We start from the raw sequence: 56199 nt of genomic DNA, 5'->3' as shown, positions 1-56199 counted from the left end.
ATCAGGGTGGCCTGCACGGTATCGGTCCAGCTCACCGCGAGGAAGCCGCCGAAGAAGGTGTAGGTGATGGTGGCCGCGGCACCGACCCAGAGGGCGGTGTCATAGCTCATGCCGAAGGTGCTCTCGAACAGGCGGGCTCCGGCCACCACGCCGGAGGCGCAGTAGATGGTGAAGAACAGCAGGATCACCAGGGCGGAGAGGATGCGCAGCACCCGGCTCTTGTCCTCGAAGCGGTAGGTGAAGTAGTCCGGCAGGGTCAGGGCGTTGCGGTTCTTCTCGGTATGTACCCGCAGCCGGCCGGCGACCCAGCGCCAGTTGAGATAGGCACCCAGGGTGAGGCCGATGGCGATCCAGCTCTCGGAGATGCCGCCGATGAAGACGGCGCCCGGCAGGCCCATCAGGAGCCAGCCGCTCATGTCGGAGGCACCGGCGGAGAGGGCGGTCACCCAGCTCCCCATCCGGCGGCCGCCGAGGATGTAGTCGTCAAAGTTGCGGGTGGCGCGATAGGCGATAAAGCCGATCAGGACCATCCCGAGGATGTACACCAGAAAGGTGATGAGCATGGGTGTGCTGGCTGTCATTCAAAACTCCGTTATGTGACGTGTGTGCCCGTTCTGACGACGGACTCTTCCTTAAAAAAACCGCCCTAGCTTAATCAGCAGATCCCATGACCTCAACCTTTTTTAACAAACAGAAAACACAATATAAACGTTTCATCTTTAACCAACAGACCAGCTTTGCCCCGTTCCGCCAGATTTTATCCTGACGCAGCAACTGCTTATCCACTGGGCATGTTCAGTGGCCCGACCCCGCCACGGCCGCAAAAAAAAGCCCCGACCAGAAGTCGGGGCCATGTCGGCAGGTGCCAATCAGCGGTTGATCGCGATCGGCATGCCGCTGCGCTGCTCCAGCGCCTGCTTGACCAGCTGGGAGTCGCTGTCGGCGTGGGCGATGAAGCGGGTCACCGCCGGGGTCATCGGCAGCGGCGCAGGCAGGCTGGAGTTGAACTCCTCCTGATTGCGGGAGAGCGGCTGATGCACTTCCAGATAGCGGCGGCCATCCGGCTCGACGCTGGCCTTGATCGGCTGGTTGACGAACTGGACGCGGGTACCGACCGGCACCTTCTTGAACAGGTACTCGATGTCGTCGTTGCGCAGGCGCACGCAGCCGTGGCTCACCCGCAGGCCGATGCCGAACTGGGCGTTGGTGCCGTGGATGGCGTACATCTTGCCGATGTAGAGCGCGAACAGCCCCATGGGGTTGTCCGGGCCGGCCGGCCACACGGCCGGCAGGGTCTCGCCACGGGCGGCATATTCGGCATGCATCTTGGCGGTCGGGGTCCAGGTCGGGCCCGCCTTCTTGCGCTGCACGCTGGTGACCCAGTTTTCCGGGGTGTCGGTGCCAAGCTGGCCGATGCCGATGGGCAGCACTTCCACCACCTTCTTGCCTTTCGGGTAGTAGTAGAGGCGCATCTCGGCCACGTTCAGCACGATCCCTTCACGGGGTGCATCCGGCAGGATCAGCTGGTGCGGCACGATCAGCTTCTCGCCGGTCTGCAGCAGCAGAGGATCCGCCTTGGGGTTGGCCTCCAGCATGTTGGTCAGCCCCAGCTGGAATTTGGCGGCGGCGGCCTCCAGCGGCTGGCCGTTTTCTTCGGCCGGCACCACGTATTCCAGATTTTCACCCACCAGGCGGCTGTTGGCCGCAGGCAGGGCGTATTCAACAGCGAGCGCAGGCGCGGCGCCCAAGAGGAGGCTGCAGCACAGCGCGGCCGCAGTAGTGTGGAGGAGCTTCATAACTTTCCTGTAATGGATGACGTGGTTCAAGACTCTGGGCTGACCCGGGAGCGGCAGGCGATCCGGGGGCGAAGAGAAGGCCGCCATTTTTCTCCTCTGCCGGGCAAATTTCAACTGACAAGTGGCGGCGGGTCAGCGATTAATATCGCTTTTTTTATCCGCCGCCAGCCCTGGTCTGATGGCCGTTCACCCCTTTTGCCAGGCGCGCATATCGTAACCTGTGGGAGATTGGTGCAACCGCAGATGAAATTGCTCGATGATGGCAAAAATGTGGTCGAAAATGTCGGCCTGGATCCCTTCGTAATCGGCCCAGGCGGTGGTCGCCGTGAAGCAGTAGATCTCCAGCGGCAAGCCGTCCGTGGTCGGCGCCAGCTGGCGCACCATCAGGGTCATGTCCTTGCGAATGCCGGGGTGGGCGCGCAGGTAGGCGTCCAGATAGGCGCGCAGAGTGCCGAGGTTGGTGAGGTGGCGGCCGTTGATGGGGCAGCTGATTGCGTCGCTCAGCTGCTGGTTGTAGGCGCTCAGCTCCTGCTCCTTGCGGCTCAGATAGGGCGCCAGCAGCTGGGCCTGCTTGAGCTGCAACTGTTCGTCCGCCGTCAGGAAGCGCACGCTGGTCATGTCGATGTTGACACTGCGCTTGATGCGCCGCCCGCCCGACTCCGTCATCCCCTGCCAGTTCTTGAAGGAGTCGGAGATGAGGGCATAGGTGGGGATGGTGGTGATGGTCTTGTCCCAGTTCGACACCTTGACCGTGGTGAGGCCGATGTCGGTCACCTCGCCATCCGCGCCGTACTTGTCCATCTGCAGCCAGTCACCGACGCTCAGCATGCGGTTGGCGGAGAGCTGGATGCCGGCTACCAGGCCAAGGATGGGGTCCTTGAACACCAGCATCAACACCGCGGTCATGGCCCCCAGGCCGCTGAACAGGAACAGCGGCGACTTGCCTAGCAGCAGGGCGATCATCAGGATGCCCACCAGGATGCTGCCCACCAGCTTCACCCCCTGGAAGATACCGCGCAGGGGCAGATCCCGCCCGAGCCGGGTATAGCGGCTCACCGACAGCAGGCAGTCGAGCAGGGCGAACAGCGCCAGCAGCAGGAACAGCAGGATCCAGAGCTGGGCCACCGTCTCGATGAGCTGCAGGCTTTCGGAGTCGCGCGGCAGCCAGATCTCGGCCTGCCCCAGCAGCACGGCCCCCTGCAGCACGAAGGCGAGCCGGTAGAACAGCCGCTGCTGCAGTTGGGGCGGCAGCCACACCTGCATGGTCTTGCCGAGCACGCCCACCAGCCGCACCAGCAACACCCGGTGCAGTAGCATGTGCAGCACCAGCGAGGTGAGCACGATAAAGCCGAGGGCGATCACCAGCCCCGTCATGCCGGTCACCTCCAGTCCTAGCCCGGCCAGCCAGCGAAAAATCGTCTCCTTCATCCCATCCTCCTGTGCGTGAAACTGCGGTCAGGGTACGTATCTGCCACCCCATGTCAAATGGGCACCGGCCCACAAACGACAACGCCCGGCAGGGGCCGGGCGTTGTCTGGGAGCGAGGGGCGTTAGCCGACCAGGCTCAGGGCATCGCGGGCGATGACCAGCTCTTCGTTGGTGGGCATCACCAGCGCCAGGCGGCTGCCTTCGGCGGTGATGGGGCCCTCGCCGCCCAGCACGGCGGCGTTGTTGGCTTCCTTGTCGACCTTGAAGCCGAACAGGGCCAGACGATCCAGCACCATCTCGCGCACCATGGCGGCGTTTTCACCGATGCCGCCGGTGAACACCAGGGCATCCAGACGACCGTCCATGGCGGCAGCGTAGGCGCCGACATACTTGGCCACCCGGTAGGTGAACACATCCAGCGCACGCTTGGCACCGGCGTCGGTGGCGTAGTTGGAGGTGACGTAGCGGCAGTCGCTGCTCGCCTCTGTCATGCCCAGCAGGCCGGACTCACGGGTCAGGGTGTGGTTGATCTGCTCCACGCTGTAACCGAGCTGGTCGTGCATGAAGAAGACCACGGCGGGGTCGATGTCGCCGGAGCGGGTACCCATCGCCAGCCCTTCCAGCGGGGTCAGCCCCATGGAGGTGTCGACGGATTCGCCGCCACGGATGGCGCAGACGGAGGCACCGTTACCCAGGTGGCAGTTGATGATGTTGAGCTCTTCGAGCGGCTTGCCCAGCGCCTTGGCGGTCTCTTCTGCAATGAAGCGGTGAGAGGTGCCGTGGGCGCCGTAACGACGGATGCCGTTCTCTTTGTAGAGCTTGTAGGGCAGCGCGTAGAGGTAGGCTTCCTCTGGCAGGGTTTGGTGGAAGGCGGTGTCGAACACGGCCACGTTCTTCTCTGCCAGCGCCGGGAAGACCTTGAGGGCGGCACGGATGCCGATGAGGTGCGCCGGGTTGTGCAGGGGAGCGAACGGAATGGCGGCTTCGATGCCGGCAATCACGCTGTCATCGATGCGAACGGAACGGGAGAACTGCTCGCCGCCGTGCACGATGCGATGGCCGATGGCCACCAGCTGCTCGGCCAGGGTCGGATCCTGCGGCAGGATGTGACCCACGATGTGGTCGAGGGCTTCCTGGTGCGCGGCACCCGCGCCCAGCATGGCCTCGCCCTTGACGCCGTGGAGTTTCCATTTGATACGTGCATCATCCAGATTGAAGCATTCGGCCAGGCCGGACAGCATGTCCTCACCTGTTTCGGCGTCCATTACGGCAAATTTCAGGGAAGAGCTACCGCAGTTAAGGATCAATACCAACTTGCTCATGTTCTACATCTTCCTGTGCTTCGGCTTTATGCCGACAGTGTCGTGTCATCCAACATGGATGGGATTCCCCTGCCGGGGGCTTATGGTCGCAGGAAAGTGCGCCCAATTTTTCAATATGTTAAGTGCAAATCCGGATGATTCCGGCCACTCGTCTCAGCCAGGCTGCGCCAACGGTCACAGGCCGGCCAGCAGATCCCGATGCACCTTGACCACCAGCTTCTTCACCTTGGCCGGCGGGTTGGGGGTGCAGAGGGGGCGATGCAGTTCTCCCGGCCAGAAGATGGCGAAGTCGCCAGGCTGCAACGCCAGATAACTGGTCTGTTCGTCGTCGACGAACCAGAGATCGGGATGGGGGTGATCCGCCCCTTCGCTCGCGTAGGTGTGCGGGCCGACCCCGATCCACTCCTCGCCGGCGAGCAGCAGCTGGATGTCCAGGTACTGCTGATGGAACTCGCCACGGCGATCCGCCGCCGGCTCGGTCAGCTCTTCGCTCACCAGGCAGAACAGCTTGAGGCCGTCGACCTCCTGCTTGCCGAGCGGCGCCTGCTGCCACCGGTCGACGCTTTGCACCACCTCGACCAGGATGCGGTCGAGCGGGGCGGGCAGCGGCGTACGCTGCAAGGTATTCAGACTGCCGGTGATCATGGCGCTTCCTTAGGTGTATTCAGGCGACATCTTAGCCGCAAAATGAAAAAGGACCCGTTGAAGGTCCTTGTGTCACACCGTCTGCTATCCGTGCAGACCGGGATGGAGCCATGGCTCTGTCCGGCGTGGTGAGTGCACTGTTACACACTCATCCTCGGCTTGCCAAGCGGGGCAAGCGCGTTCGCCGGGTGATCGTACCAGCTGAAACAATATTATTCACTACTCCATTGCCGACGACTTTGACCAGACGCAAAAACGGGAGCATCAGCTCCCGTTTTTTTCGCATCACCAGGTCAAAACCGGTGTCATTCAAGCCTTGGCGGCGTTCTCCACCGGTTTGGCGTACATGGCACGCCAGATGGCCTTGTGCTCTTCCGGCACCTCCGACTGACGGCTCAGGAAGGCGGCCTGCTCGATGGTATTGGCGTGGCCTGCCACATCCGCAGCCAGGTAGTTGCCCGGGAAGAGGCGGTAGTTGCCCCAGATCGCCTTGTCGATCAGCGCAGCCAGCTCGTCCGGATCGCTAAAGCCTTCAGTGATGGGGGCGCCGAAGGAGACGTGTACTCGCCCCTTCTGGCCGACGATGCCGGCAACTATGCTCTCGATGTCCTCGAACTCGCCCTTCTCGTAGCTGCCGTTGATGGACTTCTCGTACAGCTCGCGCGCCTTGGCCTTGTCGGTGGGATCCAGCTCGTAGCTGATGCTGACCGGCACGATATTGAGGCTGCGCATGTAGTCGACGAACTCGATCTTCTGCTTCTTGCCGTCCACGTAGAACATCTTGAGGATGGCCGGGTCGGTCTTGTCATCGCCGTTCTTGGCGCGCCCTTCCTTCTGGGCGATCCAGATGGAGTGGCCTTCGTGCACCGACTGGCCGATGTAGGCAGACAGCTCGCCGAGCGCCTTCATCATCTCCCGCGGCCCCTTGGCGGAGCGCTTGACGATGAAGCTCTTGTTGAGCTTCATCAGCTCGGTGGCGCAAGGCTTGCGCAGCAGGTTGTCGCCGATGGCGATGCGCACGGTATCGAAACCGTGGGTGTGCAGACCCCAGTTGACGAACGCCGGATCCATGGCGATGTCCCTGTGGTTGGAGACGAACAGGTAGCCCTGCTCTTTTTTAAGATGCTCGAGCCCGGAGAAGGTCACCCCCTGGGTGGAGGTGGCGATCATCCGGCTCATGTAGCGGGTCACCCCCATCTGCACCTGATGGATGGTGGTCACCTTGGACCACTTGTAGCGCAGGAACTGGCGGATCAGCGGGCGAATGGCCCAGCCCAGCCAGCTCATCAGGGAGCCGAAGCGATACTTGGCGATGGCGCCGATGAATTCATCATCCCGGATCAGCCGCTCGATGGCTGCCGGTACTTCCTCATCGCGGTAGGGGCGAATGTCCGCGAATCTATCTACTTCTGTCACAATGTCAGCCTTGCGTGTAAGGAGTCGCGGCCGGCGTGCGCCGGCCGGAAAATTCAGGGCGCAATTTTACACGCTTTTATGCCGAGGGGTATGCGGCGCAGCCAGATAGTGAGATCTGACCAGTAAAAAACAATGGCCCCGAACGGGCCATCATTTCACTCTTCCACCGTGAACGAGAGCATCATGCCGGTGTCTTCATGCTCCAGCAGATGGCAGTGAGCCATGTAGGCCCGCTCCTTCGGCGCCGTGTGATCGAAGCGCACCAGCACCTCGCTGCGCCCGCCCTCCACCTTGACGATATCCTTCCAGCCGGCGCGATGAGGGGCCACCGGCTGACCGTTCTCGCTCAGGATCCGGAAACGGGTGCCGTGAATGTGGAAGGGGTGCAGCATCATGTCCCCCTCCCCCGAGATGATCCAGCGCTCGGTGCGGCCGCGCTTGACCGCAAACTGCGGGTCGTTCATGGCGAAGGCCTGACCGTTGATGCGGTTGCCGCCGTGCAAATCCAGCGCGCCGCCCGCTTGCTTCATATCGGCCATGTCGCCGTGATCCATTCCTGCCATCCCGTCGCCTTGCCCGTCCATCTTCATGCCGGCCATGGTGCCCGTATCGCCGTGCTCCATGCTCATGCCCGCCATGGCGCCGTGGCCGTAGCGGCTCATCAGCGCCTGCATCCCCTGCCGGTCCAGCTCGGGATCCATCGACAGGGTCAGGGTGCGGCTCGGCAACTCTTGAGTGGCGGGCAGCGCAGGCAGCCGGGCCAGACTGTCCGGCAGGCGCCCCTTGCCCTCGATCAGGGAGGGCCGGATCCGCAGCAGCGGCAGGGCCGCATCGAACGGCGCCAGGGTCATCCCCATCTGGCGTACCGGCAGAGTGAGCAGATCGAACGCCTGGCCGTTGCGGGCGTCCACCATCACCTCGAAGCGCTCCCCCGGCAGCAGCGCCAGCTCGCTCAACGCCACCGGCTCCGCCAGCAGGCCGCCATCGCTGCCGATCACATACAAGGGGCGACCGTCGCTGGTCGCCAGCCTGAGGGAGCGGGCATTGCAGCCGTTGAGCAGCCGCAACCGCAGCCAGCCGCGGGGGGCGTCGTAGGTCGGATAGACGGCGCCGTTGGTCAGCATCAGATCGCCGAACCAGCCGACCGCCGCGCTCATCACGTCCAGCTGGTAGTCCACCTGATCCCGCCCATCGAGCCGCTTGTCCTGCAGCACCAGCGGGATGTCGTCCACCCCCCAGCGCTGGGGCAGCGGCAACCGCAGGCTCTCCTCGTCGTCGAGGATGAAGAGTCCGGCCAGCCCCATGGCCACCTGATGGCCGGTCTGTCCGTGGGTGTGGGGGTGATACCAGCAGGTGGCCGCCGGCTGCTCGATGCGAAACGCCGCCTGCCACTCTTTGCCGGAGGGGATGCTGGCCTGCGGGCCGCCATCGGCGGTGCCCGGCACCTCCAGCCCGTGCCAGTGGATCGTGGTGGTCTCCGCCAGCTGGTTGGCGACCCGGACTCGCACCGCCTGCCCCTGGCGGGCACGCAATGTGGGGCCAAGCAGGTTGCCGTTGTAGCCCCAGCTGCGGGTCGGCTGGCGTCGCCACTGCATCTGGCCCGGCTGGGCCCTGAGCTGGAACATACCGCTGGCGTCCGCCTCCAGCAGCGCAGGAATCGGCAGAGCGGGCCGCTCGGCGGCAACCGCCCGACCCCACCAGGGCAGGGCACCGGCGACACCGACGGCGGTGGAGAGTTTGAGAAAATCGCGACGCTGCATGAGTCGTTCCTCGTTGGTCAAAGCGGACCTTCAGCCTATGCAGCAACCCTGCGGCAAGGTCAAGCCCTGCCGAGCCGGCGGCCGGACAGTTTCTGGCTTATCCGCTTGCCAGCAGACCCCTGTCGTCAAGCCAGCGCCAGACTCACCGCCGCCTCGGCGTGAATCGAAATCGTGGTGGTTGCGTCGCAGAGCGGCACCGCGGCGCCGGCATTTTCCAACCCACTATCTGCCTCATCTGCTTGCCAGCAGAGCCATGATCGTCAAGCCAGCGCCAGGCTCACCGCCGCCTCGGCGTGGATCGCGGTGGTGTCGTAGAGCGGCACCGCGGCGTCGGCCTCCCCCACCAGCAGGGCTATCTCGGTGCAGCCGAGGATCACCGCCTGGGCGCCAGCGGCCGCCAGCCCCTCGATAATGGCTAGGTACTCGGCCCGCGAGGCGTCGCGAATGTCACCGAGGCACAGCTCGTCATAGATGATGCGGTGCACCCGCTCCCGCTGCACTTCGCCCGGCACCAGCACCTCCAGTCCGAATTTGTCCTGCAAGCGCCCCTTGTAGAACTCCTGCTCCATGGTGAAGCGGGTACCGAGTAGACCGACCCTCTGGATCCCGTCCGCTTGCAGCTGACGTGCGGTGGCATCGGCGATATGGAGCAGCGGGATGTCGATGGCGGCCTCAATCTCGGGCGCTACCTTGTGCATGGTGTTGGTGCCGATCAGCAGAAAATCGGCGCCACCGGCCTGGATGGCCCGCGCCTCGGCCGCCAGCAGGCGGGCGGTGGCGGGCCAGTCGCCGATATGCTGCAGCCGCTCTATCTCGGCAAAGTCGACGCTGCTCAGCAGCACCCGCGCCGAGTGCAGGCCGCCGAGCCGTGCTCGCACGCCCCGGTTGAGCGCCTGATAGTAGCTGACGGTGGACTCCCAGCTCATGCCCCCCAGCAGACCGATACATTTACCGCTCGTGCAAACCAGACAGGGGGCGGCGCGCGTCATGGCACCGCCCCGTGAATAAAAAAGGCCCCGCAGGGCCAACAAGACAGCCGGTAAAGGCCCGGGCGCAGGCCCGGACTAAATCCAGATCATCAGCACGCAGGCCGCCGTGGCGACCCCCATGCCGAGATTGAAACGACGCCAGCCTCTGGCGGTGCGAATGAGGCGGCGCACCTGGGCACCGAACAGCACCCAGAAGGCCCCGGTATAGAGGCCGGTAATAAAGAAGATGGCGAGCACCCAGATGGCGGAGGGCCAGTAGGCCTCCCCCGCCAGGGTGAAACCGCTGATGGCGGAGAGCGCCATCATCCACGCCTTGGGGTTGAGCAGCTGCAGCATGGCCCCCTGATGGGCCGGGATCAGCGGCCGATTGCCCTCGGCCGGGCCGCTGGCGGTCGCCACCTTCCAGGCCAACCAGAGCAGGTAGGCCGAGCCGATGAGCTTGAGCCCGTCGTGCAGCAGCGGCACCTGTTCGAACATCACCCCCAGCCCCAGCGCCGTGGCCAGGATCATCAGGTTGATCCCCCCCACCACCCCCACCAGCAGGGGCACGCTGCGGCGAAAGCCCTGGGCCGCACCGGCGCTGGTGAGCAGCATGTTGTTGGGGCCCGGCGTGCCACAAGTGATGAGGGCAAAGCCCGCTAGGGGAAGCAACCAGTTCAGATCCATCTCAACCTCTTGATGATGCAGGGCACCGACTCGGCGACAAGCCTTCTAATATGCAGAGCCGGTGCCCGTCAGACAAGGCCGCAAATGCACTTTCTTCGCATCTTTATGCGGCCTCTGGCAAGGCTCAGTACCAGAGCATCACCACGCAGAGCGCAGTCAGCGCCCCCAGGCTGCCGTTGAGGCGGCGCCAGCCCCGATCCGTGCTGATCCAGTTGCTGAGCTGATGGCCAAACAGCACCCAGACGAAGCAGACCGGCAGCGCCACCAGCACGAACATGGCCATCACCGCGAACTGGCTCGGCCAGTAGCTGGCACCGGGCAGGCTGAACAGACTGATGGCGGAGATCCCCATCATCCAGGCCTTGGGATTGAGAAACTGAAAGCCCAGCCCCTCCAGCAGGGTCAGCGGACGGGCGCGCCGGGCCGGATCACCGGGAGCGCCGGCCACCGCGATGCGCCATGCCAGCCACAGCAGATAAAGGCTGCCGAAGATCTGCAAGCCGAGACGCAGCAGCGGCCAGCGCTCGAACAGGGGGTAGAGCCCCAGCGCCAGCACCATCTGCAGCACCGGCTGACCCACCGCCACCCCGATCAGATGGGGCAGGGTGCGGCGCACCCCGAAGTTGGCGCCGGAGGCGGTCAGCATGAGGTTGTTGGGGCCCGGCGTGCCGCAGGTGAGCACCGCAAAGCCAAACAGGGTGGCATACCATTCGATCGTCATTTTTGTACTCCTGAACTGCGCACATTGTATCGATACAATGTGCTATTTTTGATTGTTATCGGGTTCAAAATCACGCTATATTGCCGATACATTTCGATCAACGGATTTATTGTCACCATGACAATCTGGACCCCGGACCTCACCCCCTTCGCCGGCCCCCTCTACCTCAAGCTGGTGAAGGCCATCGAGCAGGCCATTCAGGACGGCTCCCTGCCGCCCCAGACCCGGCTGCCCACCCACAGGGCACTGGCGGACAGGCTGGGGGTCACCGTCGGCACCGTCACCCGCGCCTATGGCGAGGCGGAGCGGCGCGGGCTGCTGGCCGCCCGGGTGGGCCACGGGACCTGGGTCAAGGGGGAGAGCGAGGATCCGGCCAACGCCTGGGTGATCCGCAAGGAGGAGGGACACCGCATCGAGTTGTGGCAGAACCTGCCGGTGCAGCTGGATCGGGCCGCCATCATCCGCCCCATGCTGGCGGAAGTGGCAGACGGGGATCTCAACGCCCTGCTCGGTTATGACAAGGAGGCGGGCCAGCCCGGCCAGCGCCAGCTCTTTATCGACTGGCTGACAGAGCAGGGGGTGGCGGGCAGCGAGGAGCATCTGCTGTTCAGCCACGGCGCCCAGCACGGCATCATGCTCTCCCTGCTGGCCACCGGCTGCGTGGGGGAGACCCTGCTGTGCGAAGGGCTCAGCTACCCCGGCATGCTGGGCAACGCCCGCCAGCTGAAGAATCAGGTGGTGGGGCTGGCGATGGACGAGGAGGGGCTGCTGCCCGACGCGCTGGAGGCGGCCTGCCGCACCCGCCGCGCCAAGCTGCTCTACCTCACCCCCACCCTGCAGAATCCCACCACAGCCACCATGAGCCTGGCGCGGCGCGAGGCCATCATCGCCATCGCCCGCCGTCACGATCTGCTGATCATCGAGGACGACGTCAACGGCCTGCTGCCCCAGCAGCCGGTGACGCCGCTGGTCAACCTGGCGCCGGAGCGGGTCATCTATCTGGGCAGTCTGGCCAAGATCGCCTGCGGCGGCCTGCGGGTCGGCTTCGTGCTGACCCCGCCCCACTTGCGCGGCGCCTTCGCCCAGGCGATGCGACTGTCGAGCTGGATGGTGAGCCCGCTGCTCATCGAGCTGGCCTGCAAGCTGGTGAGCCAGCGCCAGATCATGCCTCTTGTAGAGCAGCAACGGCAGATCCTGGCACGTCGCGGCGAGCTGCTGCGCCACCTGTTGCCGGAGGCCTGCTGGCAGGCGGGCTCCATGCACGCCTGGCTGCCGCTGCCGGAGCCCTGGCGCAGCCAGGAGTTTGCCGAGGCCGCCAACGCCCTTGACGTCGGGGTGGCCAGCGGGGAACACTTCGCCGCCGGCCAGTTCGCCGCGCCGCAGGGAGTGCGGCTGAGCCTGAGCCAGCCGGCCACCGACGCCCGCGTCGCCGAGGCGCTGGAGCGGCTCGCCGGCCTGCTGCGCGCCGCGCCGCCCACCAATACCCTGCTATAGTCAGCCCCAGCCCAGCCCATCCGTGGGCTCAAAGGAGAGCCCATGCACCCGACCCGCGCCCCGCTTTTGCTCCTCACCCTGCTGCTGGGGGGCTGCGCCTCCCCCGCTCATCAACAGCTGGGGGCGGCGCTGAGCGGGCTGGAGGGGGAGTTGCAGCGGCTGGAAGAGGAGCTGGCTGCCATGAACGGCCTCCATTACCAGAAGGCGATCGACGCTCCCCTCAGCCTGCGCCGCAGGCTAGCCGCCCCCGTCCCTACGGCACAAGGGCTGCTGCCCAGCCGCAGCACGCTGACAGACGGCCCCCTGCTGCGCTACGACTACCGGCTACCGGCTGGCATGGCCAGCCTGCCCCTCGCCGAGCCCTGTCTGCGCTACGAATTCGAGCTGCGCCACCTGGGCCGCCTCGGCCAGCTCGCCCTGCACTGGCAGGGGGCGGCGGGCTCTGGGGAACAACTGATCCAGCAGCGCGACTGCCCCTTTTCGGCCAAAGGGCCCGGCCTGCAGTAGGCCCGCCGCCGGCCGACCTGCCCCTATGGTCAGTTGAAAGGGGTGAAGGCATCTTGTAGCGTGCCAGCATCCCGACTCCTGCTGGAAGCGCCCATGAAATTGACTCCCCTGTGGCTGGCCCTCTGCAGTCTGCCCGTCCTGGCCTGCGGCCCGGATGGCTGCGAGACGCCGCTCACCCTGCAACTGACCGCCGCCCAGTGCCACCTGAACGGGCTGCCGTTCCTCTCCCCCGACAACGACACCCGCACCAACCTGGCGTTGCTGCTGGCCGATGAGCAGGCCTTCTCGCTGCCCAAGGCGCCGCTGCCGCTGCCCTTCGCCATCGAGGATCTGCTCAACCCGGCCCGGCTCAACCCGACCCAGGCCGAGCCGGCCCCCGCCGGGCCGGATCCCCTGCTGGCGCTGGCCGCCGGTCTTGGCATCGAGCAGAGCATCACCCAGGCCGCCCTGGAGCGGGCCGCCGGCTGGAGCGAGGGGCGCTGCATCAGCAACAACCCCGTTTCTGCCGAAGCCTTCCTGCAGGCGCTGGTCGACACCCCGGCCCTTGGCGCCCACGAGCGCAGCCAGCTGGCCCGCCAGCGGCTGGCCATGCTGGGCCAGTGCGCCCAGCAGGCCGAAACGGCGCCAGAAGCCAAGGCCGCACCGCTGTCGGCCACCGGCCAGGGCTTTGCCGACTACTTGGCCGCCAGCCGGCTCTTCTATCAGGGGGAGTTCGCCCAGGCCGATGCGCAATTTGCCGCCCTCGCCAGACAGGATCAGCCCTGGCTGAAAGAGACGGCGGATTACATGCGGATCCGGGTCGCCCTCAACCAGTCCCAGCACAGCGCCTTCGATGACTGGGGCACCCTGGATCGCAACCTGATTGACCAGGCTGCCGTGCAGCGCGCCGAGCAGTTCATTGCCGACTATCGCAGCAGTTACCCAGAGGGGCGCTATCTCGGCTCCGCCAACGGGCTGCTGCGCCGGCTCGCCTGGTTCAAGGGGGACGAAGCGACGCTGGCCGGCCTGTTCCGGCAGGCGAGCCGCCAGCCGGGCAACCCGGAGCTGCTCAACGAAATAGACCTCAAGCTGTTGATGCAGCCCGGCTTCACCGGCTCAGCCGCCATGCCGCAGCTGACCCTGGTGCAGGATCTGCGCCGGCTGCGGCTGCACGAGAGCTGGGACGAGTGGCAGCCGCTGCAAAGCGGCGAGCTGGCCCAGCAGAGCGCCCAGTTTGCCGGCAACCCGGCCTGGCTCGCCTACCTGCAACAGGCCGAGCGCTACTATCTGGCCAAGAATTATGCCGCCGTCATCGCCGCCGCTCCCGCCCTCGGCAAGGGGCCACTCGACAACCTGGCGTTCAGCCAGCAGGTGCTCAAGGGCATGGCGCTGGCGGCCAGTCAGGCGCTGCCCGAGGCGGAGCAGCAGTGGCGCGCCCTGCTCGCCAGCCAGCCCACCCCCTTGCAGGATCAGCTGCTGCAGTTGGCGCTGGCCATGACCCTGGAGCGGGCCGGCCGGCTGGAGCAGGTGTTTGCCAAGGAGAGCCCCATCCAGAGCGATCACTACCGCATTCCGCTGCTGGAGTACGTGGCGCCGGCTCCGCTGCTGCGCCGCATGGTGCAGGATGAGCAGGCCTCCGATACCCTGCGCCAGCGCGCCGGCCACACCCTGCGCTACAAGCAGCTGACCCACGGCGACTACCGGGGCTTCCTGCAGGATCTGGCGCTGGCTCCGCTGGCCGCCCCGTTCGACTGGCAAGGGAGCCAGGAGTATCAATGCCCGGCGCTCACCGCGGTGGTCACCACCCTGGCGGACAACCCCAAATCCCCCAAGGAGCTCAACTGCCTCGGCGAGTTTTTCCTGAGCCAGGGGCTGGACTGGGATCCGCTCCTGCAGCGGCCGGGCGCCGATACCCTGGCGGGCAGCCGGGATCTGTTTGCCGGTCAGCAGCGCAGCCGGCTCGACTGGTATCAACAGGTGATCGCCAACCCCAAGGCCGCCAAGGAGGAGAAGGCCTACGCCCTCTATCGCGCCATCAACTGTTACGCCCCTAGCGGCAACAACAGCTGCGGCAGCCAGGAAATTCCCCTCAGCCAGCGCAAGGGCTGGTTCAACGCCCTCAAACGCCAGTACGGAACGAGCCAGTGGGCCAAACAGCTCAAATATTACTGGTGATGCTGGCGCTGCTGAGCGCCGAGGCCAGCACCGCCGTCGAGGCGAGCCACTACCGCCAGTTCTGGCTGTGGGCCGGGGTCAGGCCCCAGCCGGTGCTGCAGCAGGCCGAGCGGCTCTATCTGCATCAGGGGGAGATAGGCCCGCTCGATGCGCGCCAGCCCGTGCGTTTTCAGGGGCAGGGCATAGCGCCGAGCAAGCTGCCGGTAAAGGAGCTTTGGCTCGCCTATCGGGTGGAGCGGCTCGACTGGGATGAGGCCCTGCTCAAGAGCCTGACCAACCAGCTGGCAACCTGGCAGCGCAAGGGCAATGAGGTACGCGGCATCCAGATAGACTTCGATGCCCGCACCCACCGACTGGCGGACTATGGCGACTTCCTGCGCAAACTGCGCAGCCAGCTGCCCGCCGACTGCGCCATCAGCATCACCGGCCTGCTGGACTGGACCCTCACCGGCGATGTGACGACCCTCAACGCCCTCGCCGGCACGATCGACGAGCTGGTGGTGCAGACCTACCGTGGCCGTCGCACCGAGCCCGGCTACGCGCGCTACCTGCAGGCGCTGACGCGACTGACCCTCCCCTTCAAGGTGGGGCTGGTGCAGGGAGGTGAGTGGGATAAAGAGTGGGAGCGCCGTCTGACCAGCTCCCCCGCCTATGGCGGCGTGGTGGTGTTTCTTGTCAATCCGGCGCCCTCCCCCCACCGCAGGTGAGCTCGGACGAGGGGTTGACCGGCACGGCACCTCTGTAACAGAGTAATAGCTCTTTTTGACTCCATCACATGCCATACTTGTTCCGATCCTGAACCGGCCAAGGAGTGCCAAGGATGCAGATCCTCCTGATCGAAGACGACACCATGCTCAGCACGGCGCTCTCCCAGGGGCTGAGCCAGCAGGGCATAGCATCAACCCAGCTGACCCACTGCAAGGAACTGGCAACCCTGCCAACCCTGCTGCGCCAGCAGTCGTTCGACGCCATCATCTGCCACCAGAGCCATCACCAGGACCTGGAGGGAGTGCGCATGCTGCAGGAGGCTCACTATCTGGGGCTACTGGAGCCGGGCTGCGTGCTGTTGTTGCTCAATGCAGACCCGGAGCCACTCCACTATCCCCCCTCGGATCTCTACTTTTCCCTGCAGCTGACCATCCCCTTTACCCAGGAGCAACTGACCACCCGCCTGCACGAGCTGGTACAGCTGACCGGGCTGACCCGGGCCCTGCCGGCCCCGATGCGGCTCAGGGAGTGGCAACTGAGCTGTGCCCTGTGCGAGGACCTGCTCTATGAGCAGCAGAAGTATCGGGAGCTGGGACAACAGCTGGACCGGAGCAAGGGCTACATGCTGCTGCAATGGCAGGATCACTTCCACGCTGCCCAGCACTACGCAGTCTGTACCACGGAATATGATTCCTGGTGGCCGCGCAAGGGATTGATCTACGCCCTGCTGGGACTCGGCAGGCTGGAGAGCGCGCGCAAGGATCTGGCCCGCAACCGGGAGCGGCTGCCGCCGGCCCTGCAGCTGGAGCTGGCGCTGGCCTGTCTGCTGCACGAGGGGCAGTGGGAGGCGGCCTGGGACGTGCTCGGCCATCTGCTGCAAAAAAACGCCTGGCAACCAGAGTGGCGCCAGGCGGCCATCCTGCTGGCACTGCTGATCAAGGATGAGGGCAAGGCGCTGGAGCAGGCCAACGCCCTCAGCCTGCGCTTCTTTGCCGATCACAAGCTGCGGGTATCTATCGAGAACTTCATCCTCAATGCCAGCCTGGCGGTGCTCTGGCACTACCCGAGCGCCGCCAGGATCAGCTCACTGCAGCAGGAGTATCGCTACCTCAACCAGGCCGTCACCCTGCGGGCTCATGAGGACGCCCTGCTCAAGGCGCTGATGCTGAGCCTGGACTACCGCTTCGACGAGGCCCTGCTGCTGCTGGCCAAGCACCCGCCGGAGAGCGCGCGGGACAACCACCTCAACCAGCTGCTCGGCTTCGCCGTCAGCCAGTTCTGCGGACTGCCCCACCACGCCAAACGCTACCTGACCCAGCTAGGCCAGTATCAGGCCAGGGTCGCCCCGGCCCCGCTGCTGCAACAGTTGTTCAAGCAGGTCGTCATCGACTTGACGAAACAACTGGAGCGGCGCGAGCTGCGGCTGACCTATCTGCGCCAGGAGCGGCAGCGGGCCAGCGCGGCAGGCCAGCACCAGCTGGCCGTGCAGTATGCGCTGACGCTGCAGGAGGAGTTCCCGGCCCTGCCTGGCGATGCCTGGCAGTTGCTGGAGCTGCTGCAACTGTGCTGGCCGGCCGGCATGGCAGCTCCCAGGGTGGCGCTGCTGGTAGACCGGCTGGAGCGGCGTCTCAACCACAGCGCCTCCTTCATGGAGCATCATGCCAAGGAGTACCAGAAGACGCTGCTGCAGATCCGCTCACACCTCAATACCCGCCTGCCTACCACGCCCCCCAACTAGGCCCTCAGGCCCGGCCAGCGCCGGGCCGCTCTTACAGCAAGCCCCGCACCAGGATCCCGCCGATCAGCAGCGGGGCCACCAGCCGCCAGCACCAGAGCAGGCAGAACCGCAACACTGGCGAGAGATCCGCCGGCACCATGCGATCCCCCAGTCGCCAGCCCAGCAGCAGGGTCAGCACCAGGCCGAACAGCGGCATCATCAGGTTGGAGGTGAGGTAGTCCAGCAGATCGAAGATGGTCTTGCCGAACAGGGTGTACTCGGCCCAGGGGCCGAACGACAGGCTCACCGGAATGCCACAGGCCATGATCAGCAGGGTCAGCACCCGGCAGGCGCCACGGCGCGACCAGCCCCACTCCTCGGTGGTGAAGCGCACCAGGTGCTCCAGCATGGAGATGGAGGAGGAGAGCGCCGCCACCAAGAGCAGCAGGAAGAAGACCACTGCCAGCCCCTGGCCGAACGGCAGGTGGTTGAACACCGCCGGCATGGTCATGAAGGTGAGCCCTGGCCCGGCGGTCGGATCGATGCCGGTGGAGGCGAGCACCGGGAAGATCATCAGCCCCGCCAGCACCGAGATGAGGCTTGCCAGCGTCACCACCCAGACGCCGGAGCGCAGCACGCCGTCACTGCTGGGCAGGTAGGCGCCATAGGTGGTGTGTACCCCCAGGCCAATGGAGAGGGAGAAGAAGGCGAGCCCCAGCGCGTCCAGCACTCCCTGGCCGGTGAGCTGGCTGAAGTCGGGCAGCAGGAACTGGCGTACCCCGGTCATGGCTCCCGGCATGGAGAGGCCGGTCACCACCAGCAGCAGCATCATCACGAACAGGGCCGGCATCATCCAGCGCAGCGCCCGCTCCACCCCCTTCTGCAGGCCCCCCTGCACGAACCACCAGGTGAGCCCGGCAAAGATGAGGTGAGTGATGGCCGGCCAGAGAGGATCGCTCACGTAACCGGTGAAGAGGGCGGTGAGGGCGCTCGCCTCACTCAGGTTGAGCTCGCCACCGATGGCCAGAGCCGCGTATCCCACGGTCCAGCCCCCCACCACGCTATAGAAGCTGTAGATGAAGAAGCCGCACAGGATCCCCATGTAACCCATCCAGCGCCAGTTCGGCCCCACCAGCTTGCGGAAGGCACCGAGTACCCCGCGCTGGCTGTGGCTGCCGAGCAGGGTCTCCCCCACCTGCACCGCTACCCCCAGGGTGAAGCTGAACAGCAGAAACACCAGCAGGAAGGCGCCGCCGCCGTTGGTGGCGGTCACATAGGGAAACTTCCAGATGGCGCCAAGACCGATCGCCGAACCGGCGGCTGCCAGCACATGACCGAGACGGGAAGACCACTGAACCTGGCTCATACAACCTCCGGGCAAGACAACATCACATCGATACTCCATGGATAACCGCACGGTGCGGGCAACAAAAAAGGCCGCCTGGTGGCGACCTTTGCAATGAACATTCAGACAAGCTGTGCGTGCAAGGTCACCTCTCTTGCGAGCCAAAAAATCGACCGAACAGTGCGCAACGGGGTGACATGAATAAGCGGGCCTGAATGCCAAACGGGATCACAGCCTAAACCATGGAAAGAAAAATTGACACAACGCGATCAACTTTTTTTCATCCCCCCCTTCAAAAAGGGATTCTCTGCCGCGGCCGGCAAAGATCATCAGGCAGCCCAATCCCTTGAGCAATAATAGAGTTAGCCTCGGCAGGCCGGTCAGCGACCGCCCGTGGCGACCCCCTTGCGCAACATGGATGCACCGACGTGACGCACCTGACCGGATACTGGATGAACTGGCTGCTGCCCTGGCTACTGCTGCCCGCCCTGGCGCTGGCCACGCCGCAGCCCCCGCTGACCCTCATCAGCCACGAGCTGCCCCCCTTTACCCACACCAGTAACGGCAAGCTCGGCGGGCTGGCGGTGCAGCTGGTGCAGGAAGTCCAGCAGGAGATGGGGGTTCACTACCCCATCAAGATCTACCCCCTCAAGCGGGCGCTCGCCCTGACCCGGGTCGAACCCGGTTTCGCCCTGTTCGTCATCCTGCGCACGCCCCATCGGGAGTCCCAGTTCAAGTGGGTGGGGCCGCTGTTCCCGAACCGGGTGGTGATCTACCAGACCAGAGGCAGCAAGCCGCTGACCGACCTGGCCCAGCTGCGCAAGCTGCCGCGGGTCGGCGTGCTGCTCGGCAACGCCGATGACGAGCTGCTCACCCGGGAGGGTTACACCAACCTGGTGCGCTGCCAGACCATCGAGGATGCCATCGAGCTCCTGGTGCTCGGCAAGATAGACGCCTTCCCCATGGGGGATCAGATCATGCCGGCCATCCTGGCCAAGATGAAGTTCTCCCCCCGCAGCGTGGTGAACTCCGGGTTGCTGCTGCAGGAGAACTGGCTCTACATCGTCTTCTCGAAGAGCGAGGATGACGCCGTGATCGCCCGCTGGCAGGCCGCCGTCGACAAGGTGCGGGCCCGCCACCCGCAGGCAACGCCGGCCCCCCTTCATCCCTGAACCGGTTATACCAGCCCGCGTACCAGGATGCCGCCGATGAGCAGCGGTGCCAGCCAGCGCCAGCAGCCCATCAGCAGGGTGTGCCAATGCAGGGCCAGGCCGGCGGGCAGCGCCTGGCGACCGAGCCGCCAGCCCAGCAGCAGGGTGAGCGCCAGCCCGAACATCGGCATCATCAGGTTGGAGGTGACGAAGTCGAGCAGCTCGAAGATGTTCTTGCCAAACAGGGTCACGTCCGCCCAGGGGCCGAACGACAGGCTGACCGGAATGCCGTTGGCCATCACCAGCACAGTGATCAGGCTGCAGGCGGCCCGTCGTGACCAGCCCAGACTCTCGCTGACGAAGCACTGCAGGTGCTCCAGCAGCGAGATGGCCGACGAGAGTGCCGCCACCACCAGCAGGACGAAGAACACCACCGCCAGCCCCTGGCCAAACGGCAACTGCTGGAACACCGCCGGCATGGTCATGAAGGTGAGACCCGGGCCGGAGGCGGGATCGATGCCGGTGGCCGCCAGCACAGGGAAGATCATCAAGCCCGCCAGCACGGCGATGAGGCTTGCCAGCAATACCACCCAGAGGCTGGAGCGGCCGACCCCCTCGCTGGAGGGCAGGTAGGCGCCATAGGTGGTGTGAATGCCCAGACCAATGGAGAGGGAGAAGAACGCCAGCCCCATGGCATCGAGCACGCCGGACATGCCGAGCTTGCTGAAGTCCGGCATCAGGAAGTGGCGTACCCCGGCCATGGCATTGGGCAGGGTGAGGCCAAAGGCCACCAGCATCAGGATCATGATGAACAGGGCCGGCATCATCCAGCGCAGGGTGCGCTCCACCCCCTTCTGCACGCCCCCCTGCACGAACCACCAGGTGAGCCCGGCAAACAGCAGGTGGGTAAGCACCGGCCAGAGCGGATCCCCCACATAGTCGTTGAAGCGGGCGGTCAGGGCCGCGCCATCACCGTGCTGCAGGCTGCCCGCCAGCGCCATGCCGGTGTAGCCCAGGGTCCAGCCGCCCACCACGCTGTAGAAGCTGTAGATGAGCAGGCTGCTGAGCAGCCCCATGGCGCCGACCCAGCGCCAGCGCTTGCCCATCAGCTCACCGAAGGCTCCCACCACCCCGCGCCGGCTCAGGCTGCCGAGCAGCGTCTCCCCCATCAGCACCGCCCCCCCCAGGGTGAAGCTGAACAGCAGAAACACCAGCAGGAAGGCGCCGCCGCCGTTGGCGGCCGTCACATAGGGGAACTTCCAGATAGCGCCGAGACCGACTGCGGAACCGGCGGCGGCCAGGATATAACCGAGCCGGGATGACCATTGGGACTGCTTCATAAGAACTCCAACCGTGGGGCCCGCCACAAGGGGCCCAAAATGACGCTCAGAGTACGGGGAGGGCTGCGCAATCACAACGCCGCCTATCTGGATAAAGCGCGCATTATTGGCATAATTACCTAATTAAATTCTATTTAATGCACAATCCTGCCAACAAATAAAAACCGGAGCAATTTTGCTCCGGTTTTACAGGGTGGTGGGACAGCTTTGGGGACTAGATCACCCCCAGCTCCCGCAGCCGTTCCATCAGGTAGCTGTGGGCGGTATGACGCTCGGAGAGCACCACGTCCGGCCGCGGGTGGAGGAACAGCGGCAGGGAGATGCGTGACTTGGCGGCGCTGCCGCCGGTCGGGTTGATGACGCGGTGGGTGGTGGAGGGGTAGTAGCCGCGGGAGGCCTCCTGCAGCATGTCGCCGATGTTGATGATGAGGGTGCCAAAGTCGCAGGGCACGTCCATCCACTCGCCATCGGAACCCTTCACCTGCAGGCCAGGTTCGTTGGCGGCGGGCAGTATGGTCAGCAGGTTGATGTCTTCGTGGGCGGCGGCGCGGATGGCGCCCGGCTCCTCGGTGCCGTCGAACGGCGGGTAGTGCAGCACCCGCAGCAGGGTTTTCTGGCTCTCTTCAATCATGGAGGAGAGCGGGCAGCTGTAGTGGGCGGCGATGTCGCTCGGGGTGTACTGCTCGACCCAGCCCAGCAGCTCGGCCGCCAGGTCGTTGGCGAGGCGGTAGTACTCCATCGCCTGCTCTTTCAGCTCGGCCGGCATCTGGCCCCAGGGGTAGATGTGGAAGTACTCCTTGATGTCCTTCTGGCTGTGGCCCTTGGCCACTTCGGACACCGACGGCGGGAAGTAACCGTCCTGGGTCTCGCGATTGAACAGGAAATCCTGCTTCTGCTCGCTCATGAAGAAGCGATACCAGTTGTCATAGATGGACTGCACCAGCTCTTTCGGGATGGGGTGATTGGTCAGCACCCCGAAGCCGGTGGTCCGCAGGGATTCGGTGAAGCGCTGCGCCGCGTCGGGCGAGCGGTAATCGACGGTCAGGACTTTCATTGTTTTTGTTACGCGCCAGTTAAAAGATGGCGCAGTTTACCCCGTGACCGGCGACAAGGAAAGGGCGCGGGCCGCTACGTCGCCAGCCTGTGCAAATAGTGACAAACCGCTCAAAAAACGGCGCCGGCCGACGCCGCTTTTCATCCCTTGTCCTGCCCCGGCATCCTCTCTAGAATGCCCCCCATCATCTCTCTCGGAGCCCGTCGTCCATGTCCCCCAAGATCCTGTTGCTGACCCTGCCCTTCCTGCTCGCCGGTTGCAGCTCGCTGTCGGAAGAAGAGTGCCGCACCATGAGCTGGTACAACCTGGGTTATCAGGATGGCGAGCAGGGCAAGACCCCGAGCGCCACCCGCGACTACGTCTCGACCTGCGGCGAATACGGCCTCAAGGTGGACGAGGCGGAGTGGAAACGGGGCTATGCCAAGGGGCTGGAGCTCTACTGCATTCCCGAGCTCGCCTACAGCAAGGGCAAGTCCGGCGCCGAGTATCAGGGCGTCTGTCCCAACGATGCCAGCTTCCTGACCCAGTACGACCGCGGCCGCAAGGAGTACCTGGTGGAGAAGCAGCTGAGCGATCTCAAGAGCGAGATGGAGCGGACCGAGCGCGACATCCAGACGCTGGAGCGCCAGATCCGCAACGAGAACGACAGCAAGCAGCGCGACTACTACCGCGCCCAGCGCGAGCGCGCCATCCGTCACTACGAGGGGCTGCGCCGCGACTACAACCGGATCCGCTTCCCGGATCGGGTGATCCAGTTCACCTTCGGGAACTGACAAACCAAAAGGGGCCGACATGGCCCCTTTCTGCTTCTGCCACTCTCTGTTTCTGCCCCCTAGGCGGGCAGAACCCAGCGCTGCAGCGCCAGCGCGATACCGTCCTCGTTGTGATCGGCGGTCACCCGATCTGCCAGCGCCTGGATCTGTGACGCCGCGTTGCCCATGGCCACCGCCAGCCCCACCTGTTCGAACATGCTGATGTCGTTGTTGTTGTCGCCAAACGCCACCACGTTCTCCATCGCGATCCCTTCGCTCGCGGCCCACTGGGCCAGCCGGTTACCCTTGCTGCAGCCGGGCTGCACCAGCTCCACCGCATAGGGCGCCGCCCAGTCGCAGGTGAAGGGCAGCTGCGCGACCACCTCTGCCATGAAGTGATGGAGCAGGGCGGGATCCTGGTTGAACAGCTCCAGCTTCCAGACCGGCCGGCTGAGCCAGCTCGCCAGATCCTCCGCCGGCAGCAGGGAGATCTTGAGATGATCCGGCTGGGCCGCCGACCAGTGGCGCATCCGGGTCACATGCTCCTCGCAGCCGAGGTAGCCGATCCCCTCGTCGAGGTGGAACAGGGCCCCCATCTGGTGCGCCTGCACCTCGGCCAGCAGCCGGCCGAGAGGGGACACCGCCAGCGGATCCCCGCTCAGGATCCTCTCCTGCACCGGATCATAGAGGTAGGCGCCGTTGCTGCAGATGATGGGGGTGTCGAGGGCCAGCTCGTGATGGAAGGGGCGGGCTGTCATGAAGTGGCGCCCGGTCACCAGCAGCACCTTGATGCCGTGGGCGCGGGCCTGGGCCAGTGCGGCCCGGGTGGCGGACGAGATCTTGTGATCCCGGGTCAGCAGAGTGCCATCCATATCCAGTGCAATGGCCTGAAAACGACTCATATCACCTCCAAAATGTCGAAACGAATGCGGTGCCATACCTACCCGCTTCCAACGCCAGGGCCTGATAACAACTCATATCACCGCCAAGCGTGTCGAAACGAATGCGGCGCCATACCTACCCGCTTCCAACGCCAGGGCCTGATAACAACTCATATCACCGCCAAGCGTGTCGAAACGAATACGCCGCCATACCTACCCGCTTCCAACGCCAGGGCCTGATAACGATTCATGCCACCGCCAAAGGCTGAGCATCGCAAGGTACAGATGAAGCAAGGGAGCACCGGGCGATCGGGCAAGCGAAGCAAAGAGCCATACCGTCCCAGAGTCGGCGCCACGATGCAAGCGCCGGCAGCCCCCTCCGTCTCGTTCTGTGATCCCGTCAGCCGGCTTCCACCTGGGCGTCGAACCGCTGCCGCCGATCCGCCGCCCGGCGCAGGCCATAGAAGCCGGCGGCGCAGAGCAGACCGCACAGCGCCGCCAGATAGAAGGGCCACTCGGTGCCCGCCAGCAGCACCAGGCTACCGACCACTACCGCCAGGATCTCGCTGCCCACCGCCAGCCCGCGATAGAGCCCCATCGCCTGCCCCTGTTGCTCGGCGTGGCTACGGTTGGAGACGGCCACCGAAGTGGCCAGCTCCCCCAGGCTCATGCCGATGCCGACCGGGATAAAGGTGAGCGCCAGCCCCCACCAGTGGCTGGGCAGGATGAAGAGCAACATGCCAGCCGCCATCACCAGATGACCGACGATCCCGAGGGAGCTGCCGCGCCAATGGCGAGCCAGACGGGAGCCCAGCCAGGATCCCGCGATCATGGGCACGCTCACCAGCACGGCGGCCTGCGCCAGCTGCACCGGATCCCAGGCCAACCGCTCCACCAGCCAGACGTTGAAGTAGGTGAAATAGAGCTGCACCGCCCCGTAGCTGAGCAGGGTCAGCACGAAGTAGGGCAGCAGCACCGGCTGCAGCAACAGTTGACGGGAAGAGAGGGCCGGTGCCGGCTGCTCACTGCGGGCCACCGCCGGCCGATTGGGCAGCAGCCAGAGCACCAGCAGCAGGTTGACCAGGGTCATGGCCACCGCCAGCCAGGCCGCCAGGCTGTAATCACCGGATACCACGGCCGCATAGCCGCCGATCATGGGGCCCACCACCCAGCCCAGGTTCATGCCGATGTTGATCCAGGCGAAGCTGCGTGCCTTGGTTTTGGCGGTGCTCATGTCGGCCGCCATGGCCTGCACGATGGCGATGTCACCGTTAAAGAAGCCCTCCACCACCCGGCTCAGCAACAGCAGTGGCAGGGAACGCCAGGCGATCCCCAGCGCCATCAGGGCATAGCCCACCAGCACGCCCACCAGACAGAGGGTCAGCACCGGCTTGCGGCCATGGCGATCGGAGAGCTTGCCCAGCCAGGGGGAACCCACCAGCTGGAACAACGGATAGAGTCCCATGATGACCCCCAGCCACACCTTGCGGCTCCAGTCCGACGCTTCCGGCGTCAACATGCCCTGGGCCGGATCCAGCAACAGCGGCGCCAGCACCGGGGATGGCAGGCTGAAGCCCGCCACCGCCAGCGTCACCGTCATCACCAATACCCACAAGCTGGCCTGTCCCTTGATCCTCTCCATGTTCGCCTCATTAAATAAAGTCATTGGTTTATTTATGTTGGCCAGTGAACTGGATTAAGTAAAGCGAATTGTTGATTAAAGAAATCCCTCTCCCCATAATGGGTACCTGAGCGCCACCCCTCTGGCGTGCCAGCCGATCACGAGAGCCGCCCCATGAATGCCAGCACCGACAAGATACTCCACCTGTTGAAGACCAAAGGCCCCCAGAGTGCCGCCGAGCTTGGGGAGCAGCTGCAGATGACCTCCATGGGCGCCCGCCAGCACCTGATGACGATGGAAGCCGACGGCTGGGTAAGTTTCAACGACGAGGCCCGCGGGCGCGGCAGGCCGGTGCGGCTGTGGCACCTCACCGAGCAGGCCTGGCAGCGCTTCCCCGACAGCCACAGCGAGCTGACCCTGCAGCTTATCGACAACATCCAGCAGCTGTTTGGCGCGGTGGGCATGGAGCGGCTGATCGACCAGCGGGAACAGCAGCAGCTGGCCCGCTATCAGGCCGAGCTGAACCAGCCGGCGCTGGCCGACCGGCTGGCCAGGCTCAAGGAGCTGCGCTGCCGAGAGGGCTATATGGCTGACTTGCGTCAGGAGGAGGATGGCAGCTGGCTGCTGTGGGAGAGTCACTGCCCCATCTGCGCGGCGGCGAGCGCCTGCCGGGGCTTTTGTCGCAGCGAGCTGGCGCTGTTTCGCCGCTTGCTGGCGCCGGCCGAGGTGGAACGGGAACAGTATCTGCTGGAGGGGGATCACCGCTGCCTCTACCGCATCAAGCCGCAGCAGGGCTGAACGCCGCGCACAAAAACAACAAAGCAGGCGCCGGGATGCCTGCTTTGTTGCCTTCGGGGAGGGGATGTCCTCGTTCCAGCCCGTCGTAGCCCGATAAGGTGGGACGGCTGATGGGGCTCTTGACCCGGTAAAGTCATTTGCCACAGAGACCGGGTTGGGTTTCTGTCTTGCCACCGGAAGATGTAACCATGGTACCCCTGCCGGCCCGGTGAGTGGTTGCGAAGTAGCATGTATTTTCAGTTGTTTTTGCAATAGTTCACCCTTAATCTAGGAAAAGTGAATTAGTAATTGCAACGAGGAACGGAGAATGCTGAAACTTGATCGCATTGACAGGCATATTCTGGAGTTGATGCAGGAGAATGGCCGCATCAGCAACCTGGAGCTAGCCGAGCTGGTCGGGCTCTCCCCCTCCCCCTGCTCCCGCCGGGTCAAGGCGCTGGAAGATGCCGGTCTCATCGACACCCACGTCACCCTGCTCAACGCTCGCCAGCTGGGGCTGACCCTCACCGCCTACATTCATATCTCCATGGATCGGCACACCCCGGAGCGGTTCGAGAATTTCGATCGGGCCATCAGCGAACTACCCGAAGTGCTGGAGTGCGACCTCATCACCGGCAATGACGCCGACTACCAGCTCAAGGTGGTGGTGCGGGACATGGAGCACTATCAGCACTTCCTGCTGGACAAGCTGACCCACATTCCGGGGGTGACCGGGGTGCGATCCAGCTTCGTGCTGCGCCGGATCAAGCACAAGACGGCGCTGCCGCTCAATCACCTGGGTTGATTGCCAGCCACTCAGGTCAGCGCAAGATCAAAAAGAGGAGGCCCAAAAGCCTCCTCTTTTTACATGTTCAAACTGCTGGTGCTGGCAGGGTACTCAGACCGCCACCTGGCTCACGTCCTGCACCTGCAGGAGCCAGCCGGCCTGCTCCTGCTGCGGCTCACCGCTGACCCGCAGCCGCTCGCCGGTTGGCACCCACTGCCCCTGGGGCAGGGAGACCAGCAGACTCTCGCTGCCGTTGTCGAACAGCCAGCGATCCTCCCCCAGCGACTCAATCAGATAACCTTCCATCTCCACTCTGGACTCGGCTTGCCAGGATGGCGCAACGGAATCACGGCTCTCGATGAAATCCCCCTGAACACCAAAACTGGCCAGCCCCCACAGAATGGAGAGCCCAACCAACGATGATTGCATCTCGTCTCTCCTCTTTTGGAACTGTAGGGCCAGTATGGGAAGAGAAAACTGAGCGCACCATGAACAAGGTGGCAAAGTGCCGACGGGATCGCGAAAAAAACCGGCCAATCGGCCGGTCGTGTCATTTTATGGCGTCTGGATCACACTATTTGGCGGCTTCCTCTGCCATCCGTGCGGCCCTTGGCTTATTCGTCCACATGGCAACACCGCGATGATCCGCGCAGATCCCCTCCTCCACCACGGCCCGCACCCGGGTGCCATCCTTGCAGATCGCCTGCCAGGCATCGGCATCGTCGATGGCCATCGACGGGGAGTGGGAACTGGTGCTGCAGGCACCCAGCAGCAGAGCAAACAGGGGCAACAAGATTCTCATGGAGGGCTCCTCAGACGGATGGTCGGTCGAACTCAACGCCCCAGCTGGGCCGAGATGCGATCGCAGAGCTGCTTGAGCTGGGCCAGTTCAGCATCGGCCAGATCCACCTGATTGCGCAAGCTGTCTGCCAGACAGCAGCCCTGCACCTCCTGCTGCAACTGGCGGCCCGCCTCGGTCAAACGAATGCATTTTTGCCGCTCATCCTCGCGGGAGACGGTGCGGGTCAGCCAGCCCTTGCTCTCCAGCCGCTTGACGATGGGGGTCAGGGTACCCGCATCCAGCCCGGTCTCCTGGCCTATCTCCTTGAGGCTCACCTCGTCCCGCACCCACAGCGACAACATCACCAGATACTGGGTGTAGGTGAGATCCAGCTTGTCCAGCAGCGGCCGGTAGGCCCGCATCACAGCATTGGAGGCGCTGTAGAGGGCAAAACAGACCTGCTTTTTCAATTCACTCATGGGGCACCTCGCTGACGACTGGGGCCAGTATACCCCAGGAAAATCGGGGGTCGAATAATTTGCACACAAAACAGTTGTCAGCCCTCCGTTTCAGGATTAACCTGATTTTAGTTTGCACGCAAACAAAATCATCCAGCGCCGCCGACACACAGGGCCCGGCCCGTCGCCGGCGAGGCTTGCACCAGATCCAACGGGAGAACCGCCATGAATGCCACCAGCCATCAAATCCAACTGCTGCGCCGCCCGGTCGGCCTGCCCGCCGCAGCCGACTTCGCCCTGGTCGAGGTGCCGCTTCCCCTCTTGCAGGAGGGCGAGGTGCAGGTCGCCAACCAGTGGCTGTCGGTGGATCCCTACATGCGCGGTCGCATGAGCGAGGCCAAGAGCTATGTGCCCCCCTTCCCCCTCAACGGCCCCCTCGATGGCGGCGCCATCGGCGTGGTGGAGGCCTCGCGCCACCCGGATTTCGCGGTGGGCGACCGGGTGAGCAGCATGCTGGGCTGGCGCGATCGCTTCATCGCCAACGGCGCCCAGCTGACCAGACTGCCCGACACCCGCCTGCCGCCCCAGCGCTTTCTCGGCGCCCTCGGCATGCCGGGCATGACCGCCTGGACAGGGCTCAACCGCATCGCCAAACTGCAGGCCGGTGAAACCGTGCTGGTGTCGGCCGCCTCCGGCGCCGTCGGTTCCATGGTGGTGCAGCTCGCCAAACGGGCGGGGGCCCGCATCATCGGCTCCACCGGGTCGGCCGACAAGGTGGCCTACCTCAAGAGCCTGGGGGCCGACGAGGTGATCAACTACCGCGAGACCCCGGATCTCGATGCCGAGCTGGCCCGGCAGGCACCGGAGGGGATCCACGTCTACTTCGAGAACGTGGGGGGCGCCATGCTGGACGCCGCCCTCAACCACATGGTGGTGCACGGTCGCATCGTGATGTGCGGGCTCATCGAGCAGTACAACGGCCAGAGCGAGGCGAGCGGGCCGCGCAACCTCTCCCAGGTGATCCGCAAGCGCCTCACCATGCAGGGGCTGATCGTGTTCGATCACTGGCAGCACTACGGCGAGTTTCTGGCCGAGGTGACCCCGGCCTTCGACGCCGGCACCCTGCAGGCCGAAGAGACCGTTTATCAGGGGCTCGCCAGCATGCCGCAGGCCTTCATCGGGCTGTTCGAGGGGCGCAACACCGGCAAGATGCTGGTCAAGCTGGGGTGATCCGCAGCACTGGTGCCTGACGCCGCAGACTGCTTGCATGACGGGCCCATCCAACCTAAGGTGGGCCCGTTTTTTATGGTGCAATTCGCCGTTTGTGCAAGGAGCCGCTCATGGGCTCCCTGCTTGTCCCGCGTCATCCCTGCAAGGAGCCCTTCTTATGTCAACTCCCTATCCCCGCGTCGGTGTCGGCGTGATCCTCACCAACCGCCAGGGCCAGGTGCTGCTTGGCAAGCGCAAGGGGAGCCACGCCCCCTACTGGTCCATCGCCGGCGGCCATCTGGAGCTGGGAGAGACGTTCGAATCGGCAGCGATCCGGGAAGTGGCCGAGGAGACCGGTTTTCGGATCAGCAACCCCAGCGTCATCGCCGTCACCAACAACCTGGAGACCTGGCGCGAGAGCGGCCTGCACTATGTCTCGGTCACCCTGCTGGCCGAGGTAGAGGGAGAACCCCAGCTGCTGGAGCCGGAGAAGTGCGAAGGCTGGGTCTGGTGCGACCCGCGCAATCTGCCAGAGCCCCACTTCGATGCCAGCCGCCAGTCCATCGCCTGCTGGCTTGCTGGCCGTTGCTACCTGCCGACCCCGAGCCAGCCGGCCCCATAAGCCATCGTCTGCTGGCTGGCGAATCGTTGCTACCTGCCGACCTCGAGCCAGCCGGCCCCATAAACCATCGCCTGCTGGCTGGCGAATCGTTGCTACCTGCCGACCTCGAGCCAGCCGGCCCCATAAGCCATCGCCTGCTGGCTGACAAGGCGCGGCTACCTGCCAGCAGCCCCCTGATTTGTCATAAAAAAGTCACCGCTTTGTCATATCATCTCCACCGTCTGATGAAATGCGCGAGGGGAGCAACGAGGTGGGACAGGTATTCATGCAATTTCTGTGGCTGGGCTGCATCAGCTTTGGCGGACCGGCCGCCCATATCGGCTACTTCCAGCGTACCTTCGTCGAGCGGCTGGGCTGGCTGACCCAGGCCGAATTCGCCCAGTTGCTGGCCCTCTGCCAGCTGCTGCCGGGCCCCGCCTCCAGCCAGCTCGGCTTTGCCATCGGCCGCCAGCGGGCAGGGCTTGGCGGAGCGCTGGCCGCCTTCGCCGGCTTCACCCTCCCCTCCTTCCTGCTGTTGCTGGCCGCCGCCATCGGTCTGGGCCAGCTCGGCAACAACGTCTGGCTCGATACCGCCCTGCACGGCCTCAAGCTGCTGGCGCTGGTGGTGGTGGCCGATGCGGTGCTCACCATGAGCCGCCAGTTCTGCAAGACAACGCGCAATCAGGGGATCATGGTCGCCACTGCGGCCGCCCTCTGGTGGCAACCCGGCCTGCTGACCCAGCTCGTCATGCTGGCGGGCGCCGCCCTGCTCTGTGCCCGCCAGGCAGACCACAGCGGCACTCCCTTGTCGTCTGCCGGCGCAGTGAGCCGACCCCACTGGCCCACCCTGCTGCTGTTCGCCCTGCTGTTTGTCGGCCTGCCGCTGCTGGGGGGCTCCGTCGGCCAGCTGGTCACCGACTTCTACCGGGCCGGCAGCCTGGTGTTTGGCGGCGGCCACGTGGTGCTGCCCCTGCTGGCGGAGAGCGCGGGGCACAGCCTCAGCCAGCAGCAGCTCCTGACCGGCTACAGCCTGGCCCAGCTGGTGCCCGGTCCCATGTTCACCCTGGCGACCTATCTCGGCGCCCAGTTGCTGCCGGCCACCCCGTTGGGCGGTGCTCTGCTGGCGACCCTGGCGCTGTTTCTGCCCGGTTTTCTGCTGCTGTGGGCCATGGGCCCCTCCTGGCAGAGCTGGCTGGCACGCCCTCGACTCGCCGGCGCCGTAGCCGGCATCAACGCCGCCGTGGTGGGTCTGCTGCTGGCGGCACTCTATCAGCCGGTCTGGCAGAGCGCCGTGCTGGCCCCCACCGATCTGGCGCTGGCCGCCGTCGGCTTCTACCTGCTGCGGGCACTCAGGCTGCCCATCCTGGCGCTGGCGACCCTGTTGATGGGCGCCACCCTGCTGCTGGCCTGAGCGACCCTGGCGGCAACCACAAAGAAACGGCCCCCTGCCAAGGCAGGGGGCCGTTTTTGCATGTATGTCGATCGCCAGGCTCAGGGCTCGGGATCGAAATCCAGGCTCAGGCTGTTGACGCAGTAGCGCTGGCCAGTCTCGGTCGGCCCGTCCGGGAAGACGTGACCGAGGTGGGAGCCGCACTGGCTGCAGGTGATCTCCACCCGTTTCATGCCGTGGCTGTTGTCCTCTGTGTAGGTCACGGTCCCGTCAATGGCCCGATCGAACGAGGGCCAGCCGCAGCCCGAATCAAACTTGGCATCCGAGTGAAACAGCACCTGCTTGCAGCAGACGCACAGGTAGTCGCCGCTCTTGCGGTTGTGGAGCAGGGCGCCGCTGTAGGGACGCTCCGTGCCCTTCTCCCAGCAGACGCGATACTGCTCGGCGCTCAACTGCTTGCGCCACTGCTCGGGGTTGGGGGTGTTGCCGCTCATACTGACTCCTTGCCGTGAATAACGGTGCCCAGCATACCCAGTCAGGGCGCCGCACTCTACCCCGCCAGCGGGAACTGTGATCCCGTTGGCAACACGGCGGCAACATCCGCAGTGGCAAGCGCCTCTTCCTCCGCCAGCGCCACCGCACTCAGGGCTACCCGCTCCAGCAGCTTGAGGGAGTGGGCCCGGCCCACCGCCACCTGCCGCTTGATGTCGTCGGGCAGGAACGGCAAGCCGTCATTGGTGGCGGTGTCGATGGTCTGGATCCACTCCATGCCATCCCCCGGCGGCGGCAAGCGAAACTGGATGTCGTAGTCGCTGGCGTTGAACAGCACGAACCAGCGCTCCCCGCCGCAACCGATCATCCCGATGTCCATGGCAAACGCCTGCCCCATGGGGGCGTGCCAGTCCTGATCGGTGAGCTGATGACCGTCCGGGTGATACCAGTTGACCTGGTGGCAGCTGCTGGGGGCGCCATTCCAGCTGTCGTCGCTCAGCTGCAGGTTGGAGAAGACGGTGGACTCCGCCCGCAGCGCCATCATCTGCTGGGTGAAGGCAAGTAGCCGCTCGTCCTCCGGTCGCCACTGCCAGTTGACCCAGCTGATCTGGTTGTCCTGGCAGTAGGCGTTGTTGTTGCCAAGCTGGCTGCGGCCCATCTCGTCGCCGGCGAGGAAGTGCGGTGTCCCTTGTGACAGCAGCAGGGTGGCGATCAGGTTGCGCTTCTGCTGCTGGCGCAGGTTGTTCACCCTGGGGTCGAGCGTCGGCCCCTCGACTCCGTGGTTGCAGGAGAGGTTGTTGCCGTGGCCGTCCCGGTTGTCCTCACCGTTGGCCTGGTTGTGGCGCTGGTTGTAGGAGACCAGATCCTCCAGGGTGAAGCCGTCGTGATAGCAGAGGTAGTTGACGCTGGTATGGGGGGAACGCCAGTTCTTCGGGAACAGATCCCGTGAGCCCACCAACCGGGTGGCAAAGTCCCCCATCTTGCCCGCATCGCCGCGCCAGAAGGCGCGCACCGTGTCGCGGTAGCGGTCGTTGATCTCCAGCCACTGGCTCGGAAACTGGCCGAGGCGATAACCGAAGGGGCCGATGTCCCAGGGCTCGGCGATGAGCTTGACCCGCGCCAGCACGGGATCCGCCATCATGGCCTTGAAGAAGGCCCCCATGGGGTCAAACTCCCCCGCCTCGCGCGCCAGGGTGACCGCCAGATCGAAGCGAAAGCCGTCCACCTGCATCTCGGTGACCCAGTAGCGCAGGGCATCGAGCACCAGCCGCAGGCTGTTGGGGTGATCCAGATTGACGCTGTTGCCGCAACCGGTGACGTTGGCGTGGCGAGTGTAATCGGGGCCGTGGGCCCCCGCCTCGAAGGCGTAGTAACCGGCGTTGTCAAAACCCTTGAAGGAGAGCACTGGACCGTCGAAGCCCGCCTCTGCGGTGTGGTTGTAGACCACGTCCAGGATCACCTCGAGCCCGGCCCTGTGCAGCTCGCGCACCATGGTCTTGAACTCGGTCACCGCCTCCTGCGCCGCATAGCGCGGCTCGGGGGCGAAGAAGGCGATGGGGTTGTAACCCCAGTAGTTGGTGAGCCCCAACTGCTCGAGCCTGGGCTCGGACATGAAGGCCGCCACCGGCATCAGCTGCACCGCGCTAACGCCGAGGGACTTGAGATGTTCGATGATGAGCGGGTGGCAGATCCCCAGATAGGTGCCGCGCAGCTCGCTCGGTACCCCCTGATGCTGGCGGGTGAGGCCCTTGACGTGGGCCTCGTAGATGACGGTGCGGGCCGGCTCGATGGCGGGCTTGCCCACCCCCTGCCAGTCGAATGCGTCATCCACCACCACCGATTTGGCCACCATGGCCGCGCTGTCCCCCTGATAGAGGTCATCGTCCCAGTAGGTGGGGCGGCTGAGTGCCCTGGCATAGGGGTCGATCAGCAGCTTGTCCGGGTCGAACAGCATCCCCTCCTGGGAGATGCCGTGCACACGGTAGCCGTAGCGCTGGCCGGCCCGAACCCCGCGCACATAGCCGAAGCGATACTGGCCGCGCCGGCCGGGCAGCTCGAGACGGGCCAGCTCCCGCTCCTGCTCGTCGAACAGGCAGAGCTCCACCTTGTCCGATTGCGGTGCCCAGACGCAGAAGTGACAACCCGTCTTGTCGAGCAGCACTCCCAGCGGGTAGTCCTGCCCCTTTTCCATTGCAAACATCAAAGCTCCTGTTTGATGAACAAGGTCGCGAGCGGCGGCAAGTCCAGCACTATGCTGTGCGCCATCCCCTGCCAGGGGGTCGGCTCGGCGACGAACACCAGACCCACATCATAGTTGCTGCCCCAGTAATGCTCGCTGTCGGTATTGAGCACCACCCGGTAGTGACCGGCCGCAGGCACCCCGAGGCGATAACCGATACGCGGCACCGGGGTGAAGTTGCAGGCCACCACCAGCGGGTTGGCTCCCTGCTTGTCGGCCCGCAGCCAGGCGAAGATGCTGTTGTCGGCGTCGTTGTGATCCAGCCAGCGGAAGCCGTTCTGCTCATAGTCCGCCTGATACAAGGCAGCTTCATGACGGTAGAGGTGGTTGAGGTCATGGATCAACCGCTGCTGGCCGCCGTGCTTGGGATACTGCAGCAGGTGCCAAGGCAGCTGGGCATCGTGATTCCACTCGTTGCTCTGGGCGATCTCGGTGCCCATGAAGTTGAGCTTCTTGCCGGGATGAGCATACATGAAGCCCATGTAGGCGCGCAGGTTGGCCGCCTGCTGCCACTCGTCCCCCGGCATCTTGTAGAGCATGGAGTGCTTGCCGTGCACCACCTCGTCGTGGGAGAGCGACAGAATGAAGTTCTCGTCATAGTGGTACACCATGGAGAAGGTCATGTCGTTGTGGTGGTAACGGCGGTGAATGGGCTCCTTCTGCATGTAGGTGAGGGTGTCGTGCATCCAGCCCATATTCCACTTGAAGCCAAAACCCAGCCCCCCCAGGAAGGTGGGACGGGAGACCCCGGCAAAGGCGGTGGACTCCTCGGCGATGGTCATGGCGTGGGGGTACTTGCCGTACACCTCCTCGTTGGTCCACTTGAGCAGGCTGATCGCCTCGTAGTTGTGGTTGCCGCCATCGACGTTGGGCACCCACTCCCCCTCGTTGCGGGAATAGTCCAGATAGAGCATGGAGGCCACCGCATCCACCCGCAGGCCGTCGACGTGGAACTTGTCGAGCCAGAACAGGGCGCTGGCCACCAGGAACTGGCGCACCGTATTGCGACCGAAGTCATAGATGTAGGAGTTCCAGTCCGGGTGCCAGCCGCGGCGCGGATCTTCGTACTCGTAGAGCGGGGTGCCGTCGAAGCGAGCCAGACCGTGGGCATCGGACGGGAAGTGGGCGGGCACCCAATCCAGAATCACGCCGATCCCGGCCTGGTGGCACTGATCCACGAAGTATTTGAAATCATCAGCCGTGCCGTAGCGGCTGGTGGGGGAGAACATGCCCACCGGCTGGTAGCCCCAGGAGCCGCTGAACGGATGCTCGGAGACCGGCAGCAGCTCGATGTGGGTGTACTCCATCTCTTTGACGTAATCGACCAGCTCCACCGCCAGCTCGCGCCAGCTCAGGCTGTCACCGTTGGGGTGACGCTTCCAGGAGCCGACGTGCAGCTCGTAGATGGAGAGCGGCTGCTCGCGCTTGTCGTTGAGCTGGCTCTCGCGCCAGGCGGCATCCTGCCACTGGTACTGGTCGTGGTCATAGACCACGGAGGCGAACGAGGGGTACTGCTCGCAGTAGAAACCCACCGGGTCGCTCTTGTGCGGCAGCCGGTTACCCATGGGGTCTTTCAGTTCGAACTTGTAGCGATCCCCCGCCTTGAGGCCCGGCACGAACAGCACCCAGTGACCGCACTGGCTGCGCTGCATCGGGTGACGACGGCCATCCCAGAAGTTGAAATCGCCGATCAGGCTCACCGCGGTGGCGCTCGGCGCATAGACCGCAAAGCGCACCCCTTCCACTCGCTGGTCCAGATGCTCCACGGTGCGCAGCTGGGCACCGAGCGTGTGGTAGAGGTTTTCCGGCTGGTAGGTGAGCTCCGCCAACCCGGCCCAGCCCGCATCCTGGAACTGATAGGGATCGATGACCTCGACGGTGGCATCTGGGTAGTCGGCAAGCAACTGGTAGGGGAAGGGATTTTTACGGCGGGTGAAAACAGTTTCAAAGAGGCCCGAATCATCGGAGGGCGCCAGGGTGGCAACAATCTTGCCCGACTTGAGATCCCTGACCCTTACGGCCTGGGCATCGGGTAACCAGGCGGTCAGCTTGAGGCCGGGCCCATCCGGATTGGCCTGCAGGCCTAAGTGGGAGAAGGGATCGGAACAGCGGGCTGCAACCAAACGTTCAACGAGCATCGAGATTTCCTTTCATAGCTGAGCATCCGCTCCGGCCTGGGCCGAAGCGGATGTAAGTGAGTCACGTTTTGTCGGCAGTGGCTCAACGACTGGCCTCGTCACGGGCCTGGCTCATCTTGCCTGCCAGCGCCTTGAGCGCCTCATTGGCAAAAATATCCTCCAGATCGGTGGAGAGCTTGCGGCGCCAGTTCGGGTACTCGTAACTGGTGCCAGGCACGTTGACCGGCTTGTCCATCTCCAGCCAATCCTCCAGCTGGGTGCTGAACAGGGCGCAGCTGCCGCGAGACATATGCAGTTGCAGACCGTGGTTGAGCTCGGTGTTCATGCCGACCCAGTTCACGTCGTGGCTGATGTTGCCGGAGATCACCCCGTGGCCGTGCAGGCTGTCGAGAATGCGCTGCTTGGCCTGGTGGCGATCAGCATACAGGGTCTTGAGTACGTCTTCATCCGGATACAAGCCCAGCTCGCGCCCCAGCGCCAGATCGTCACAATGCCAGAAGCCCTTGAGGGTCGGCATGTCGTGGGTAGTCAGCGCCGACATCGCCTGCTCGGCATAGTGGGCCGGGGAGATGAAGCCACCATCGTCCTTGGAACGTTCGAAGAAGAACACCTTGTAGGAGTGGACGCCGTTCTCTTTGAGGGTCACATCGATCCCCTCCGGCACGGTACCGAGATCCTCGCCGATCAGCAGACACTGGTTGCGGTGGGACTCGAGGGCCAGGATGCCGAGCAGGTCGTTGACCGGGTAATAGATGTAGGCGCCTTTGGCGGCGGACTCTCCGGGTGGCACCCACCACAGGCGCAGCAAGGCCATCACGTGGTCGATACGCAGCGCACCGCAGGAGCGCATGTTGGCACGGAACAAGTCCACCATCGGCTGATAGGCCGCCTCGAACAGCTGGTTCGGGTTCATGGGGGGCAGGCCCCAGTTCTGGCCGAGCGGACCCAGAATATCGGGCGGCGCACCGACCGAGGCTTTCGGGCAGTAGAGATCCCGGTTGGCCCAGATCTCGGTAGAGCCTTCGGAGACGCCCACCGCCAGATCGCGGTAGATCCCCATCACCATGCCGGCCGCCTTGGCACGGGTGTCGGCCCGGGCCAGCTGCTCGTCAGCCAGGAACTGCAGATAGAGGTAGAAATTCACGTCCTGACTGTGCTCGGCCATCCAGGCCGCCACTTCAGGATTGTGATAGTCGCGAAACGGCTCCGGCCACACCGGCCAGCCCCAGGCATTCTCGCCCTTGGCATAGAAGTGGGCTTGCAGGGCATCGAAGGCAGCCTGTTGCTGCAGGCTGTCGCCACCGGCGGCGACGAACGCATCGAAGGCGGCCTGACGCTCGGCACTCAAGCTGGCCTGATCGAACACCTGGCGCAGCATGCCGAGTTTGGTCTCGATGACGCCGGTGTAATCCACGTTGCCCTTGGCACGCAGCTCGCTCAGATGCTGCTGGAAGGCGGGGCTTGCCACTTCCGCCTTGAGACCTGCGTTCCCTTGGAATTCGGGCACGGCCTCCACATCGATGTAGGCCACGTTGAGCCAGCGTCGGGACGAGGGGCTGTAAGGGCTGGCGCTCTCCGGGTTGGCCGGATAGAGGGCATGGATCGGGTTGAGGCCGACGAAGTGGGCGCCCCAGGCGGCCATCTTCTCGACCAGCTGACCCAGATCGCTGAAATCGCCGATGCCCCAGTTGTGGCGGCTGCGCAGGCAGTAGAGCTGCACGCTCGGGCCCCACACCTTGCGGCCATTGGCGATGGGAGGCTGCTTGTAGCACGCCTTGGGCGCGACGATGAGGCGCATGCTGGCGAGCGGCTCGTCGTTGCCCTCCTCCAGCAGGAGCAGATCGTGATAACCCAGCTCGGGCTGCACATCCAGGGCCACGCGATAGGCTTGGCACTCCATCTCTTCGAATTCGGCCACGCCGACCAGCTCACCGTCGATGGGGGTGAATTGACCGGACAACAGGCCGCCCTGCTCCAGCTTGAGCTGCCAGGTGAGGGCGTCGTTGACGAATTCGATGGGCAGACGGACTTCAAGGGTAATGGGCTCGCCGCTGCGAACCACCATCACGGGATCCAGCGCACGCAGCCAGTGCTGGCGGTGCTCCTGCTCAAGCTGCTCGGTCAGGGCGGCCTCGTCGTCGACGCGGTAACCCATGGCGCCCAGCATGGCGGCCTTGCTCTCTTCGGATACCTGAGCCGGGTGGCCCCAGGCATCAACATACTCGCTGGCGATACCTTTAGCGGCAGCCAGCTGTTCAATCAGGGTGGTCATAGTTTGAGAATTCCCGCTGTGGATTCTATCTATACTATTTTGATTAATTTTTATGGGTGGTACTTGAACAGTGGCTCTATGGGCCATGCTAAACCGCGCACATTTTTACACATCTGTCTGGCTGGTTGTGTGACCGAGTAGGCACTATTGTTGATAACTGCCACGCCGGTTCAATCGATAGTTATTTCGCCAAAAGCTGGTAGTCAGTTACATAAACAGAAAATAAATTTCACAGTTTTTCATGATATAGCGCAATTTCAGACAGATTGTTGGTTGACTCGCGGGGGAGTTCTAGTAAATTTACAAGCGGAATTTTCTTTGACTACTGAACAGTTAGGTAACCAATTATGACTATCAAAGTAGGTATTAACGGTTTTGGCCGCATCGGTCGCTTCGTCTTCCGTCTGGCTTGCGAGCGCAACGACATCGAAGTTGTTGGTATCAACGATCTGATCGACGTTGACTACATGGCTTACATGCTGAAGTACGACTCCACTCACGGCCGCTTCAAGGGCACCGTTGAAGTCAAAGACGGCAACCTGGTTGTCAACGGCAAAACCGTACGTGTTACCGCTGAACGTGACCCGGCCAACCTGAAATGGGATGCCATCGGTGTTGACGTTGTTGCCGAAGCTACCGGTCTGTTCCTGACCGACGAGACCGCTCGCAAGCACATCGCTGCCGGCGCCAAGAAAGTTGTACTGACCGGTCCGTCCAAAGACGCTACCCCGATGTTCGTAATGGGCGTTAACCACGCCACCTACGCTGGCCAGGACATCGTTTCCAACGCTTCCTGCACCACCAACTGCCTGGCTCCGATCGCCAAAGTACTGAACGACACCTTCGGTATCGAATCCGGTCTGATGACCACCGTTCACGCTACCACTGCAACCCAGAAGACCGTTGATGGTCCGTCTGCCAAAGACTGGCGCGGTGGCCGCGGCGCGGCTCAGAACATCATCCCGTCCTCTACCGGTGCTGCCAAGGCTGTTGGCGTCGTTATCCCGGAACTGAAAGGCCTGCTGACCGGTATGGCTTTCCGTGTTCCGACTCCGGACGTATCCGTAGTTGACCTGACCGTCAACCTGAAGAAAGCGGCCACCTACGCAGAAATCTGCGAAGCGATGAAAGCTGCTTCCGAAGGCGCCATGAAGGGCGTGCTGGGCTACACCGAAGACGAAGTGGTTTCCACCGACTTCCTGGGCGAGCGTCAGACCTCCGTGTTCGACGCCAAGGCTGGTATCCAGCTGACCGACAAGTTCGTTAAAGTTGTATCCTGGTACGACAACGAAATGGGCTACTCCAGCAAGGTTCTGGACCTGATCGCTCACATCTCCAAGTAATTTGGGATAAGCAATCAAGTAGCTTGAAAAAGGCGGCCATGGGCCGCCTTTTTGTATTCTGGACCGGGATTATTCCACCCTTCTCTTCTGAATGTGCGCGAGCACAGGAGTCCTCATGCAACCGACACGCACTCTGACTGCCCACTGTACCCTCAGCCACCACCCGGCAGGCCAGCCGCTGCTGACCATCGACAACGGCTACGCCAGGGCACAAATCAGCCTGTTTGGAGCCCACGTACTGAGCTATCAGCGCCATGATGAACCCGCATCCATCTGGCTCAGCGACAAGGCTGTGCTGGATGGCAGCAAGCCCATTCGCGGCGGCATTCCTCTCTGCTGGCCCTGGTTTGGCCCGGCGCCAGCCCGCGTCGGCAGCGGCAAACCCTCCCACGGCTTTGCCCGCACCAGCCTGTGGACGCTGGATGGCGTTTCCGATCACGGCGACGGTACGCTCGTCCATCTGTCTCTGCGTGACAACGAGATCACTCGTCAGCTCTGGCCCCACGCCTTCGAGCTAGAGCTGGACGTACTGGTGGGCAAGGAGCTGGCCCTGGTACTGACTACCCGCAACACAGGTAAAGAGCCCCTTGTCTACAGCGGTGCCCTGCACACCTACCTGCAGATAAGCTCACCGGAGGCAGTGAGCGTCAGCGGCCTTGGCGAGCCCTATGCCGACAAGCTGACCGGCCAGAATGGCCAACAGCAGGGCGCCCTGACCCTGAGCGGGCCGCTGGATAGGGTCTACTGGCAGCCAGACGCTCAGGTCAGCATTCAGGATGGCGAACGCGAGACCCGGGTGGTCAGCGGCAACCACGACAGCGTGGTAGTCTGGACTCCCTGGCTGGAAGGCGCCCGCGCCATGGCCGACATGAGCGATGACGGCTATCGCACCATGCTGTGCGTCGAAGCAGCCATCGCCAGCGAGACAGGCGTGACCGTTGCACCGGATGAAGAGCACAGCTTCTCCACCGTGATCATCTGAGCCGAATGAGGTTCAGATAAATAAAGAGGGCTCCCGCGGGAGCCCCCTTTGCATCTGTTTGTCTTGGTGATCAGGCATTGCCCTGTGTCTTGAGCTTGAGCTCGGCGGCGAAGTTGAGCATGCGGTCGAGCGGGATCAGAGCCTTCACCCGCAGTGCCTCATCCACATGGATCTCGTGGCGCTCGGCGCCATCGGTCAGGGCTGACTTGATGGCCACCAGGCCGTTCATCGCCATCCAGGGACAGTGGGCACAGCTGCGGCAGGTCGCACCATCGCCACCGGTCGGCGCTTCCACCATCTCCTTCTCCGGGCAGGCCTGCTGCATCTTGTAGAAGATGCCGCGATCGGTCGCCACGATGAGCTTCTGCTGGGACAGCTCCCTGGCCGCCTTGATCAGCTGGCTGGTGGAGCCCACCGCATCGGCCAGTTCGATCACCGAGGCAGGGGACTCCGGGTGGACCAGCACGGCGGCATCCGGATTCTGCTCCTTCAGCTCGCGCAGGGCGCGGGCCTTGAACTCGTCGTGGACGATGCAGTGGCCCTGCCAGCGCAGCATCTCGGCGCCCGTCTTCTTCTCGATATAGGCCCCCAGGTGACGGTCCGGGCCCCAGATGATCTTGTGACCCTGGCTGTCCAGGTGCTCGACGATCTCCAGCGCGATGCTGGAAGTGACCACCCAGTCCGCCCGCGCCTTGACCGCCGCCGAAGTGTTGGCATAAACCACCACGATGTGATCGGGATGGGCGTCACAGAAGGCGGAGAACTGCTCGATGGGGCAGCCCAGATCGAGGGAACACTCGGCCTCCAGGGTCGGCATCAGCACCCGCTTGTGGGGGCTCAGGATCTTGGAGGTCTCCCCCATGAAGCGCACCCCGGCGACGATCAGGGTCTGCGCCTCATGATCGCGGCCAAAGCGGGCCATCTCGAGGGAGTCACCGACGAAACCGCCAGTCTCCTCCGCCAGCGCCTGGATCTCAGGATCCGTGTAGTAGTGGGCGACCAGCACAGCCTTACGCTCCTTGAGCAGTGCCTTGATGTCTGCGATCAGGGTCGTCTTCTGCTCGGCGCTCAGGGGAAGGGGCTTGGCCGGAAACGGATAGTCCATCTCGACTGCCGGCGGGACATTGTTCAGTGCATTGCTCATTGCGACTGTTCCATCAACGCTTGGAAAGGCAAAAATTATAACCAGAAGCCGTGCACAAACCCATCAACAAATCAGGTGCCGTGCAAGCGTCCGAATATACTCATGTCATTCGTTGTCATTCTTGCCAAAGGAGTAGTCGGATGAAACAACGTTCACTCAAGACCAAGCTGCTGCTGCTCACCATGGGTCTGTTTATCGCCAGCGGCCTCGCCATGACCCTGATGCAATCCTCCTCGCTGAACTCCCTGCGCAACGACATAGTGAGCCAGACCCGCCAGGCGCTGGAGCAGGAGGTATCCCGTACCCTGCAATTTCAAGCCGAGCGCTATGCGGTGCAGATAGCCGCTCTGCTGCAACAGTCCTATCAGGTGCCGCTGGGCATGGCAGCTCAACTGGAGGGCTGCATGGCTCAGCCTGACGGGCTGCTGAGCCGTCCCCAGGTCGAGATGCTGCTTCGCAGCCGTCTGCAGCAGGCCGGCGGCATCAGCTCCATCTACGCCCAGTTTGAGCCCGACGGGTATGACGGTCAGGATGCCAGCTGGATGGCTGGCGCCTCCCACTCCGTCGCCAGCAAGGGCAGCCTGGAGATTTATTTTACCCGGGATCAGGGGGGCCAGATCAGCCAGCAACCGGTGGATGCCGCCAGCAGTGCCGCCAAATACGACACCTCGGTCAACGAGTTCGGCATTCGCAACAGCGAGTGGTACCTGTGCGGCCGCGACACCCTGCGCCCCTGCCTGATGGAGCCCTATCTCTACGAAATCAGCCCGGGCAACCAGATGCTGATGACCAGCCTGACGGTGCCCATCCTGAAGGCGGGCAAATTTGCCGGCATCACCGGCGTCGACATGAACCTCCCCATCTTCCAGCAACTGGCCGAGAGCCTCGGCAAGAGCCTTTACGACAACCAGGCCGAGGTCACCCTGGTCAGCAAGATGGGGCTCATCGTCGGCAGCAACCGCCACGCCGACAAGCTGGGACGGCCGTTGACGGAAGCCGGCCTCACGGCCCCTACCGGCCAGGCACAGAGCACGGAGAGCGACTTCATCCTGCAGCAACCGGTCAGGATCGATGCCGCCGACAGCCAGTGGTGGCTGATGATCAAGGTGCCCAAGGCGCTGGCCCTCAGCCAGGCCAACACCATCAGCAACCAGCTGGGCGACCTGCTGCAGGCCACCCAGCAGCAGCAGTTGATCGCCATCGTCGTCGTCACCCTGCTGGCGCTGGCGTTGCTCATCTGGTTCATCCAGAGCATCACGGCGCCCCTCTCCCTCATCAGTCGCCATGTGTCTCACCTCGCCAGTCACGAGGGAGACCTGACCCAGCAGATGAAGATAGACACCCACCAGGAGCTGATCGAACTGGGCAGCCACCTCAACGCCTTCCTCGGCAAGCTGCGCGGCATGGTGCAGGGCAGCAAGCAGATCGGCCAGCAGGTGCACCAGCAGGCCAGCGGCATGAAGCAGACGGCCGATACCATGCGCAGCAGCCTGGATGAACAGAGCCTGGAGCTGGAGAGCGTGGTCAGCGCCATGCATCAGATGAGCACCACGGCAGTCAGCGTGGCGGGTTATGCGGAGCAGGCGGCCCAGGAGTCTGAGACGGCGACCCACCACATAAGCACGGCCCAGCAGACCCTGAGCCGGGCCCGCAACGAGATCCACACCCTGGTCGAGGACATGCATCAAGCCGACAAGGCGGTCGCTCAGGTTGCCCAGCGCAGCACCAATATCAGCCGCATTCTCGACGTGATCAGGGCCATCGCCGAACAGACCAACCTGCTGGCGCTCAATGCGGCCATCGAGGCGGCACGGGCCGGCGACATGGGGCGCGGTTTTGCCGTGGTGGCAGATGAAGTGCGGGCCCTGGCCAACAAGACCCGGGAGTCCACCGACGAGATAGGTCAGCTCATCGGCAGCCTGCAGACCGAAGTCAGCAGCAGCCAGCAGTTGATGAGTACCGGCATCGCCCGTTCGGCCAGCACGGTAGAAGGGACGGAGCAGGCGTTTGAAGCTCTCAACCAGGTGGTCACCCAGATCCAGCAGATCCACGACCACATCAGCCAGGTGGCCACGGCGGCCGAGCAGCAGAGCGCCGTCAGCGACACCATCAACCAGAACCTGATGCGGATCGGCGATGCCGCCACTACTCTGGGGCAGGAGGCCAATGCCAGCCACCGCCTGAGCGAGCAGTTGGAACAGGCCGCGACGGCGCTGGCCAACCAGCTCGAGCGGCTGAGAACCTGACGCCAAACAGCCATAAAAAAAGCCCGCATTGCTGCGGGCTTTTTCAATCTGGTGGTCGTTACTGGGATCGAACCAGTGACCCCCTCCTTGTAAGGGAGGTGCTCTCCCAGCTGAGCTAAACGACCTGGGATTCTGAAATGATGGTGGGTCGTGCTGGATTCGAACCAGCGACCAATTGATTAAAAGTCAACTGCTCTACCGACTGAGCTAACGACCCATCTAGATCATTTTTTACAAACTTGGTGGTCGTTACTGGGATCGAACCAGTGACCCCCTCCTTGTAAGGGAGGTGCTCTCCCAGCTGAGCTAAACGACCTGGGATTCTGAAATGATGGTGGGTCGTGCTGGATTCGAACCAGCGACCAATTGATTAAAAGTCAACTGCTCTACCGACTGAGCTAACGACCCATCTAAATCATTTTTACAAACTGGTGGTCGTTACTGGGATCGAACCAGTGACCCCCTCCTTGTAAGGGAGGTGCTCTCCCAGCTGAGCTAAACGACCTGGGATTCTGAAATGATGGTGGGTCGTGCTGGATTCGAACCAGCGACCAATTGATTAAAAGTCAACTGCTCTACCGACTGAGCTAACGACCCATCTAAATCATTTTTACAAACTTGGTGGTCGTTACTGGGATCGAACCAGTGACCCCCTCCTTGTAAGGGAGGTGCTCTCCCAGCTGAGCTAAACGACCTGGGATTCTGAAATGATGGTGGGTCGTGCTGGATTCGAACCAGCGACCAATTGATTAAAAGTCAACTGCTCTACCGACTGAGCTAACGACCCATCTAAATCATTTTTACAAACTTGGTGGTCGTTACTGGGATCGAACCAGTGACCCCCTCCTTGTAAGGGAGGTGCTCTCCCAGCTGAGCTAAACGACCTGGGATTCTGAAATGATGGTGGGTCGTGCTGGATTCGAACCAGCGACCAATTGATTAAAAGTCAACTGCTCTACCGACTGAGCTAACGACCCATCTAAATCATTTTTTACAAACTGGTGGTCGTTACTGGGATCGAACCAGTGACCCCCTCCTTGTAAGGGAGGTGCTCTCCCAGCTGAGCTAAACGACCTGGGAATTCATCTGGGCAAATTGGTGGGTCGTGTAGGGATCGAACCTACGACCAATTGATTAAGAGTCAACTGCTCTACCGACTGAGCTAACGACCCACACCTGACTTGCCTCTTTCACTGCCCGCCTTGGCAGACAGCTTAATACTGGTGGTCGTTACTGGGATCGAACCAGTGACCCCCTCCTTGTAAGGGAGGTGCTCTCCCAGCTGAGCTAAACGACCTGGGAATTCTGTCTCCACCTGGTGGAGAAATGGTGGGTCGTGCTGGATTCGAACCAGCGACCAATTGATTAAAAGTCAACTGCTCTACCGACTGAGCTAACGACCCTCACCACGACCAGGACCAACTGCAATGCTGCACCGGCTCTGACGGCGGCCTATATTACGGATTTATCATCCTGGCGCAACAGAAAAATCTTAAATTCCATCTGTTTGTTCACTGCGCATACAAAGCGAGGCTGTATTTACAAGACTGTTACGAAAACAGTGACATGCGGCAAAGTTACAGCTTGCTCAAACTCTGCTTGGCCAGCTGGGCCGGCGAGGTGTTGGGATACCCCTTGATCACCTGCTCATAGAAGTTCTTCGCTTCCGCCTTCTTGCCGTCAAGCTGTGCCAGCATGCCCAGCTTCAACAGGGCGTCGGCTCGCTTGGGAGACTTGCTGAACTTGGTAGCCACAGTGGTGAACTGGGCGGCAGCGCCGGTCCGATCCCCCTTGTTGAACAGCAGCTGACCCAGCCAGTAATGGGCGTTGGGAACATAGCTGGAGCTCGGGAACTGCTTGATGAACCCTTCGAAGGCCGGAATTGCCTTGTCGTAGTTCTTCTCCTTGAGCACCATGTTCACGGCCGCATCATAGGCCTGATTCTCGTTCTGGTTGGTGGAGTAGTTGGCCGCGGCGGCCGGCGTCGCGCTCGCAGCGGCGGCTGCCGGGGCTGCTGGCGTAGCAGCAGGCTGGCTGTTGGCCACCTTGTCGAGCTCCTGATAGAGCTGGCGCTGACGCTCCTGCGACTGTTCCATCTGGTAGGTCTGCTGCTCCAGCTGGCCACGCAGCTCGGAGACCTCCCCTTGCAGGGCATCCACCTGTTGCTGCAAATCGGCCTGCAGGCGCAGACGGGCGTTGAGCGTGCGTTCCAGCAGGGCAACCCTGTCTTCCAGGCTGCCGGTGGGCACGATGGCGCCGTTGTTGCCGCTTAGGACAACCCCGCCACCCGAGTCACCGCTCAGATCGCTCACCGGTGCCGCAGCTTGCGCATTCATAGCAACCAATACGGCCAGCGCAACAGCAGCTTGCTTGTACACAGATTTCATTCGGATCAAACCTTAGCGTTTAGTGCAAATAAAACGGCCAGCGCCATCGTCGCTCGCTTATACAGATTTCATTCGGATCAAACCTTGGCGTTTAGTGCAAATAAAACGGCCATCGAAATGGCCGCTTGCATATAAACGAACTTCGTTCGATTCAAACCTTAGTAAACCAGGACCGCACGGCGGTTCTTGGCAAAGGCATCCTCGGTGTGAGACATATCCAGCGGCTTCTCTTCGCCATAGCTGACGATGGAGAGCTGCTCAGCCTGCACACCCAGGGTTTGCAGATACTTGGCAACAGCCTTGGCACGACGCTCGCCCAGCGCGATGTTGTACTCCGGAGTACCGCGCTCGTCGGCGTGGCCTTCGATCAGTACTTTGACGCTCGGGCGCTCACGCAGGTAGCTGGCGTGGGCATCCAGCAGGTCGGCGTATTGACCCTGGATGTCGTAACCGTCGAACGGGAAGTAGATCACGTTGTCACGCTGCAGCGCTTCGAACTTCTGACGCATCTGCTCTTCCGGGGACAACATGCCGTTCGCGCCACCGGTTTGTACACCGCCCATGCCGTCGGTCATGCCTGATTCGGCGCCAGCGGCGTCGGAATCAGAAGAGGAGCTACAAGCGGCCAGGGTGAACAGTGGCAGTGCGATGGCCAAACCCTTGAGCAGTTTATTGAGTTGCATGCTATTTCCTTAAACCTTTATAACAAAACAAAAAACAATTGGATTTTTATCAATTCAAGAAGGGCGACCAAGCTGGTGCACGAATTTCACCGCTACTGGTCGGAAGCACAGCCTTGAAGCGACCATCAGTCGACACCAACGCGAGACTCTTACGACCCTGATAGATGGTGGCATAAATGATCATGCTGCCATTGGGAGCCACACTTGGCGACTCATCCAGCGCGCTCTGGGTAAGGACCAGCAGGGCATTGTTTTCCATATCCTGACGGGCGATACGGTATTGCCCCTGAACCCGGGTCACCATCACCATGATTTTGCCATCAGGAGTAATGGACGCACCCTGGTTGGATTCACCTTCCCAGGTCATCCGGCGAGTCATGCCAGTCGCCAAATTTACGCTATAAATCTGGGGTTTGCCACCACGTTCAGAGGTGAACAGCAAATTTTGACCGTCCGGCATCCAGGAGGGTTCGGTGTCGATTACCCGGCTGGTTGTGACGCGGGTCAGCTGCTTGCTAGCAACATCAACGACATAGAGATTCGGTGACCCGTCCTTGGAGAGAACGATAGCCAGACGACGACCATCCGGAGACCACTCCGGCGCCCCGTTGATGCCGCGGAAGCTGGTGATCAGGCTGCGCTGCTGGGTGTAGATGTCCTGCACGTAGATTTCGGATTTCTGGTTCTCGAAGCTCACGTAGGCCAGCTTGCTGCCATCCGGCGACCAGGCTGGGGACATCAGCGGCTCGCGGGAACGCAGCAGGGTCTTCTCGTTGTAACCGTCGTAGTCGGAGATCCGCAGCTGATACGGGAACTGGGTACCCTGCTGCACGGAGACGTACGCCAGACGGGTCAGGAAGGCCCCGCGCTCGCCGGTCAGCCGCTCGTAGACGATGTCGGAGATGCGGTGGGCAAACTGGCGCATCTGGGCACCCGGGATGGTCGCCATCCGGCTGTCCAGGATGTAGCCATTGCTCTCGCCGCCCTGGGTCTTGGCCAGCTGGCCCTTGAGCACGTCGACCAGCTCGAAGTTGACCTTGTAGGTACCGTCGCCGACGGCGGCGATGGAACCGACCACCACGGCTTCGACGCCTTGGGAGGCCCAGGGTGCGAAGTTGATTTCACCGCTGGAGCTCGGGGTCTGCGGCATCTGGCCACGGGCCAGCGGTCTGAACTTGCCGCTGCGCATCAGATCGTTGGAGACCACTTCCGCGATGTCCTGCGGCAGCTGGCCATTGCCTTCCCACTTGAAGGGGGCGACGGCGATCGGTCGTGCACTGTCGATACCGCCTGTGATGACGATGTCCAAGGCCGCCTGGGCGCTCTGACCCAGCAACAAACAGCCAACCAAAGCAAAAAACACTTTTCTTATCATGGCTTAAACACTCGGTTCCAAAATAATGAGAGATTAACTTCCTTTCTCGGCAAGACGCTGCCAACCACCTTACTCGATCCCCTCGCCATCAGTGCTAGATGTTAGGTTCCAGCTTGAGGTTGAACTCCTTCAACATCTCGAATGCCGCAGGATCCTTGGGTACCGGCAACTGATTGGCCTTCAGTACGGCTGCTTTGCCGGAACGACATACCGCCGGGTCACCCTGGCCGTTATCTACCGAGATGACAAAGCCAGTGCTCGCAAGACGTACGCCGATAGTACATGTTTTGCCCCGCATGGTGGGATCCAAAATCATATATCGCTCAACAGTCGCCTTGATAAGCGCCGCATATTTGTCGACTTCACCCTTGGCCGCCGCCGATGCCGCCTGACTGCGGGCATTGGCCTCAGCCGCCAGCTGCTGCTGCATCATGTCTTCCATCTCTTTTTGCAGCTTGGCCTCCTCGGCCGCTTTGCGCTTGCGTTCAGCCGCGATCTTGGCCTGCTTGTCGGCCTCCGCCTTGGCTTTCTTCTCTGCGTCAGCTTTTGCCTTCTTGGCCGCCTCTTCCTTGGCTTTCTTCTCGGCTTCAGCCTTGGCCTTCTGCTCGGCCTCCGCCTTGGCTTTCTTGTCCGCTTCTGCCTTCGCCTTTTTCTCGGCTTCGGCTTTGGCTTTCTTCTCGGCCTCCGCTTTCTTGGCCTTGGCCTCCTCAGCCTTGGCCTTCTCTTCGGCCTCTTTCTTCTCTTGTTCCTTTTTCTTCTTCAGCGCCAGCGCCTTGCTCTCTTCTTCCGCGGCCTTGCGCTCGGCCTCCGCCTTCTTGGCCTTCTGCTCTTCGAGCTTGCGGGCTTCCTCGGCTTTCTGGGCCTTCTCTTCCGCCTGCTTCTGCTCGGCCTGCTTCTTCTGCTTCTCTACTTCGGCCTTGCGGGTGGCCTCCTCGGCCTCCTTGCGCTTGGCCTCTGCAATCCGCAACCGTTCCTGCTGCTGGGCCAGCTCGCGCTTGGCGATGTCCGTGTCTTCCTTATCCTTCTCTTTCTCTACCTTCTGCGGCTTGGGCTGAGCCTTCTGCTGCTGGATCTGCTTGGCCTGCTCGTTGAGGAAGTTCTCGTCGAGCATGACGGCATTGACGATCTGCCCCTTCGACTCGGGTCGCTTCGGCTTGCTGAAGTCGAGCCCGACAAACAGGATGATGCCGATGATCAGGTGCAGCAGAAGCGACGCGATGAGATAACCGGAAATACCACGCTTCACATCCATCTCCGTCAGTTCACCGGATCTGTCATCAGGCCGACCTGAGGCACACCGGCTTTCTTGAGGGCCACCATCAGCAGGATCACCTCTTCGTAGCGCACCGACTTGTCACCGGCCACCACCACGGGGGCGTTCTGGTTGATGGCCAGGTAACCCATGGCTTTCTCGGTGATGTACTGCTGCATCGCCTCGGGCGTCCCGCTCGGGACGGGTTCGTCTTCGGCCTCACCGGCCTTGATGACGTACTCGCCTTCGGTATTGACGCTGACGATGAAGGGCGGCTTGGCATCTTCCGGCAGCTGCTCGGACTCCGCCTGCGGCAGGTCAACCTTGACCCCTTGCGTGATCACGGGCGTCACCGCCATGAAGATGATAAGCAGCACCAGCATGACGTCGATATAGGGAACCACGTTGATCTCGGCCACCTTCTTGCGCCGGATCCGCTGATAGGTTTGCATTACTGATCACCCTGCTGCTGAGCAATTTGACGGTTCAGAATGGTGGTGAACTCGTCCATGAAGTTGGCGTAGGCGTTCTCCAGCCGCTCGACCTTGTTGGAGAAGCGGTTGTAGAAAATAACGGCCGGGATGGCGGCAAACAGACCCATGGCGGTGGCGATCAGCGCCTCCGCGATACCGGGGGCCACCATCTGCAGGGTCGCCTGCTGCACCTGCCCCAGGGCGATAAAGGCGTTCATGATCCCCCAGACGGTACCAAACAGACCGATATAGGGACTGATGGAGCCGATGGTCGCCAGGATCGGCAGGTTGGACTCGAGATCGTCCACCGCGCGGGAGAGGGAGACGCGCATGGCACGGTAGGTACCGTCCATCACCGCATCCTGACCACGGGCGCCGGCCTTGAGCAGACGGGCATACTCCTTGAAGCCGGAGTAGAAGATGTCTTCCATGCCTTCGATGTCGTCGCGGCGGGAAGAGGACTCCTGGTAGAGACGGTTGAGGTCAACCCCGGACCAGAATCTGTCTTCGAACTGCTCCGATGCGATATTGGCTGCCTTGATGGCCTTGGAACGCTGGATGATCAGCGCCCAGGAGACGACCGACATGCCCATCAGGGTCATCATGACCAGTTTTACCAACAGGCTGGCTTGCCAAAACAGGCCAATAAACGAAATTTCAGCGTGCACTTAACAGCACTCCCTTCACATTTTCAGGTATTGCAACAGGTTTCATATGCGGATGACTGACACAGGCTATCTGTACCATGGCCTGGGTGATCAGTCGTCCATCAGCCGCCAGTATCCGTTGTGAGAAGCGCATGGAGGCGCGTTTCACTTCGGTCACTTGCGTCAATACAGTCAAAAGCTCATTAAAACGGGCCGCCGAGCGGAAATCGATCTCTGTTCGACTCACCACAAACGCGTACCCGGTGCCCAGCAGGACATCCTGTTCGATGCCGCCAGCACGCAGGAACTCGGTGCGAGCACGTTCCATAAACTTGAGATAATTGGCGTTGTAGACGATGCCCCCGGCATCGGTGTCTTCGTAGTAGACACGCACCGGAAACTCAGAGACTTCCCCCATAACAATCTGTGATCCATACGACAGTCAGATGGGGGGCTATCATAGCGCAGGGCTGAATAGGAAAGAAGCAGGGGGAAGCAGGGAAATCCTGCCTCCTCCCGTTTTTTATGAAAGGAAATAGCCTTGAGTCAGCCAGAGCCCGTACAACAAACTGGGCAAGGCGAGCCAGGGGAAAAACAGCACGCGACCGACGAGGCTGCGGGGATGGAATCCCAGCCCGTGCATGACCCCGCAACAGACCGCCCACATCAGCCAGGGCGCCAGCCAGAGGCCATGTTCGCTGGTGTTGGCGGCCACCAGATTGGGGGCCTGTAAAATAGCGACGGCCAACAGGGCCGCCGCTACCAGCATCAACCCCTGCCAGGGTTGGCGCTCCAGAGGAGCAGCCAACCGGGCGAGTCGATCACTTGTTCTCATCGATCTGGCGATCCATGTTCTCGGTGTGTTCCAGCCACAGCGCATTGATGATGCCGAATGCACAAGCCAGCAGCAGACCCAGGATCCAGGTGAAATACCACATATCAGGGCACCTTCTTAGTAGAGCGATTGTTGGTTGTCTTCGATGTGCTTGCTGGTCACCCGGCCGAACATCTTGATGTAGGTCCACAGGGTATAACCCAGCACAATCGGTACGAAGATGGCGGCCGCTACCGTCATCACCCGCAGGGTGTTGAGAGAAGCGGTGGCATCCCACATGGTCAGGCTCAGTGACGGCTCAAGGCTTGAGGGCATCACGAACGGGAACATGGAGAAGCCGGCAGTCAGGATCACGCCGGCAATCGCCAGGGAGGAGCAGGTGAACGCCAGCCAGCCCTTGTTCAGCTTGGCAAACAGCGACGTCAGCAGGCTCATCGCCAGACCCAGCACGGGTGCTGCAATCATCCAGGGATAGAGGCTGTAGTTGTTCATCCAGGCACCGGCCTGACGCACCACTTCCTTGTTCATCGGATTGGAGACGGCATCGGTCGCGGCCGCCTTGACCACCACATAGCCTTCCATGCCGCTGACCCAGAAACCGGCCAGTGCGAACAGCACCAGGGTCACCAGCGAGCAGATCATGGCGGCGGTGCGGGAGCGGGCCAGCACTTCACCATCGGTCTTCATCATCAGCCAGGTAGCGCCCTGGGTGACCAGCATGAACAGGCTCACCAGACCGGCCAACAGGCCGAACGGATTGAGCAGACCGAAGAAGTTGCCATGATAGGTCAGCATCATGAACTGGTTGAAGTCGAACGGCACGCCCTGCAGCAGGTTGCCGAACGCCACGCCAAACACGATGGGCGGTACCGCGCTACCGACGAACAGCGCCCAGTCCCAGTTGCTGCGCCACTTGGCATCTTCACGCAGGGAACGGTACTTGAAACCGACCGGGCGGAAGAACAGGGCCATCAGGGTCAGGATCATGGCGATGTAGAAGCCGGAGAAGGCTGCCGCATACACCATGGGCCAGGCTGCAAACAGGGCACCACCGGCGGTCACCAGCCAGACCTGGTTCCCTTCCCAGTGCGGGCCCATGGTGTTGAGCATCACCCGACGCTCAACATCTTTCTTGCCGACGAAGGGGAGCAGTGCGCCCACCCCCATATCGAAGCCGTCGGTGATGGCGAAGCCAATCAGCAGGACGCCGACCAGCACCCACCAGACCAGGCGCAACATTTCGTAATCAAACATGGGTTGCTCTCCTTATGCCTTGCTCTGTTCGAAGTGGTACTTGCCGGTCTTCAGGCTGCTTGGGCCCAGACGCGCGTACTTGAACATCAGGTACATCTCGATGATCAGCAGTACGGTGTAGAACAGGCAGATCCCGATAAGGGAGAACCAGATCTCGGAGGCCGGCACGTTGGAGGCCGAGACCGAGGTCGGCAACACTTCGGCGATGGTCCAGGGTTGACGACCGTATTCCGCGACGAACCAGCCACACTCGATGGCGATCCAGGGCAGCGGGATGCCGTACAGCAGCGCCTTGAGCAGCCACTTGCGCTCGCCGATCTTGTGACGGGTACTGTCATAGAAGGCCAGGCCAATCAGCACCAGCATCAGCATGCCGCAGGCAACCATGATGCGGAAGGCGAAGAACAGCGGCAGTACTTGCGGGATGGAGTCATCCACGGCGGCCTTGATCTGCTCGTCGGTGGCGTCGGTCACGTTGGAGGTATAGCGCTTGAGCAGCAGACCGTAACCCAGGTCCTGCTTCACCTCGTCGAAGCGGGCGCGGGTATCGTCAGACTTGTCGCCGGACTGCAGCTTGGTCAACAGGTCGTAGGCGGTCATGCCGTTGCGCACACGCAGCTCGTGCTCGCTCTTCAGATCCTTGAGACCGGTCACCTGACCGTCCAGCGAACGGGTGGCGATGATGCCGAGGGCATAAGGGATCTTGATGGCGTAGTCGGTGCGCATCTCTTCCTGGTTCGGGATGCCGAACAGGGTAAAGGAAGCAGGCGCAGGCTCGGTGTTCCACTCGGCCTCGATGGCCGCCAGTTTCACCTTCTGCACTTCACCCGTCTCGTAGCCGGACTCGTCACCGAGGATCAGCACGGAGAGGATGGACGCCATGCCGAATGCGGCCGCGATGGCGAAGGAGCGACGGGCGAAGGCCACGTCACGATGCTTGAGCAGGTAGTAGGAAGAGATGCCCAGCACGAACATGGCGCCAGTGGTATAGCCTGCCGCCACTGTGTGGACAAACTTCACCTGGGCAACCGGGTTGAACACCAGATCGGCGAAGCTCACCATCTCCATGCGCATGGTTTCGAAGTTGAACTCGGCACCGACCGGGTTCTGCATCCAGCCGTTGGCAACCAGGATCCAGAGCGCGGAGAGGTTGGTCCCGAGCGCCATCAACCAGGTCGCAGCCAGGTGCTGACGCTTGGAGAGCCGATCCCAGCCGAAGAAGAACATACCGACGAAGGTGGATTCCAGGAAGAATGCCATCAGACCTTCGATGGCCAGCGGGGCCCCAAAGATATCGCCGACATAGTGGGAGTAGTAGGCCCAGTTGGTACCAAACTGGAACTCCATGGTCAGCCCTGTGGTGACCCCGAGGGCAAAGTTGATACCAAACAACTTGCCCCAGAACTTGGTCATGTCCCGGTAGACAGGGTTGTTGGTCATCACATAGACAGACTCCATGATCGCCAGAATGAAGGCCATTCCGAGCGTCAAGGGCACAAACAGGAAGTGATAAAGGGCCGTCGCAGCGAATTGGAACCGCGATAGGTCTACCACATGCTCAGCAATCATGATGTTTCCTCACCGATTATTGGCACGGCTATTTTAAGTTTTAAGACAAAGCTTCCGTTGGAAGTCCCCGAATTATCGGTCATGTTCCAGTTTTGCACTGACGACCGGATTCGACTGCCACCACATTAACAACAAGGCAATAATAGGGAACAAAAAAAGCTAATGTTTAACAATTGCAAAACAATCAAGCTTGCTTTATTCCTGCCCATAATGACCTGAGTTTTATATCACCTTTATTTGATTGAAATCAATGTAAAACCACCATCAATACATGCCTTTCAAAGGCATTTTCACGACCCTTTCCATTTATTTTAGAGAGCTGGGTCACAAAAAAATAAAAATCGCAAATCATTGATTTAAATCAACTTTAATCTTGAAGCAAATAAGTAATGCTTCTGTTAAAAAACAACTCTCAAGGGTGTTTTCATCATGTTTCCCTCGCTTGTCCCCAGCCAGAATAAAACTAATTAAAAACCAATAAAAACGCATATCCATGCTAATTCGACAAGACCATCAAATGATTAGTTAATCTAATCTGAGATGGGTAATTTTTCTTGTTTGTCCGAGTCCGACAGAGCTCCTACAATGCGCCTCGCAGTGAGGGCATACCCTTGGATACAGGCCGGTCAATCTGGGTTCCCGGTACGTATTCGATGAACATTTCGAACCTGTCTATTGGAATTAAAGATGAAAAAGTTTGTTGCTAAAACCATCCGTTACTACAAGCTTTCGTTCGTTCAGCTCTATCAAATGAACCGACTCTGAGGCCTCGCGACGGCTCATTCCGTTTTTTACCGGTCTGTCTCCAGACGCACTCACTGTCTGTGAACATCCATCCTGAATTGTCTTTGCCCACCGCATCCGCAGTGGGCTTTTTTTTGCCCGGATAACAAAAAACCGCCCTTGAAGGCGGTTTTTTGTTCAATCAGCTGTTTTTACCCTTCATCTGGCCGTTGCAGGCCAAAATGCGCATAAGCTCTTGGTGTCGCGATCCGCCCTCTGGGTGTACGTTGCAGGAAGCCCTGCTGGATCAGATAGGGTTCGAGCACATCTTCGATGGTGTCCTTCTCCTCGCCGATGGCCGCAGCCAGGTTGTCGAGCCCCACCGGCCCCCCCAGAAACTTGTCTATGACAGCCAACAATAGCTTGCGGTCCATGAAGTCGAACCCTTCGTTATCCACGTCCAGCATGTCCATGGCTCGGGCCGCTATGGGTCCGTCAATCCGGCCATCGGATTTCACCTGGGCAAAATCCCGTACCCGGCGCAACAAACGGTTAGCAATTCGCGGCGTCCCGCGCGAGCGACGCGCCACCTCCAGCGCGCCGTCTTCCGTCATGTCGAGCCCGAGGCAGCGGGCGCTGCGGGCGACGATGTCGGTCAGATCCCTGACGTTGTAG

50 protein-coding genes and 14 tRNA genes (2 of these 64 cut by a window edge) are annotated in these 56199 nt (G+C 62.4%); 15 read left to right on the top strand and 49 right to left on the bottom strand.

Going from position 1 to position 56199, the window contains the following annotated elements; translation table 11 throughout:
• From putP to I6L38_RS00565, 10 genes are all read right to left on the bottom strand, one after another.
• Window positions 1-581, bottom strand: the beginning of a protein-coding gene (gene putP, locus I6L38_RS00610; protein ID WP_017766278.1) for a sodium/proline symporter PutP. Its footprint begins 937 nt before the window's first position; the window shows 581 of its 1518 coding nt (coding positions 1-581); the start codon lies at window positions 579-581; its stop codon lies beyond the left edge, outside the window.
• A 288-nt stretch (window positions 582-869) separates the two neighbouring features.
• Window positions 870-1796 carry a L,D-transpeptidase family protein gene (locus tag I6L38_RS00605; protein WP_005304791.1) on the bottom strand — a complete coding sequence of 309 codons (927 nt, stop codon included), beginning with the start codon at window positions 1794-1796 and terminating at the stop codon, window positions 870-872.
• A 186-nt stretch (window positions 1797-1982) separates the two neighbouring features.
• Window positions 1983-3224, bottom strand: coding sequence for a mechanosensitive ion channel family protein (locus I6L38_RS00600; protein ID WP_005304793.1), 1242 nt, complete (start codon window positions 3222-3224; stop codon window positions 1983-1985).
• A 122-nt stretch (window positions 3225-3346) separates the two neighbouring features.
• A complete protein-coding gene (locus I6L38_RS00595; protein WP_005304795.1) occupies window positions 3347-4546 on the bottom strand; it encodes an acetate kinase in 1200 nt (399 codons plus the stop codon).
• 174 nt (window positions 4547-4720) lie between these two features.
• Entirely contained in the window at window positions 4721-5191 is a 471-nt protein-coding gene (locus I6L38_RS00590) for a YhcH/YjgK/YiaL family protein (RefSeq protein ID WP_216988994.1), read from the bottom strand.
• A 309-nt stretch (window positions 5192-5500) separates the two neighbouring features.
• Window positions 5501-6607 carry a 1-acyl-sn-glycerol-3-phosphate acyltransferase gene (locus I6L38_RS00585; RefSeq protein WP_010636222.1) on the bottom strand — a complete coding sequence of 369 codons (1107 nt, stop codon included), beginning with the start codon at window positions 6605-6607 and terminating at the stop codon, window positions 5501-5503.
• Between the two features lie 155 nt (window positions 6608-6762).
• Window positions 6763-8367 carry a multicopper oxidase CueO gene (gene cueO, locus I6L38_RS00580; protein WP_216988993.1) on the bottom strand — a complete coding sequence of 535 codons (1605 nt, stop codon included), beginning with the start codon at window positions 8365-8367 and terminating at the stop codon, window positions 6763-6765.
• A 260-nt stretch (window positions 8368-8627) separates the two neighbouring features.
• Window positions 8628-9356, bottom strand: coding sequence for an aspartate/glutamate racemase family protein (locus I6L38_RS00575; protein ID WP_216988992.1), 729 nt, complete (start codon window positions 9354-9356; stop codon window positions 8628-8630).
• Window positions 9357-9431: 75 nt separating this feature from the next.
• Window positions 9432-10022 carry a LysE family translocator gene (locus I6L38_RS00570; RefSeq protein WP_010636219.1) on the bottom strand — a complete coding sequence of 197 codons (591 nt, stop codon included), beginning with the start codon at window positions 10020-10022 and terminating at the stop codon, window positions 9432-9434.
• 124 nt (window positions 10023-10146) lie between these two features.
• Window positions 10147-10743: a LysE family translocator gene (locus I6L38_RS00565; protein ID WP_005304811.1), complete on the bottom strand. Its 597-nt coding sequence runs from the start codon at window positions 10741-10743 to the stop codon at window positions 10147-10149.
• Between the two features lie 117 nt (window positions 10744-10860).
• Between I6L38_RS00565 and I6L38_RS00560 the strand changes: the two genes are divergently transcribed.
• The 5 genes from I6L38_RS00560 (at window position 10861) to I6L38_RS00540 (ending at window position 17344) form a co-directional block, all read left to right on the top strand.
• Window positions 10861-12237, top strand: coding sequence for a PLP-dependent aminotransferase family protein (locus I6L38_RS00560; protein ID WP_216988991.1), 1377 nt, complete (start codon window positions 10861-10863; stop codon window positions 12235-12237).
• 42 nt (window positions 12238-12279) lie between these two features.
• The gene (locus I6L38_RS00555; RefSeq protein ID WP_043171896.1) at window positions 12280-12744 is read left to right on the top strand and encodes a hypothetical protein; all 465 of its coding nucleotides are present in this window, start codon (window positions 12280-12282) and stop codon (window positions 12742-12744) included.
• A gap of 93 nt (window positions 12745-12837) precedes the next feature.
• Window positions 12838-14898, top strand: a complete 2061-nt coding sequence (locus I6L38_RS00550) for a hypothetical protein (protein ID WP_216988990.1) — start codon at window positions 12838-12840, stop codon at window positions 14896-14898.
• Window positions 14868-15605 (top strand): DUF3142 domain-containing protein, encoded by a 738-nt coding sequence (locus tag I6L38_RS00545; protein WP_201880157.1) that lies wholly within the window; start codon window positions 14868-14870, stop codon window positions 15603-15605. Before I6L38_RS00550 ends, I6L38_RS00545 begins: the two co-directional genes overlap by 31 nt.
• A 113-nt stretch (window positions 15606-15718) precedes the next feature.
• A complete protein-coding gene (locus tag I6L38_RS00540) occupies window positions 15719-17344 on the top strand; it encodes a hypothetical protein (protein WP_216988989.1) in 1626 nt (541 codons plus the stop codon).
• Between the two features lie 31 nt (window positions 17345-17375).
• Here I6L38_RS00540 and I6L38_RS00535 read toward each other — a convergent pair whose 3' ends face one another.
• The gene (locus I6L38_RS00535; RefSeq protein ID WP_043171902.1) at window positions 17376-18689 is read right to left on the bottom strand and encodes a sodium-dependent transporter; all 1314 of its coding nucleotides are present in this window, start codon (window positions 18687-18689) and stop codon (window positions 17376-17378) included.
• 431 nt (window positions 18690-19120) lie between these two features.
• On the opposite strand from I6L38_RS00535, the gene I6L38_RS00530 reads away from it, so the two are divergent.
• Entirely contained in the window at window positions 19121-19840 is a 720-nt protein-coding gene (locus I6L38_RS00530) for an ABC transporter substrate-binding protein (RefSeq protein ID WP_005304833.1), read from the top strand.
• Window positions 19841-19845: 5 nt separating this feature from the next.
• Here I6L38_RS00530 and I6L38_RS00525 read toward each other — a convergent pair whose 3' ends face one another.
• Together I6L38_RS00525 and I6L38_RS00520 are read right to left on the bottom strand one after the other, a co-directional pair.
• The gene (locus I6L38_RS00525) at window positions 19846-21159 is read right to left on the bottom strand and encodes a sodium-dependent transporter (protein ID WP_201885253.1); all 1314 of its coding nucleotides are present in this window, start codon (window positions 21157-21159) and stop codon (window positions 19846-19848) included.
• A 214-nt stretch (window positions 21160-21373) separates the two neighbouring features.
• A complete protein-coding gene (locus I6L38_RS00520; protein WP_010636209.1) occupies window positions 21374-22213 on the bottom strand; it encodes an isopenicillin N synthase family oxygenase in 840 nt (279 codons plus the stop codon).
• Window positions 22214-22422: 209 nt separating this feature from the next.
• Here I6L38_RS00520 and I6L38_RS00515 point away from each other — a divergent pair, with 209 nt between their 5' ends.
• A complete protein-coding gene (locus I6L38_RS00515; protein WP_201880149.1) occupies window positions 22423-22986 on the top strand; it encodes a DUF2799 domain-containing protein in 564 nt (187 codons plus the stop codon).
• 59 nt (window positions 22987-23045) lie between these two features.
• Here the strand turns inward: I6L38_RS00515 and I6L38_RS00510 are convergent, their stop codons facing one another.
• Entirely contained in the window at window positions 23046-23867 is an 822-nt protein-coding gene (locus I6L38_RS00510) for a Cof-type HAD-IIB family hydrolase (RefSeq protein WP_005304856.1), read from the bottom strand.
• A gap of 379 nt (window positions 23868-24246) precedes the next feature.
• A complete protein-coding gene (locus I6L38_RS00505; RefSeq protein ID WP_201883701.1) occupies window positions 24247-25488 on the bottom strand; it encodes an MFS transporter in 1242 nt (413 codons plus the stop codon).
• A 153-nt stretch (window positions 25489-25641) separates the two neighbouring features.
• Between I6L38_RS00505 and I6L38_RS00500 the strand changes: the two genes are divergently transcribed.
• Together I6L38_RS00500 and I6L38_RS00495 are read left to right on the top strand one after the other, a co-directional pair.
• Window positions 25642-26265, top strand: a complete 624-nt coding sequence (locus I6L38_RS00500) for a metalloregulator ArsR/SmtB family transcription factor (protein WP_019840775.1) — start codon at window positions 25642-25644, stop codon at window positions 26263-26265.
• Window positions 26266-26572: 307 nt separating this feature from the next.
• The gene (locus I6L38_RS00495; RefSeq protein ID WP_005304871.1) at window positions 26573-27049 is read left to right on the top strand and encodes an Lrp/AsnC family transcriptional regulator; all 477 of its coding nucleotides are present in this window, start codon (window positions 26573-26575) and stop codon (window positions 27047-27049) included.
• A gap of 93 nt (window positions 27050-27142) precedes the next feature.
• On the opposite strand, the gene I6L38_RS00490 is transcribed toward I6L38_RS00495, so the two are convergent.
• From I6L38_RS00490 to I6L38_RS00480, 3 genes are all read right to left on the bottom strand, one after another.
• The gene (locus I6L38_RS00490; RefSeq protein ID WP_005304873.1) at window positions 27143-27460 is read right to left on the bottom strand and encodes a hypothetical protein; all 318 of its coding nucleotides are present in this window, start codon (window positions 27458-27460) and stop codon (window positions 27143-27145) included.
• Between the two features lie 145 nt (window positions 27461-27605).
• On the bottom strand, window positions 27606-27833 hold the full coding sequence (locus tag I6L38_RS00485) for a hypothetical protein (protein ID WP_005304875.1): 228 nt from the start codon (window positions 27831-27833) through the stop codon (window positions 27606-27608).
• A 32-nt stretch (window positions 27834-27865) separates the two neighbouring features.
• Window positions 27866-28291, bottom strand: a complete 426-nt coding sequence (locus I6L38_RS00480; RefSeq protein ID WP_024943177.1) for a MarR family winged helix-turn-helix transcriptional regulator — start codon at window positions 28289-28291, stop codon at window positions 27866-27868.
• Window positions 28292-28495: 204 nt separating this feature from the next.
• Between I6L38_RS00480 and I6L38_RS00475 the strand changes: the two genes are divergently transcribed.
• The 3 genes from I6L38_RS00475 (at window position 28496) to chrA (ending at window position 31491) form a co-directional block, all read left to right on the top strand.
• Window positions 28496-29500: an NADP-dependent oxidoreductase gene (locus tag I6L38_RS00475; protein ID WP_139724867.1), complete on the top strand. Its 1005-nt coding sequence runs from the start codon at window positions 28496-28498 to the stop codon at window positions 29498-29500.
• 157 nt (window positions 29501-29657) lie between these two features.
• Window positions 29658-30101, top strand: a complete 444-nt coding sequence (locus tag I6L38_RS00470) for an NUDIX hydrolase (protein ID WP_005304883.1) — start codon at window positions 29658-29660, stop codon at window positions 30099-30101.
• 229 nt (window positions 30102-30330) lie between these two features.
• A complete protein-coding gene (gene chrA / locus I6L38_RS00465; RefSeq protein ID WP_216988988.1) occupies window positions 30331-31491 on the top strand; it encodes a chromate efflux transporter in 1161 nt (386 codons plus the stop codon).
• 80 nt (window positions 31492-31571) lie between these two features.
• Here the strand turns inward: chrA and msrB are convergent, their stop codons facing one another.
• From msrB to malQ, 4 genes are all read right to left on the bottom strand, one after another.
• The gene (msrB, locus tag I6L38_RS00460; protein WP_201880141.1) at window positions 31572-31964 is read right to left on the bottom strand and encodes a peptide-methionine (R)-S-oxide reductase MsrB; all 393 of its coding nucleotides are present in this window, start codon (window positions 31962-31964) and stop codon (window positions 31572-31574) included.
• 56 nt (window positions 31965-32020) lie between these two features.
• Complete coding sequence (gene glgX, locus I6L38_RS00455) at window positions 32021-34162, bottom strand: glycogen debranching protein GlgX (RefSeq protein ID WP_215270500.1); 2142 nt, start codon at window positions 34160-34162, stop codon at window positions 32021-32023.
• Entirely contained in the window at window positions 34162-36339 is a 2178-nt protein-coding gene (gene glgB / locus I6L38_RS00450; RefSeq protein ID WP_201889646.1) for a 1,4-alpha-glucan branching protein GlgB, read from the bottom strand. The genes glgX and glgB overlap by 1 nt, the downstream gene beginning before the upstream one ends.
• A gap of 82 nt (window positions 36340-36421) precedes the next feature.
• Window positions 36422-38611, bottom strand: coding sequence for a 4-alpha-glucanotransferase (gene malQ / locus I6L38_RS00445; RefSeq protein WP_201889645.1), 2190 nt, complete (start codon window positions 38609-38611; stop codon window positions 36422-36424).
• Window positions 38612-38958: 347 nt separating this feature from the next.
• On the opposite strand from malQ, the gene gap reads away from it, so the two are divergent.
• Window positions 38959-39954, top strand: a complete 996-nt coding sequence (gene gap, locus I6L38_RS00440; RefSeq protein WP_005304894.1) for a type I glyceraldehyde-3-phosphate dehydrogenase — start codon at window positions 38959-38961, stop codon at window positions 39952-39954.
• A 115-nt stretch (window positions 39955-40069) separates the two neighbouring features.
• Entirely contained in the window at window positions 40070-40936 is an 867-nt protein-coding gene (locus I6L38_RS00435; RefSeq protein WP_201880135.1) for a D-hexose-6-phosphate mutarotase, read from the top strand.
• Between the two features lie 70 nt (window positions 40937-41006).
• Here I6L38_RS00435 and nadA read toward each other — a convergent pair whose 3' ends face one another.
• Window positions 41007-42080 (bottom strand): quinolinate synthase NadA, encoded by a 1074-nt coding sequence (nadA, locus tag I6L38_RS00430; RefSeq protein WP_043171916.1) that lies wholly within the window; start codon window positions 42078-42080, stop codon window positions 41007-41009.
• 140 nt (window positions 42081-42220) lie between these two features.
• On the opposite strand from nadA, the gene I6L38_RS00425 reads away from it, so the two are divergent.
• Window positions 42221-44326, top strand: coding sequence for a methyl-accepting chemotaxis protein (locus I6L38_RS00425; RefSeq protein ID WP_201880132.1), 2106 nt, complete (start codon window positions 42221-42223; stop codon window positions 44324-44326).
• A gap of 49 nt (window positions 44327-44375) precedes the next feature.
• Here the strand turns inward: I6L38_RS00425 and I6L38_RS00420 are convergent.
• The 26 genes from I6L38_RS00420 to ruvB all read right to left on the bottom strand — a co-directional run.
• A tRNA-Val gene (locus I6L38_RS00420) sits at window positions 44376-44451 on the bottom strand.
• Window positions 44452-44467: 16 nt separating this feature from the next.
• Window positions 44468-44543, bottom strand: a tRNA-Lys gene (locus tag I6L38_RS00415).
• Between the two features lie 23 nt (window positions 44544-44566).
• A tRNA-Val gene (locus I6L38_RS00410) sits at window positions 44567-44642 on the bottom strand.
• A 16-nt stretch (window positions 44643-44658) separates the two neighbouring features.
• Window positions 44659-44734: transfer RNA gene (locus tag I6L38_RS00405), tRNA-Lys, on the bottom strand.
• 21 nt (window positions 44735-44755) lie between these two features.
• Window positions 44756-44831, bottom strand: a tRNA-Val gene (locus I6L38_RS00400).
• Window positions 44832-44847: 16 nt separating this feature from the next.
• A tRNA-Lys gene (locus I6L38_RS00395) sits at window positions 44848-44923 on the bottom strand.
• A 22-nt stretch (window positions 44924-44945) separates the two neighbouring features.
• Window positions 44946-45021 (bottom strand) — tRNA-Val (locus I6L38_RS00390).
• A gap of 16 nt (window positions 45022-45037) precedes the next feature.
• Window positions 45038-45113, bottom strand: a tRNA-Lys gene (locus I6L38_RS00385).
• A 22-nt stretch (window positions 45114-45135) separates the two neighbouring features.
• Window positions 45136-45211 (bottom strand) — tRNA-Val (locus I6L38_RS00380).
• Window positions 45212-45227: 16 nt separating this feature from the next.
• Window positions 45228-45303: transfer RNA gene (locus tag I6L38_RS00375), tRNA-Lys, on the bottom strand.
• Window positions 45304-45325: 22 nt separating this feature from the next.
• Window positions 45326-45401: transfer RNA gene (locus tag I6L38_RS00370), tRNA-Val, on the bottom strand.
• A gap of 21 nt (window positions 45402-45422) precedes the next feature.
• Window positions 45423-45498 (bottom strand) — tRNA-Lys (locus tag I6L38_RS00365).
• Between the two features lie 49 nt (window positions 45499-45547).
• Window positions 45548-45623 (bottom strand) — tRNA-Val (locus I6L38_RS00360).
• A 30-nt stretch (window positions 45624-45653) separates the two neighbouring features.
• Window positions 45654-45729 (bottom strand) — tRNA-Lys (locus I6L38_RS00355).
• Window positions 45730-45903: 174 nt separating this feature from the next.
• Entirely contained in the window at window positions 45904-46713 is an 810-nt protein-coding gene (gene ybgF, locus I6L38_RS00350; protein ID WP_201880107.1) for a tol-pal system protein YbgF, read from the bottom strand.
• A gap of 158 nt (window positions 46714-46871) precedes the next feature.
• Window positions 46872-47396: a peptidoglycan-associated lipoprotein Pal gene (gene pal / locus I6L38_RS00345; protein WP_005304908.1), complete on the bottom strand. Its 525-nt coding sequence runs from the start codon at window positions 47394-47396 to the stop codon at window positions 46872-46874.
• A gap of 49 nt (window positions 47397-47445) precedes the next feature.
• Window positions 47446-48771, bottom strand: coding sequence for a Tol-Pal system beta propeller repeat protein TolB (gene tolB / locus I6L38_RS00340; RefSeq protein WP_010636193.1), 1326 nt, complete (start codon window positions 48769-48771; stop codon window positions 47446-47448).
• 94 nt (window positions 48772-48865) lie between these two features.
• Window positions 48866-50023, bottom strand: coding sequence for a cell envelope integrity protein TolA (tolA, locus tag I6L38_RS00335; protein ID WP_017765796.1), 1158 nt, complete (start codon window positions 50021-50023; stop codon window positions 48866-48868).
• Window positions 50024-50028: 5 nt separating this feature from the next.
• On the bottom strand, window positions 50029-50475 hold the full coding sequence (gene tolR / locus I6L38_RS00330) for a protein TolR (protein ID WP_005304918.1): 447 nt from the start codon (window positions 50473-50475) through the stop codon (window positions 50029-50031).
• Window positions 50475-51164: a protein TolQ gene (tolQ, locus tag I6L38_RS00325; RefSeq protein WP_005304921.1), complete on the bottom strand. Its 690-nt coding sequence runs from the start codon at window positions 51162-51164 to the stop codon at window positions 50475-50477. Before tolQ ends, tolR begins: the two co-directional genes overlap by 1 nt.
• The gene (gene ybgC / locus I6L38_RS00320; protein ID WP_216988987.1) at window positions 51154-51561 is read right to left on the bottom strand and encodes a tol-pal system-associated acyl-CoA thioesterase; all 408 of its coding nucleotides are present in this window, start codon (window positions 51559-51561) and stop codon (window positions 51154-51156) included. The genes tolQ and ybgC overlap by 11 nt, the downstream gene beginning before the upstream one ends.
• Window positions 51562-51666: 105 nt before the next feature.
• Complete coding sequence (locus I6L38_RS00315; RefSeq protein WP_041203624.1) at window positions 51667-51978, bottom strand: cyd operon YbgE family protein; 312 nt, start codon at window positions 51976-51978, stop codon at window positions 51667-51669.
• Window positions 51965-52081 carry a cytochrome bd-I oxidase subunit CydX gene (gene cydX / locus I6L38_RS00310; protein ID WP_005304933.1) on the bottom strand — a complete coding sequence of 39 codons (117 nt, stop codon included), beginning with the start codon at window positions 52079-52081 and terminating at the stop codon, window positions 51965-51967. Before cydX ends, I6L38_RS00315 begins: the two co-directional genes overlap by 14 nt.
• A 14-nt stretch (window positions 52082-52095) precedes the next feature.
• Complete coding sequence (gene cydB / locus I6L38_RS00305) at window positions 52096-53232, bottom strand: cytochrome d ubiquinol oxidase subunit II (RefSeq protein WP_010636191.1); 1137 nt, start codon at window positions 53230-53232, stop codon at window positions 52096-52098.
• A 12-nt stretch (window positions 53233-53244) separates the two neighbouring features.
• On the bottom strand, window positions 53245-54801 hold the full coding sequence (gene cydA, locus I6L38_RS00300) for a cytochrome ubiquinol oxidase subunit I (protein WP_005304948.1): 1557 nt from the start codon (window positions 54799-54801) through the stop codon (window positions 53245-53247).
• 935 nt (window positions 54802-55736) lie between these two features.
• On the bottom strand, window positions 55737-56199 hold the end of the coding sequence (ruvB, locus tag I6L38_RS00295) for a Holliday junction branch migration DNA helicase RuvB (protein ID WP_005304949.1). The gene runs 548 nt beyond the window's last position; only the last 463 of its 1011 coding nucleotides appear in the window; its start codon lies off the right edge, out of view; it ends in the stop codon at window positions 55737-55739.

It is taken from the genome of Aeromonas sp. FDAARGOS 1408 (genome assembly GCF_019048665.1).
GTDB lineage: Bacteria > Pseudomonadota > Gammaproteobacteria > Enterobacterales > Aeromonadaceae > Aeromonas > Aeromonas dhakensis.
This window is presented reverse-complemented; position numbering and strand designations above follow the sequence as displayed.

Excerpts from the sequence above, each read along its gene's own strand:
- I6L38_RS00605 (WP_005304791.1), bottom strand. The coding sequence starts at position 1,796 with ATGAAGCTCCTCCACACTACTGCGGCCGCGCTGTGCTGCAGCCTCCTC.
- I6L38_RS00600 (WP_005304793.1), bottom strand. The coding sequence starts at position 3,224 with ATGAAGGAGACGATTTTTCGCTGGCTGGCCGGGCTAGGACTGGAGGTG.
- I6L38_RS00595 (WP_005304795.1), bottom strand. The coding sequence starts at position 4,546 with ATGAGCAAGTTGGTATTGATCCTTAACTGCGGTAGCTCTTCCCTGAAA.
- I6L38_RS00590 (WP_216988994.1), bottom strand. The coding sequence starts at position 5,191 with ATGATCACCGGCAGTCTGAATACCTTGCAGCGTACGCCGCTGCCCGCC.
- cueO (WP_216988993.1), bottom strand. The coding sequence starts at position 8,367 with ATGCAGCGTCGCGATTTTCTCAAACTCTCCACCGCCGTCGGTGTCGCC.
- I6L38_RS00575 (WP_216988992.1), bottom strand. The coding sequence starts at position 9,356 with ATGACGCGCGCCGCCCCCTGTCTGGTTTGCACGAGCGGTAAATGTATC.
- I6L38_RS00570 (WP_010636219.1), bottom strand. The coding sequence starts at position 10,022 with ATGGATCTGAACTGGTTGCTTCCCCTAGCGGGCTTTGCCCTCATCACT.
- I6L38_RS00565 (WP_005304811.1), bottom strand. The coding sequence starts at position 10,743 with ATGACGATCGAATGGTATGCCACCCTGTTTGGCTTTGCGGTGCTCACC.
- I6L38_RS00560 (WP_216988991.1), top strand. The coding sequence starts at position 10,861 with ATGACAATCTGGACCCCGGACCTCACCCCCTTCGCCGGCCCCCTCTAC.
- I6L38_RS00555 (WP_043171896.1), top strand. The coding sequence starts at position 12,280 with ATGCACCCGACCCGCGCCCCGCTTTTGCTCCTCACCCTGCTGCTGGGG.
- I6L38_RS00550 (WP_216988990.1), top strand. The coding sequence starts at position 12,838 with ATGAAATTGACTCCCCTGTGGCTGGCCCTCTGCAGTCTGCCCGTCCTG.
- I6L38_RS00540 (WP_216988989.1), top strand. The coding sequence starts at position 15,719 with ATGCAGATCCTCCTGATCGAAGACGACACCATGCTCAGCACGGCGCTC.
- I6L38_RS00535 (WP_043171902.1), bottom strand. The coding sequence starts at position 18,689 with ATGAGCCAGGTTCAGTGGTCTTCCCGTCTCGGTCATGTGCTGGCAGCC.
- I6L38_RS00530 (WP_005304833.1), top strand. The coding sequence starts at position 19,121 with ATGAACTGGCTGCTGCCCTGGCTACTGCTGCCCGCCCTGGCGCTGGCC.
- I6L38_RS00525 (WP_201885253.1), bottom strand. The coding sequence starts at position 21,159 with ATGAAGCAGTCCCAATGGTCATCCCGGCTCGGTTATATCCTGGCCGCC.
- I6L38_RS00520 (WP_010636209.1), bottom strand. The coding sequence starts at position 22,213 with ATGAAAGTCCTGACCGTCGATTACCGCTCGCCCGACGCGGCGCAGCGC.
- I6L38_RS00515 (WP_201880149.1), top strand. The coding sequence starts at position 22,423 with ATGTCCCCCAAGATCCTGTTGCTGACCCTGCCCTTCCTGCTCGCCGGT.
- I6L38_RS00510 (WP_005304856.1), bottom strand. The coding sequence starts at position 23,867 with ATGAGTCGTTTTCAGGCCATTGCACTGGATATGGATGGCACTCTGCTG.
- I6L38_RS00505 (WP_201883701.1), bottom strand. The coding sequence starts at position 25,488 with ATGGAGAGGATCAAGGGACAGGCCAGCTTGTGGGTATTGGTGATGACG.
- I6L38_RS00500 (WP_019840775.1), top strand. The coding sequence starts at position 25,642 with ATGAATGCCAGCACCGACAAGATACTCCACCTGTTGAAGACCAAAGGC.
- I6L38_RS00495 (WP_005304871.1), top strand. The coding sequence starts at position 26,573 with ATGCTGAAACTTGATCGCATTGACAGGCATATTCTGGAGTTGATGCAG.
- I6L38_RS00490 (WP_005304873.1), bottom strand. The coding sequence starts at position 27,460 with ATGCAATCATCGTTGGTTGGGCTCTCCATTCTGTGGGGGCTGGCCAGT.
- I6L38_RS00485 (WP_005304875.1), bottom strand. The coding sequence starts at position 27,833 with ATGAGAATCTTGTTGCCCCTGTTTGCTCTGCTGCTGGGTGCCTGCAGC.
- I6L38_RS00480 (WP_024943177.1), bottom strand. The coding sequence starts at position 28,291 with ATGAGTGAATTGAAAAAGCAGGTCTGTTTTGCCCTCTACAGCGCCTCC.
- I6L38_RS00475 (WP_139724867.1), top strand. The coding sequence starts at position 28,496 with ATGAATGCCACCAGCCATCAAATCCAACTGCTGCGCCGCCCGGTCGGC.
- I6L38_RS00470 (WP_005304883.1), top strand. The coding sequence starts at position 29,658 with ATGTCAACTCCCTATCCCCGCGTCGGTGTCGGCGTGATCCTCACCAAC.
- chrA (WP_216988988.1), top strand. The coding sequence starts at position 30,331 with ATGCGCGAGGGGAGCAACGAGGTGGGACAGGTATTCATGCAATTTCTG.
- msrB (WP_201880141.1), bottom strand. The coding sequence starts at position 31,964 with ATGAGCGGCAACACCCCCAACCCCGAGCAGTGGCGCAAGCAGTTGAGC.
- glgX (WP_215270500.1), bottom strand. The coding sequence starts at position 34,162 with ATGTTTGCAATGGAAAAGGGGCAGGACTACCCGCTGGGAGTGCTGCTC.
- glgB (WP_201889646.1), bottom strand. The coding sequence starts at position 36,339 with ATGCTCGTTGAACGTTTGGTTGCAGCCCGCTGTTCCGATCCCTTCTCC.
- malQ (WP_201889645.1), bottom strand. The coding sequence starts at position 38,611 with ATGACCACCCTGATTGAACAGCTGGCTGCCGCTAAAGGTATCGCCAGC.
- gap (WP_005304894.1), top strand. The coding sequence starts at position 38,959 with ATGACTATCAAAGTAGGTATTAACGGTTTTGGCCGCATCGGTCGCTTC.
- I6L38_RS00435 (WP_201880135.1), top strand. The coding sequence starts at position 40,070 with ATGCAACCGACACGCACTCTGACTGCCCACTGTACCCTCAGCCACCAC.
- nadA (WP_043171916.1), bottom strand. The coding sequence starts at position 42,080 with ATGAGCAATGCACTGAACAATGTCCCGCCGGCAGTCGAGATGGACTAT.
- I6L38_RS00425 (WP_201880132.1), top strand. The coding sequence starts at position 42,221 with ATGAAACAACGTTCACTCAAGACCAAGCTGCTGCTGCTCACCATGGGT.
- ybgF (WP_201880107.1), bottom strand. The coding sequence starts at position 46,713 with ATGAAATCTGTGTACAAGCAAGCTGCTGTTGCGCTGGCCGTATTGGTT.
- pal (WP_005304908.1), bottom strand. The coding sequence starts at position 47,396 with ATGCAACTCAATAAACTGCTCAAGGGTTTGGCCATCGCACTGCCACTG.
- tolB (WP_010636193.1), bottom strand. The coding sequence starts at position 48,771 with ATGATAAGAAAAGTGTTTTTTGCTTTGGTTGGCTGTTTGTTGCTGGGT.
- tolA (WP_017765796.1), bottom strand. The coding sequence starts at position 50,023 with ATGGATGTGAAGCGTGGTATTTCCGGTTATCTCATCGCGTCGCTTCTG.
- tolR (WP_005304918.1), bottom strand. The coding sequence starts at position 50,475 with ATGCAAACCTATCAGCGGATCCGGCGCAAGAAGGTGGCCGAGATCAAC.
- ybgC (WP_216988987.1), bottom strand. The coding sequence starts at position 51,561 with ATGGGGGAAGTCTCTGAGTTTCCGGTGCGTGTCTACTACGAAGACACC.
- I6L38_RS00315 (WP_041203624.1), bottom strand. The coding sequence starts at position 51,978 with ATGAGAACAAGTGATCGACTCGCCCGGTTGGCTGCTCCTCTGGAGCGC.
- cydX (WP_005304933.1), bottom strand. The coding sequence starts at position 52,081 with ATGTGGTATTTCACCTGGATCCTGGGTCTGCTGCTGGCTTGTGCATTC.
- cydB (WP_010636191.1), bottom strand. The coding sequence starts at position 53,232 with ATGTTTGATTACGAAATGTTGCGCCTGGTCTGGTGGGTGCTGGTCGGC.
- cydA (WP_005304948.1), bottom strand. The coding sequence starts at position 54,801 with ATGATTGCTGAGCATGTGGTAGACCTATCGCGGTTCCAATTCGCTGCG.